Source organism: Streptomyces sp. SID8374, from assembly GCF_009865135.1.
GTDB lineage: Bacteria > Actinomycetota > Actinomycetes > Streptomycetales > Streptomycetaceae > Streptomyces.
On sequence record NZ_WWGH01000002.1, the window covers coordinates 2,009,571 to 2,067,241 of the forward strand.

Annotated in this window: 44 protein-coding genes (2 of these 44 cut by a window edge); 22 read left to right on the top strand and 22 right to left on the bottom strand. The window is 72.8% G+C overall.

Annotated elements, in window-relative coordinates; genetic code table 11:
• A protein-coding gene (egtA, locus tag GTY67_RS32180; RefSeq protein WP_161281368.1) for an ergothioneine biosynthesis glutamate--cysteine ligase EgtA crosses the window boundary here: on the bottom strand, positions 1 to 212 show its start. Its footprint begins 1,138 nt before the window's first position; 212 of the gene's 1,350 nt are visible here — the first part of the coding sequence; its start codon is at positions 210 to 212; its stop codon lies beyond the left edge, outside the window.
• A 148-nt stretch (positions 213 to 360) separates the two neighbouring features.
• On the bottom strand, positions 361 to 828 hold the full coding sequence (locus tag GTY67_RS32185; protein WP_093689438.1) for a type II toxin-antitoxin system PemK/MazF family toxin: 468 nt from the start codon (positions 826 to 828) through the stop codon (positions 361 to 363).
• Positions 829 to 947: 119 nt separating this feature from the next.
• Here GTY67_RS32185 and GTY67_RS32190 point away from each other — a divergent pair, with 119 nt between their 5' ends.
• Both GTY67_RS32190 and GTY67_RS32195 read left to right on the top strand, forming a co-directional pair.
• Complete coding sequence (locus GTY67_RS32190; protein WP_093689440.1) at positions 948 to 1,970, top strand: LacI family DNA-binding transcriptional regulator; 1,023 nt, start codon at positions 948 to 950, stop codon at positions 1,968 to 1,970.
• Positions 1,971 to 2,025: 55 nt separating this feature from the next.
• On the top strand, positions 2,026 to 2,292 hold the full coding sequence (locus GTY67_RS32195) for a hypothetical protein (RefSeq protein ID WP_093689442.1): 267 nt from the start codon (positions 2,026 to 2,028) through the stop codon (positions 2,290 to 2,292).
• 96 nt (positions 2,293 to 2,388) lie between these two features.
• Here the strand turns inward: GTY67_RS32195 and trxA are convergent, their stop codons facing one another.
• Entirely contained in the window at positions 2,389 to 2,787 is a 399-nt protein-coding gene (gene trxA / locus GTY67_RS32200) for a thioredoxin (protein ID WP_073876374.1), read from the bottom strand.
• 116 nt (positions 2,788 to 2,903) lie between these two features.
• Here trxA and GTY67_RS32205 point away from each other — a divergent pair, with 116 nt between their 5' ends.
• Positions 2,904 to 4,343, top strand: a complete 1,440-nt coding sequence (locus GTY67_RS32205) for an NAD(P)/FAD-dependent oxidoreductase (RefSeq protein WP_161281369.1) — start codon at positions 2,904 to 2,906, stop codon at positions 4,341 to 4,343.
• A gap of 284 nt (positions 4,344 to 4,627) precedes the next feature.
• Here GTY67_RS32205 and GTY67_RS32210 read toward each other — a convergent pair whose 3' ends face one another.
• Positions 4,628 to 6,100, bottom strand: a complete 1,473-nt coding sequence (locus tag GTY67_RS32210) for an MFS transporter (protein WP_161281370.1) — start codon at positions 6,098 to 6,100, stop codon at positions 4,628 to 4,630.
• Between the two features lie 159 nt (positions 6,101 to 6,259).
• On the opposite strand from GTY67_RS32210, the gene GTY67_RS32215 reads away from it, so the two are divergent.
• A complete protein-coding gene (locus tag GTY67_RS32215) occupies positions 6,260 to 6,907 on the top strand; it encodes a TetR/AcrR family transcriptional regulator (RefSeq protein WP_093689558.1) in 648 nt (215 codons plus the stop codon).
• A 20-nt stretch (positions 6,908 to 6,927) separates the two neighbouring features.
• Here the strand turns inward: GTY67_RS32215 and GTY67_RS32220 are convergent, their stop codons facing one another.
• The 3 genes from GTY67_RS32220 to GTY67_RS32230 all read right to left on the bottom strand — a co-directional run bounded on the left by GTY67_RS32220 (position 6,928) and on the right by GTY67_RS32230 (position 10,905).
• The gene (locus GTY67_RS32220) at positions 6,928 to 8,190 is read right to left on the bottom strand and encodes a DUF6357 family protein (RefSeq protein ID WP_161281371.1); all 1,263 of its coding nucleotides are present in this window, start codon (positions 8,188 to 8,190) and stop codon (positions 6,928 to 6,930) included.
• Positions 8,191 to 8,303: 113 nt separating this feature from the next.
• The gene (locus tag GTY67_RS32225; RefSeq protein WP_093689450.1) at positions 8,304 to 9,113 is read right to left on the bottom strand and encodes an SAM-dependent methyltransferase; all 810 of its coding nucleotides are present in this window, start codon (positions 9,111 to 9,113) and stop codon (positions 8,304 to 8,306) included.
• A 139-nt stretch (positions 9,114 to 9,252) separates the two neighbouring features.
• On the bottom strand, positions 9,253 to 10,905 hold the full coding sequence (locus GTY67_RS32230) for a SpoIIE family protein phosphatase (protein WP_093689452.1): 1,653 nt from the start codon (positions 10,903 to 10,905) through the stop codon (positions 9,253 to 9,255).
• Positions 10,906 to 11,431: 526 nt separating this feature from the next.
• Between GTY67_RS32230 and GTY67_RS32235 the strand changes: the two genes are divergently transcribed.
• On the top strand, positions 11,432 to 12,577 hold the full coding sequence (locus GTY67_RS32235; RefSeq protein WP_161281372.1) for an aromatic acid exporter family protein: 1,146 nt from the start codon (positions 11,432 to 11,434) through the stop codon (positions 12,575 to 12,577).
• A 475-nt stretch (positions 12,578 to 13,052) separates the two neighbouring features.
• Entirely contained in the window at positions 13,053 to 15,386 is a 2,334-nt protein-coding gene (locus GTY67_RS32240) for a BTAD domain-containing putative transcriptional regulator (protein WP_093689456.1), read from the top strand.
• Here the strand turns inward: GTY67_RS32240 and GTY67_RS32245 are convergent.
• Complete coding sequence (locus GTY67_RS32245) at positions 15,355 to 16,578, bottom strand: cytochrome P450 (protein ID WP_161281373.1); 1,224 nt, start codon at positions 16,576 to 16,578, stop codon at positions 15,355 to 15,357. The two genes, GTY67_RS32240 and GTY67_RS32245, sit on opposite strands and share 32 nt — an antisense overlap.
• Positions 16,579 to 16,768: 190 nt before the next feature.
• On the opposite strand from GTY67_RS32245, the gene GTY67_RS32250 reads away from it, so the two are divergent.
• Positions 16,769 to 17,992: a cytochrome P450 gene (locus tag GTY67_RS32250; RefSeq protein ID WP_093689460.1), complete on the top strand. Its 1,224-nt coding sequence runs from the start codon at positions 16,769 to 16,771 to the stop codon at positions 17,990 to 17,992.
• Here the strand turns inward: GTY67_RS32250 and GTY67_RS32255 are convergent.
• Together GTY67_RS32255 and GTY67_RS32260 are read right to left on the bottom strand one after the other, a co-directional pair.
• Positions 17,947 to 18,702, bottom strand: coding sequence for a 4'-phosphopantetheinyl transferase superfamily protein (locus GTY67_RS32255; RefSeq protein ID WP_161281374.1), 756 nt, complete (start codon positions 18,700 to 18,702; stop codon positions 17,947 to 17,949). The genes GTY67_RS32250 and GTY67_RS32255 overlap by 46 nt on opposite strands.
• Positions 18,699 to 20,306 (bottom strand): AMP-binding protein, encoded by a 1,608-nt coding sequence (locus GTY67_RS32260; protein ID WP_237502963.1) that lies wholly within the window; start codon positions 20,304 to 20,306, stop codon positions 18,699 to 18,701. Before GTY67_RS32260 ends, GTY67_RS32255 begins: the two co-directional genes overlap by 4 nt.
• Positions 20,307 to 20,453: 147 nt before the next feature.
• On the opposite strand from GTY67_RS32260, the gene GTY67_RS32265 reads away from it, so the two are divergent.
• The 7 genes from GTY67_RS32265 to GTY67_RS32295 are packed head-to-tail and all read left to right on the top strand — an operon-like array spanning position 20,454 to position 27,304.
• A complete protein-coding gene (locus tag GTY67_RS32265; RefSeq protein WP_161281376.1) occupies positions 20,454 to 22,130 on the top strand; it encodes an AMP-binding protein in 1,677 nt (558 codons plus the stop codon).
• Positions 22,131 to 22,153: 23 nt separating this feature from the next.
• Complete coding sequence (locus tag GTY67_RS32270) at positions 22,154 to 22,423, top strand: acyl carrier protein (protein WP_161281377.1); 270 nt, start codon at positions 22,154 to 22,156, stop codon at positions 22,421 to 22,423.
• Between the two features lie 42 nt (positions 22,424 to 22,465).
• A complete protein-coding gene (locus GTY67_RS32275) occupies positions 22,466 to 23,404 on the top strand; it encodes an ATP-binding cassette domain-containing protein (protein ID WP_093689470.1) in 939 nt (312 codons plus the stop codon).
• A complete protein-coding gene (locus GTY67_RS32280; protein WP_161281378.1) occupies positions 23,401 to 24,219 on the top strand; it encodes an ABC transporter permease in 819 nt (272 codons plus the stop codon). Before GTY67_RS32275 ends, GTY67_RS32280 begins: the two co-directional genes overlap by 4 nt.
• Positions 24,216 to 25,046 (top strand): ABC transporter permease, encoded by an 831-nt coding sequence (locus GTY67_RS32285; RefSeq protein ID WP_161281379.1) that lies wholly within the window; start codon positions 24,216 to 24,218, stop codon positions 25,044 to 25,046. The genes GTY67_RS32280 and GTY67_RS32285 overlap by 4 nt, the downstream gene beginning before the upstream one ends.
• 2 nt (positions 25,047 to 25,048) lie before the next feature.
• Entirely contained in the window at positions 25,049 to 26,413 is a 1,365-nt protein-coding gene (locus tag GTY67_RS32290; RefSeq protein WP_161281380.1) for an FAD-dependent oxidoreductase, read from the top strand.
• A 21-nt stretch (positions 26,414 to 26,434) separates the two neighbouring features.
• Entirely contained in the window at positions 26,435 to 27,304 is an 870-nt protein-coding gene (locus GTY67_RS32295; protein ID WP_093689478.1) for an alpha/beta hydrolase, read from the top strand.
• Positions 27,305 to 27,375: 71 nt separating this feature from the next.
• Here GTY67_RS32295 and GTY67_RS35610 read toward each other — a convergent pair whose 3' ends face one another.
• Positions 27,376 to 28,536, bottom strand: coding sequence for a methyltransferase domain-containing protein (locus tag GTY67_RS35610; RefSeq protein WP_343238797.1), 1,161 nt, complete (start codon positions 28,534 to 28,536; stop codon positions 27,376 to 27,378).
• Between the two features lie 5 nt (positions 28,537 to 28,541).
• A complete protein-coding gene (locus GTY67_RS32305; RefSeq protein ID WP_237502964.1) occupies positions 28,542 to 28,892 on the bottom strand; it encodes a VOC family protein in 351 nt (116 codons plus the stop codon).
• 161 nt (positions 28,893 to 29,053) lie between these two features.
• Here GTY67_RS32305 and GTY67_RS32310 point away from each other — a divergent pair, with 161 nt between their 5' ends.
• Positions 29,054 to 30,433: an FAD-binding oxidoreductase gene (locus GTY67_RS32310; RefSeq protein WP_093689480.1), complete on the top strand. Its 1,380-nt coding sequence runs from the start codon at positions 29,054 to 29,056 to the stop codon at positions 30,431 to 30,433.
• Between the two features lie 73 nt (positions 30,434 to 30,506).
• Here the strand turns inward: GTY67_RS32310 and GTY67_RS32315 are convergent, their stop codons facing one another.
• The 7 genes from GTY67_RS32315 to GTY67_RS32345 are packed head-to-tail and all read right to left on the bottom strand — an operon-like array spanning position 30,507 to position 47,432.
• Positions 30,507 to 31,145 (bottom strand): class I SAM-dependent methyltransferase, encoded by a 639-nt coding sequence (locus tag GTY67_RS32315; protein ID WP_161281381.1) that lies wholly within the window; start codon positions 31,143 to 31,145, stop codon positions 30,507 to 30,509.
• Complete coding sequence (locus GTY67_RS32320; RefSeq protein ID WP_093689484.1) at positions 31,142 to 31,933, bottom strand: alpha/beta fold hydrolase; 792 nt, start codon at positions 31,931 to 31,933, stop codon at positions 31,142 to 31,144. The genes GTY67_RS32315 and GTY67_RS32320 overlap by 4 nt, the downstream gene beginning before the upstream one ends.
• A complete protein-coding gene (locus GTY67_RS32325) occupies positions 31,930 to 33,006 on the bottom strand; it encodes a Gfo/Idh/MocA family oxidoreductase (RefSeq protein ID WP_161281382.1) in 1,077 nt (358 codons plus the stop codon). The genes GTY67_RS32320 and GTY67_RS32325 overlap by 4 nt, the downstream gene beginning before the upstream one ends.
• Positions 33,003 to 34,142, bottom strand: a complete 1,140-nt coding sequence (locus GTY67_RS32330) for a saccharopine dehydrogenase NADP-binding domain-containing protein (RefSeq protein ID WP_093689488.1) — start codon at positions 34,140 to 34,142, stop codon at positions 33,003 to 33,005. The genes GTY67_RS32325 and GTY67_RS32330 overlap by 4 nt, the downstream gene beginning before the upstream one ends.
• On the bottom strand, positions 34,139 to 39,541 hold the full coding sequence (locus GTY67_RS32335; protein ID WP_161281383.1) for a non-ribosomal peptide synthetase: 5,403 nt from the start codon (positions 39,539 to 39,541) through the stop codon (positions 34,139 to 34,141). Before GTY67_RS32335 ends, GTY67_RS32330 begins: the two co-directional genes overlap by 4 nt.
• The gene (locus GTY67_RS32340) at positions 39,538 to 46,137 is read right to left on the bottom strand and encodes a non-ribosomal peptide synthetase (RefSeq protein WP_161281384.1); all 6,600 of its coding nucleotides are present in this window, start codon (positions 46,135 to 46,137) and stop codon (positions 39,538 to 39,540) included. Before GTY67_RS32340 ends, GTY67_RS32335 begins: the two co-directional genes overlap by 4 nt.
• Positions 46,134 to 47,432: a condensation domain-containing protein gene (locus GTY67_RS32345; RefSeq protein ID WP_343238798.1), complete on the bottom strand. Its 1,299-nt coding sequence runs from the start codon at positions 47,430 to 47,432 to the stop codon at positions 46,134 to 46,136. The genes GTY67_RS32340 and GTY67_RS32345 overlap by 4 nt, the downstream gene beginning before the upstream one ends.
• Positions 47,433 to 47,626: 194 nt before the next feature.
• On the opposite strand from GTY67_RS32345, the gene GTY67_RS32350 reads away from it, so the two are divergent.
• On the top strand, positions 47,627 to 49,570 hold the full coding sequence (locus GTY67_RS32350; RefSeq protein WP_161281385.1) for an amino acid adenylation domain-containing protein: 1,944 nt from the start codon (positions 47,627 to 47,629) through the stop codon (positions 49,568 to 49,570).
• Positions 49,571 to 49,610: 40 nt separating this feature from the next.
• On the opposite strand, the gene GTY67_RS32355 is transcribed toward GTY67_RS32350, so the two are convergent.
• A complete protein-coding gene (locus GTY67_RS32355) occupies positions 49,611 to 50,852 on the bottom strand; it encodes a cytochrome P450 (RefSeq protein ID WP_161281386.1) in 1,242 nt (413 codons plus the stop codon).
• A gap of 204 nt (positions 50,853 to 51,056) precedes the next feature.
• Between GTY67_RS32355 and GTY67_RS32360 the strand changes: the two genes are divergently transcribed.
• The 4 genes from GTY67_RS32360 to GTY67_RS32375 all read left to right on the top strand — a co-directional run bounded on the left by GTY67_RS32360 (position 51,057) and on the right by GTY67_RS32375 (position 54,600).
• Complete coding sequence (locus GTY67_RS32360) at positions 51,057 to 51,818, top strand: alpha/beta fold hydrolase (protein WP_343238799.1); 762 nt, start codon at positions 51,057 to 51,059, stop codon at positions 51,816 to 51,818.
• On the top strand, positions 51,811 to 52,569 hold the full coding sequence (locus tag GTY67_RS32365; protein ID WP_093689500.1) for an SDR family oxidoreductase: 759 nt from the start codon (positions 51,811 to 51,813) through the stop codon (positions 52,567 to 52,569). Before GTY67_RS32360 ends, GTY67_RS32365 begins: the two co-directional genes overlap by 8 nt.
• A gap of 73 nt (positions 52,570 to 52,642) precedes the next feature.
• Complete coding sequence (locus GTY67_RS32370) at positions 52,643 to 53,884, top strand: pyridoxal phosphate-dependent aminotransferase (protein WP_161281387.1); 1,242 nt, start codon at positions 52,643 to 52,645, stop codon at positions 53,882 to 53,884.
• On the top strand, positions 53,881 to 54,600 hold the full coding sequence (locus GTY67_RS32375; protein WP_093689504.1) for a tryptophan 2,3-dioxygenase family protein: 720 nt from the start codon (positions 53,881 to 53,883) through the stop codon (positions 54,598 to 54,600). Before GTY67_RS32370 ends, GTY67_RS32375 begins: the two co-directional genes overlap by 4 nt.
• Before the next feature lie 73 nt (positions 54,601 to 54,673).
• On the opposite strand, the gene GTY67_RS32380 is transcribed toward GTY67_RS32375, so the two are convergent.
• Positions 54,674 to 55,189, bottom strand: a complete 516-nt coding sequence (locus GTY67_RS32380; protein WP_237502967.1) for a helix-turn-helix domain-containing protein — start codon at positions 55,187 to 55,189, stop codon at positions 54,674 to 54,676.
• A 380-nt stretch (positions 55,190 to 55,569) separates the two neighbouring features.
• Between GTY67_RS32380 and GTY67_RS32385 the strand changes: the two genes are divergently transcribed.
• Positions 55,570 to 56,766 carry an NAD(P)/FAD-dependent oxidoreductase gene (locus GTY67_RS32385; protein ID WP_161281388.1) on the top strand — a complete coding sequence of 399 codons (1,197 nt, stop codon included), beginning with the start codon at positions 55,570 to 55,572 and terminating at the stop codon, positions 56,764 to 56,766.
• Between the two features lie 130 nt (positions 56,767 to 56,896).
• On the opposite strand, the gene GTY67_RS32390 is transcribed toward GTY67_RS32385, so the two are convergent.
• A complete protein-coding gene (locus GTY67_RS32390) occupies positions 56,897 to 57,277 on the bottom strand; it encodes a VOC family protein (protein ID WP_237502968.1) in 381 nt (126 codons plus the stop codon).
• 103 nt (positions 57,278 to 57,380) lie between these two features.
• Here GTY67_RS32390 and GTY67_RS32395 point away from each other — a divergent pair, with 103 nt between their 5' ends.
• Positions 57,381 to 57,671: the 5' portion of a TetR/AcrR family transcriptional regulator gene (locus GTY67_RS32395; protein ID WP_161281389.1), read on the top strand. 282 nt of this gene lie beyond the right edge of the window; only the first 291 of its 573 coding nucleotides appear in the window; the start codon lies at positions 57,381 to 57,383; its stop codon lies beyond the right edge, outside the window.

Sequence of the window (57,671 nt, forward strand, 5' to 3'; positions counted from 1 at the left end):
CGGAGGGCCGCGACCGCGTCGTCCAGCCGCTCCTGGGCGACCGGAACAGCGGGATTCTCCTGGTCATGGATGAGCCATTCGAGTTCCACCCCCACGATGCGAGGGGGACCCGTCTTGAAACATATGCCGCGCAGTAAATCCTGGGCCGCACCCTCGTCGAGGGTGGCGTGGTCCGGGTGTGCGCCGGGGCCGCCAGGTGTGTCCGAGGACATGAGGCGCCTCCTTCTCAGTTGCGTACCTACCACCCAAACCCGTACCCCGGGATCGCACAAGAGTGCCCCCGAGCCACCGGAAAAGCGGTCGCCGCCGCACCGCTCCGGAACCAGCATGCGCCGTTGGCGCACCACCGGCGAGCGGCGGTCAGCCCCAGCCGTACCGTTCCCGCAGCCGCCCGGTGACCGAATCGAACCGCTCCCGGTCCAGCGCGCACGCCTCGCGCCGCATCCCGTCCTCGTGGACCCGCAGCACCCGGTCCAGGTCGACCCAGGACGGCCGGCCGGAGCTGTCCCAGGGGCCGGCGCCCAGCGCCACCCACTCGTGGTCCATGTCGTGCTGCTTGCTGGAGAGCTGGACGGCGAGCAGCGTGCCTGCCGCCTCCCGGGCGACGACGAGCACCGGCCGGTCCTTGCCGCGCCCGTCGTTCTCCTCGAACGGCACCCAGGTCCAGACGATCTCGCCCGGATCGGGGTCGCCGTCGCGGTCGGGCGCGTACGAGGTGCGGACCGGGCCGACCTGTCGCGGATCGGCCTGGACGGTCGCGGTCGGACCGGTGCTGCCAGGAGGTACGGGCGGGGCGTCGGTGCGCTGTGCGCTGTGGTGGAACGTCATCGCAACACCGTAGGACCTGCACGCCGCCATCCCGGGAGCGGGTCCGCCGAACGGGGGCCGCGGCGAGGCGCACCCGGGGCGCGGACCGGCCCGGCGGATCTGGAAGACTGCCGCACGCCATGAGCCAGTTACCCAAGCAGCGCACCGAAGTCTCCGTCCCGACCAGCGCCGATGTCGCGCGCCTCGCCGGAGTGTCCCGGGCCACCGTGTCGTACGTACTGAACAACAACGCCGCCGTCCGGATCAGCGAACCCACCCGGCACCGGGTCAGGGAGGCTGCCACGCAGCTCGGTTACGTCCCGCACGCGGCCGCCCGCAGCCTGCGCGCCGGACACAGCCGCCTGGTCCTGCTGCCCTCGGGCCATATACCGGCGGGCCCGCTCCACCAGCGCTTCTTCCAGGAGCTCCAGGCGGGACTGCGCCGACTGGACTACACCGTCGTCCAGTACGGCAGCGCCGGCCTCGCGGACGACGAGGCGGTCAGGGCCTGGGCCGAACTGCGGCCCGTCGCCGTCGTCGTACCGCCGGGCGTCACCCTCACCCCGCAGGGCACGGACGTCCTCACCCGCTCCGGCGCCAAGGCGGTGATCACCCTGGGCCCGGAGCCGGTGGAGGGCGCCCACGGGCTGGTGATGGACCAGCGGCGGGTCGGCGCCAGCGCGGTCGGCCATCTGCTGGCCCGGGGCCGCCGCCGCATCGGGGTGGTGATGCCCCGGGAGGCGGGCCTCACCCCGTTCTCCGAACCCCGCCTCGCCGGGGCCCGGCAGGCGGCGGAACCGGCCGGGGCCCATGTCCGCCCCCTCCCGCTCCGCTACGAGGAGGAGTCGGCGGCGGAGCTGGTGCGCGGCTGGCGGGAGCTGGGCCTGGACGCGGTGTTCGCGTACAACGACGAGTACGCCATGCTGCTGATGCGGGCCTTGCAGGACGCGGGGATCGCGATACCCGGCGACACGGCGGTCGTCGGAGCGGACGACCTGCTGCTCGGCAGACTGCTGCGGCCCCGCCTCTCCACGGTCCGGATGGAGCTCGCCATGCCGCACCCCCTGGCCGAGACGATCGACCGGCTCGTCCACCACCCGGGCGCCGCCCCCGTCCACCACGACCTGCTCCGCACCAGCGCCGTACACCGCGAGTCCAGCTGACCGCCCCCGGCGCGACGACATGCGCTCGGTACGGGGGGTGTCTAGCGTCGGGGCCATGAGCCACCCGCAGAGCTACGAGCTCCTCCTGATCCCCGACCACAGCAGGACGCGGACCGGGGCCCCCGGACGGCCGATCCGCTCGGCGGTCGTGACCGCGACCGGCGAGACGGGCGCCTCGGGCTACCCCCGGTACACGGGCGAGGGCATGGAGGCGGACATCGACCCGGAGACCCGCACGGTGGAGGCCGTGCTGATCGACGGCGAGGAACTGGACCCCGGCATGTCGGTGCACGTCGCCGACGGGATGCGCCCGACGGGCTAGGCGTTTCGGGCATGGCTGAAGGCCCCGACCGGGTGACACCGCTTCCACGGTGTCCGATCAGGGCCCTTCAGCGCGCGCCGTGCGCCGGTACGGCGACTACTGGGGCTCCGGCTGTCCCTGCCCGGCCTCCGCCGCCCGCTTCTGCTCCTCGACGGACTTGCGGACCTCGTCCATGTCCAGGTTCCGGGCCTGGCCGATGACGTCCTCGAGGGCCGCCTCGGGCAGGGCGCCGGGCTGCGAGAAGACCGCGACGTTGTCGCGCACGATCATCAGCGTCGGGATGGACCGGATCTCGAAGGCCGCCGCCAGCTCCTGCTGCGCCTCCGTGTCTACCTTCGCGAAGACCAGGTCCGGGTGGCGCTCGGACGCCGAGTCGTAGACCGGCGCGAACTGTCGGCAGGGGCCGCACCAGGAAGCCCAGAAGTCGATCAGGACGAAGCCGTTGTCACTGACGACCTGATCGAAGTTTTCCTTGGTGAGCTCTACGGTGCTCATACTCCAGATACCTCTTCCTGTGCCCGTTCGGACGTGTCCGGCACAACGGTGACTGCACGTGCGCTATTCCGCCTGCCCATGTGGCCGGTGCGCACACTCCCGACGACACTGTTTCCATGACTGATGCAGTGGATGTTTCCCCGTACGACGTGGTGGTCATCGGCGCGGGTCCGGTGGGAGAGAACGTGGCCGACCGGGCCCGCGCGGCGGGGCTGAGCACGGCCGTGGTGGAGTCCGAGCTGATCGGCGGCGAGTGCTCGTACTGGGCGTGCATGCCGAGCAAGGCCCTGCTGCGCCCCGTGGTCGCCCGGGCCGACGCCCGCCGCGTCCCGGGCCTGAGCGCGGCGGCGCAGGGCCCCCTCGACGTGGAGGCCGTCCTCGCCCACCGGGACGAGATGACGAGCCACTGGAAGGACGACGGACAGGTCGGCTGGCTGGAGAGCGTCGGAGCCGACATCTACCGGGGTACGGGGCGCCTCAGCGGCCCCCGCGAGGTCACCGTCACCGCCCCCGACGGGACCGGGCACCGGCTCACCGCCCGGCACGCCGTCGCCGTGTGCACCGGCACCCGGGCCGTCGTCCCCGACCTCCCCGGCATCGCCGAGGCCCGCCCCTGGACCAGCCGCGAGGCCACCAGCGCCAAGGAGGTGCCGGGGAGGCTCGTGGTGGTCGGCGGGGGAGTGGTCGGCGTGGAGATGGCGACCGTCTGGCAGGCGCTGGGCGCCGAGGTGACGCTGCTGATCCGCGGCAAGGGCCTGCTCCCGAAGATGGAGCCCTTCGCGGGCGAGCTGGTGGCCGAGGCGCTGGAGGAGGCCGGAGCCCGGATCCGTACCGGCGTCTCCGTCACCGCCCTGGAACGCCCCGCACCGGACGGCCCGGTCACGGTGGTCCTGGACGACGGCGGCCGGATCGAGGCCGACGAGATCCTCTTCGCCACCGGCCGGGCACCCCGCACCGAGGATCTGGGCCTGGAGACGGTCGGCCTGGAGCCCGGCTCCTGGCTCGCCGTGGACGACAGCTGCCGCGTCGAGGGCAGCGACTGGCTGTACGGGGTCGGGGACGTCAACCACCGGGCCCTCCTCACCCACCAGGGCAAGTACCAGGCCCGGATCGCGGGCGCCGCGATCGCCGCCAGGGCCCAGAAGGTCCCGCTCCTGGAGACCGACCCCTGGGGCGCCCACGCGGCCACCGCCGACCACGCGGCCGTCCCCCAGGTCGTCTTCACCGACCCCGAGGCCGCGTCCGTCGGCCTCACCCTCGCCGAGGCCGAACAGGCGGGCCACCGCGTCCGCGCCGTCGACTACGACCTCGCCTCCGTCGCCGGCTCGGGCCTCTACGCCGACGGCTACCAGGGCCGCGCCCGGATGATCGTGGACCTGGACCGCGAGATCCTGCTCGGCGTGACGTTCGTCGGCCCCGGCATCGGCGAACTCCTGCACTCCGCCACCGTGGCGGTCGCGGGCGAGGTCCCCATCGACCGGCTCTGGCACGCGGTCCCGGCGTACCCGACGATCAGCGAGGTGTGGCTGCGGCTGCTGGAGACGTACCGGGGCTAGGGCCTGTCGGCAAACTGCCGTCTGCCGTGCGACGCCTGGCACGCCCGCTCGCGGCGTTGCCGAAATGGCCAAGTAGCTCTGCTACGAGGCCATTCCGGCGCCTTGCGATCGCACGCACCAGACGCCGCGCGGCCGCCCTTCGGGCGACGACGGCAGTTTGACGACAGGCCCTAGGACCTGTCCGGGGGATCAGGACCGAACAGGCCCTGGCTGCCGCCGCGGGCTCCCGCTGGTGCGGGACCCGGTCCGCGCCCCCGCGCCGTACGGGAGGGGAGGCCGCCCGGTCAGGCGGCCTCCTCGGGCGCTGCCTCCTCCACGCTGCGGGAGTCCGTGAGGCTCAGCGCGCCGGTGGCCGCGATCAGGCCGACGGCGACGGCGAGCACGGCGTAGGCGATCCGCTCACCGTGGAAGAAGGAGGCCACGAGGTCGCTGCTCCACACCCCGGCCGGGAGCTGGGTGGTGACCAGTGCGGCGATCAGCGTGCCGATCACGGCGGTGCCGACGCTGGTGCCGACCTCCTGCGCGGTGTCGTTGAGCGCGGTGCCCATCGAGGTGCGGTTGGCCGGCATCGCGTCGACGAGCGCGACCGCGCAGATCGTCATGACGGTCCGCAGGCCGATCGTCATGAGCACCATGCAGAGCGCGATGACGAGGTAGCCGTGCTCCACACCCCAGGACAGCCCCGCCAGGGCGACGGCCAGGCAGGCCGCGCCCACCAGGCAGGCGACGCGGTGGCCGTAGCGGCGGGCCAGTCCCTCGGACAGGGGCGTCGCGAGCAGCATGGTCACGATCAGCGGCAGGTTGGCGAGGCCGGCCCGGACGGGGCTCCAGCCGTACGCGTACTGGAAGTGCAGGATGAGCCCGAACATCACACCGGCCATCGCGATGGACGTACCGATCTGCGCCACGGCGGCGCCGCGGACCGTGCCGTTGGAGAAGAGGCCGAGGTCCAGCATCGGGGAGGGGCTGCGGCGCTCGTGCCGGATGAAGGCGGTCGCGGCGAGGGCGGCGCCCACGACCGAGCCGATGGTGGGGACGGAGAGCCAGCCGTTCTCGACGCCGCTGGTCAGCGCGTAGCAGGCGAGCCCGATGGTGGCGACGCTCAGTGCGGCGCCCGGCACGTCGAGTCGGTCGCGGGTCAGGTCCTCGGGCCGGTCGGCCGGGACGCCGAGGCGGACCCCGATCCAGGCGATCAGCGCGATCGGGGCGTTGACGACGAGCAGCCACTCCCAGCGCACATGGGCCAGGACCGAGCCGCCGATCAGCGGTCCGAGGATGAAACCGGACATGCCGACGACGATCATCACCGTCATGGCGCGCATCCGCAGCGCCTTGTCGTCGAAGAGGCGGAACACCAGCGAGTTGGTGATCGGGGCCATCGCCGCGGCGGCTATGCCGAGCGCGGCGCGCAGGGCGATCAGCTCACCCGCGGTGGTGACCCGGACGACGCACAGGCTCAGCGCGCCGAACACGGCGAGCCCGACGAGCAGGACGCGGCGGCGGCCGAGCCGGTCGGCCATGGAGCCGGCGGTGAGCAGCAGACCGCCGAAGGTCAGTGAGTACGCGCCGGTGACCCATTGCAGCGCGGTGGTGCCACCGCCGATGTCACGTCCGATGGTGGGCAGCGCGATCGACAGCAGGGTGTTGTCGACCATCTCCACGAAGAAGGCCAGACACAGGGCGGCCATCGGGATCCATGCGGCGCGCAGGGAGGGATAGGTACGGGAAGCGGGGGGTTTCAGCATCGCGGTCGTCATGGCGGCGCTCCTCTCTATCGAACGCCGATCGACTATCGAACGGTGTTCCATGAGGTACGATAGAACAGCGTTCGATAGAGATGCAAACGAGAGGCGGAAGTCATGCCGCGCCACCAGAACCGCGGAGCCGCGGGCGGCCGCCGCCGGGCTTCGCACTCGATGGAGTCCGTGCTCACCGAGGCGGTGGCGCTCCTCGACGAGGCAGGGCCTTCGGCGCTGACGTTCCGGGCGCTCGCGCAGCGCCTCGGGGGCGGCGTGGCCAGCATCTACTGGTACGTCGCGAGCAAGGACGAACTCCTCGACCGCGCCACCGACCACGTGATCGGCGGCGTCCTCGCCGACATCGAGGCGATCGAGCCCGGCGACGACCCGATCGACGACCTGCGCGCGATGTCGCTGACCCTGTTCGACGCGATCCTCGTACGGCCCTGGCTCGGGAACTACTTCATGCGCAACACCGACGTGCAGGGCAACGCCCTGCGCCTGTACGACAGACTGGGGCAGCCGACCCTGCGGCTGAAGCTCACCGCGCGCCAGCGGTTCCACGCCGTCTCGGCGATCACGACGGTCGTCGTCGGCTCCGCGGTCGACCTGGGCCAGGAACCGCCTGACGAGGTCCTCGACGGCGCCGTCGGCCGCGACGAGTTCCTCGGCCGCTTCGCCTCGGCGTGGCGGGAACTCGACGCCGACGAGTTCCCCTTCGTGCACGAGATCGTCGACGAGTTCGACGGGCACGACGACATCGAACAATTCCGCGCCGCGCTGGACCTGACCCTCGCGGGGCTGCGCCTCCAGGCCGGGGCCTGAACGCGCTGTAGGGACCGGGACTACTTGGGACCGCGCAGTCGGCGCGCCCGCTCGAACTCGTCGACGTCCGACATCCAGGGACCGTACGGTCCGAGTGCGGCGCAGCCACCCCGGACGAAGGTGCTCACCAGCTTCCGGTATCCGCCCATCCCGTCGACGAGGCTGTACTCGACCCGGTACTCCGGATCCGACCCGCCGACGCCCTTGCGCACCGTCGTGACCCGGGCGACGGAGTCCGCGTAGAAGTGGAGCTGGATCCCTTCGCCCATCTCCTCGTCCTCGATGGTGAACACCTCGTTGTCCCCGGCCGAGCGATCGGCGACGAACTCCCAGAACTCCGCGCTGGCGGTGCGGGGACCGCCCTGGAGCCACTTCCTCTCGACGCCCTTGTCGTCGGTGAAGGACAGGGCCGTCTTCCTCGCCCTCCCGCCGCCGTCGGCGCGTTCGCCTGCGGCCTCCTCGTCGTCCTCCAGGGGCGCGCTCCTGGAGCGCTCCGCTGCCTCCGAGCACATCAGGAAACTCACCGTGCGTACCGCCTCATCGGCGAGTCCGGGGTGCGCACGGCGCACGGCCGCCTCGACCGCTGCCGCTATCCGGTCCCAGTCGCCCTTGTCCGTGGCGCGCTTGCCCCGCCGTGGATCGCGGCCGATCCGCATTCCGGCGCACGCCCGCTCGGCGGTGGCGACCACCCGTCGGACCTCGGGCAGCAGCTTGGGGGAGACGGCATCCGGCGTACGCCTCGGAAGGGCCGAGCCGTGCAGGTACTGGCCCGTGTACCGCAGAAGCGCGGCGTCGAGCGGACTCGGTACGGTCCCGCGCCCGGCGCGACGGCGGTGCGCGCGGTACTCCTGAACCCGCTTCCCGTCGGACGTCTCCGTCGCCGTACGCATGGCCGCGAAGACCTGACCGCGCTCCAGCAGGCGGACGTCGGCCCCATGGGCGATGAGCCGGTCCCTGTCCCACGGGATGCGCCGGAAGAGCGCGTCGACGTCGCCGGGCGGGGAGAGGAGGATCGGGTCCAGGAGCGCGACGGCGGCGCTCTCGTCGAGGCTGCCCCGGGTTCCGGCGGCCTCGCACAGCGGAAGGACCGCGCTCCACAGCAGCAGGTGCCGGGGCAGGTCGTCCTGGATCACCGCGAGATGGGCCTCCCCGATCGGGAAGGTGAAGGTGCGAGGGTCGTGGTTGGCGTCGGCCCCGGCACCCAGCGTCAGTTTCGGCTCACCGTCCTCGCGGACCACGTTCGGTATCCAGCCGCTCCGGCGCGAGAAAACGATGTCGCTCATGGGCCCCAGTCTTCCCCATCGGACGAGGCTCAGGCCTCGGGCGCCGGTTCGGGGGCGGTGTGGGTGTCCGGTGGGCCTCCTGGTGGTAGCGGTCTCGGCGGGGGAGGCCGGCTTCAGGGCTTCCTGGCCACCGCGCCGTACATGGCGATGTCCCGGCTGTCGACGGCACTCTGCTCCGGACCGGGGCGCCACGTGTGCACCTGGGTGACTCCCGGGTCCTGCAACTCCAGCCCGTCGAAGAACGAGGCGGCCGTCCGCAGGTCGCGCAGGACGAAGGGCATACCTTGCTCGCGGTACTCCTGCGCCACCCGGTTGACCTCGTCTGGCGCGAAGTCCGCGGTGCCGATGGTCATGGCCAGATAGCTGCCGGACGGCAGCGGATCCAGCAGCCTGGTGATCAGGCGCCGGTCGTCGGGCGGCAGGATGAAGTGCATGATGCCGATCACCATCAGGCCGACGGGCCGGTCCAGGTCGATCAGCTCCTGGAACTCCTGGCTGCCGAGGATGGCGTCGGGGTCGTGCATGTCGGCGTCCACGTACGCGGTGGCACCCTCGGCCGAACTCTGGAGCAGGGCCCGCGCGTGCGCGAGCACGATGGGGTCGTTGTCCACGTAGACCACGTGTGACTCCGGTGCCACCTCCTGCACGACCTGGTGCAGGTTGGGAGGGGTCGGCAGCCCCGTACCGACGTCGAGGAACTGGCGGATGCCGCACTCCTCGGCGAGGTAGCGACCCGCGCGGTGCATGAACCGGCGGTTCTCCATCATGTGGACGGGCAGGGCGGGCCAGTGGCGGCACATCGCGTCGCCGGCTTCGGCATCGACGGGGTAATGGTCCTTCCCGCCCAGGATGTAGTCGTAGACCCGGGCGGAGTGGGCCCGGGAGGTGGCGAGTCCGCTCTGCCGGTTCTGGGGGGTGCTCATGCGAGGCCTCTTTCGGTCAGGTACGGCTTGTTCGACGGTATATCGCGGTATCGGGTGCGCAAGTGCGGCGGGGGGCCGGGATCACGTCGGCGGCCCGGACGGAGACGACATCCGGCTTGCTCCTGCCCTCGTCGACGGGCTACTCGCCCGACCGGGCCTGCAGGGCGATGACGGCGATGTCGTCCCGCCGGTTCTCGGCGGGCGGCAGGAGCCTTCGGATCAGTGTCGCCAGGGGCACCTCCGCCCGTACCAGGGTTTCGGTGTGCTCACGCAGGCGCTGAAGGTTGTCGCCGATGTCCGTACCCGGTGCTTCCACCAGTCCGTCGGTGTAGAAGATCAGGGTGTCGCCCTCCCGGATGACCGTGTGGAGATCGGTACGGGGCAGGTCATCGGTGACGCACAGCGGAGGGTCCGGGGCCGTGAGGTCGTGCAGGTATCGCGGCGGTGCGTCGCGGGGGATCAGCAGCGGCGGTGGGTGGCCCGCGTTGGACAGGGCGACACGCCAGACGTGAGGGGCCAGCCGACGGATGACCGCGTGTACCGCCGTGACCATCGACGGCCCGTCCAGCGCCTGCACGATGCGGTCGAGCCGGCTCAGGGTGACCGCCGGGCTGGCGGCCGGCCCGCTGTCGTAGGCGAGTCCTCGCAACAGGCTGTTGACGCGGCCCATCGCGGCGGCCGCGTCCAGGTCATGGCCCGCGATGTCACCGATGGACAGCGCGAGCGAGTCTGCCGAGAGCCTGACCGCGTCGTACCAGTCCCCACCGACCTCCGCGGCCGAGTCGGCCGGATGGTAGAGAGCGGTGATCGAGATGCCGTCGACGGCCGACGGAGGAGCGAGGAAGGACTGCTGGAGGGCGAGAGCCTTGTCACGGATTCTCTGCAGCTCCATGGTCCTGCGCAGGGGTCCGCTCATCTGCTGGAAGACATCCTGTAGCAGGTTCAGATCGGCCTCGTCCGGCGGCGGGTTCCCCCGACAGGTCGTCGTGGTCGCCAGGGCGACGGCCCGGCCGTCCACCACGACGGGAAGCAGTGCGACGCTGGTCGCACCGGCTTTGCGCAGCCACCGTACGGACGCCTTCGACAGGCCGTCCTCGGGAGGCTCTCCGGGCGGGAAGGTCAGCAGGCGGGCCTCCTGGCTCTCGATGACCTGTCGTGGGGCCGCCCCCCACAGGATGTCCCTGTCCAGCGGATAAAGGGACGGCAGCCCGGGTGCCAGCCCCACGCTCTCCGTCGACGCCCCGGACGCCGCACCCCCGGGCAGCCCGTGGCCAGGGCCGGGCTCGCCCCGTACGTGGAAGACGGCAACGGCATCCGCGAGTTCGGGGACGACGGCGGCCGCGGTCGTCAGGAACGCCTCGGACAGGTCGTGCGCGGCCGGTACCGCCGCCATGCGGGCCAGCAGCTTCTCCCGCATCCGGATGCGCCAGTGGTCCTCGGCGTCGGCAGCCGTGCCGACCCATTCGGTGTCACCTTCCTCGTCCAGGACAGGTACGGCGATGATCTTGATGTGGCGGAAGCGGTCGGGGGTGTCCTTGAGCCGCACCCGTACAACCGTGTCGAGCGGAGACCTCTCCTCGGAGGTCCTGCGCCAGGCCCGCCGGAACCAGTCCCGGTCCTTCGGATGCACGGCGTCCATCCACGAGGTCCCGCCATCGGGGTGCCACAGCCTCTCCCTCATGCCGCTTCCCGCCAGAAGGGTGACGACCCCGTCGGCCGACAGCACCCAGACAGACTGAGGCACGGCGCCCATCAGCGCCGCGTAACGCCGGAGAAGACGTTCCTGGTTCACCGCCCCCGCCTTCGGTGTCCGTCCGACGTGGGCAGAGCCGCTTCGCAGGGCCTCGGAGCAGGGGCGTGGCTCGCGGCGCGGACACGGCGGACCGGGGGACGCCAGGTCGGCTCCGTACGGCACACCAGGTCTCTTTCGCCACTCATGTCCCGATCATCTCCCGCATCGGGGACGGCAGCACGCCCTGGCCGGCGAGGCCCCGCACGCCATACCGCGGAGGAGAGCCGGCAGGGGGGGGCACGCGGCCTGCACCAGCCGTGTCTCCCGGGGCAGGGCGGTCAGCCACGGTGTGCCCTTCACGGCGGTCGCTGGAGACTGCCGCGGCCAGGGGGCCGCCCCCGCCACATCATCGACCAGACCCTCGACACCGACGAGATCCCTCACGCCTGGCGTTCCCGCGAACCCCTGCCCAACCGCCGGGCTTCGGATGCCTACGCAAGGTGACGCGTGGGTCCGAGGAGGGCGGGTACGGGAGGCGCAGCCCGACGGAGGGCGCGATCGGCGACGTGGTGAGGAAGAGGGCAGGTTGAGACGGGCGGAGACGCGGTGGTCGGCCGCCTGGCGGTGGGTGGGGCAGGAGTGGGCGGAGGTACGGCGGGCGGTCCGCAGCGCGTGCGAGGAGGCCGGACCGGAGCGGGACACGCTCGTCCAGTCCCTCAAGGCAGCGGCGGCGGCGATCCTCGCGTGGGCGTTGACCGGATGGTGGTTCCAGGCCCCGATGGCCCTGCTGGCTCCGTGGACGGCGATCGCGATGGTCGGCAGCACGGTCTACCAGTCGCTGCGTACGGGTGCCCAGCAGTTCGCCATCATCGCCCTCGGCACTCTCTGGGCGTCCGCGGCGATGGCTCTCACGCGGGACCAGACCATGGCCGCCATGCTGCTCACCCTGCCGTTCATGATGCTGCTCGGCAACTACCGCCGCTTCGGAAGCCAGGGCATCTACGGTGCCACCACGGCCCTCTTCGTGATCACCGCCGGGGTGTCCAGCGCCTCTACGGTGGGACACCGGCTCCTGGAGACCCTGATCGGCGCGGTCATCGGCCTTCTGGTCAACGCGCTCGTCCTGCCCCCCGTCCACCTGCGCAGCGTCCGTGACCGCCTCTCCCGTCTCACGCAGGAGACGGGAGAGCTGCTGGACGCCATGGCGGACGGACTGCGTGAGGAGAACGGGCTGGGAGAGGCCGAGGGCTGGCACCTCAGGGCCACCCGCCTGACGGTCTCGCTCCAGAACGTGAGCGACGCCCGCCGCTGGGCGATGGAGGGATCGCGCTGGAACCCGGGAGGCCGCCTGCGCCGCTCAGGACCGAAGCCTCCGCCGTTCGCCGAGGACATGCGGTGGGGCCGGGTCTGCACCCGCGTCCTGGCGGTCACCCGCACACTCTCCGGTATCCGCGAGGACCCGGAACTCAGCCAGCCCTCACCGGACTTCTTCCGCCGGCTTTCCGAGGTGCTTGGCCGGAGCGCGCGTATCTGTGCCCGGGAAACCGAACTGCTCACCTCCGCCGCACCGGACGCCCCGCGCGACGACCGCGACGCGGTGGCAGGGGAGGCCCGGGCCGGACTCGACTCGCTCACCGAGATCTTCCGCCGGCAGGAGGGAACGGCGGCGGCCGTCGGAGGTGAACTTCTGCTGGAAGCAAGGCAACTGGTGAACGAACTCGATTTCAACTGAACGAGTACGACCCGGCCCGCAGCATTTCGACGCCGGGAAGCACTCCGGTACCGGACCGGCGCGCGCAGACGCATTCCGTTTCGGCCTCCCGTCACCCGATGTGGCTTTGATCCGCAATAAGTACGGTGGACCACCTCCCGGCCGGGTAATAGCCCGTTAGGATCCAAGGTGCACTCGGGGTCAACACCCAGCACCATGGGCTGATTTCAGCCTGATATCGGTCCAAGGGGGAATGGATGGACAGCCTGAAGTCCGTGCGCGCCAAGACCGGATCATGGCTCCTGACGGCCGCGTGCGCCGCGCCGCCCGCCGGGAGATCTGCCGAACCGCACACGCGCTTACGGAAAGGGCCAGGACCATCGGCCGGCCACCGATGTCCGGCGCCCGCCTCCGCTCACGCAGAGCGGCGCACGGCAGAACCCGTGGTCTGCGAGCCGAAGGGATGACTCCGGGGCAGGGGGGCCTGCGTTTCCAGGTGCTGGGACCGGTCGCGGTGCGCTGCGGGGACGTCCCCACCCGGCTGCCCAGCACCGTCGCACGCCGGGTGCTCACCGTACTGATGCTGTCTCCCGGCGAGGTGCTCAGCGCCCCCCGGCTCGCCAAGGCGGTCTGGGGCTCGGCCGGCCCGGCGACCGCCACGAACCAGGTGCGCAAGGCGGTCGCCCAGCTCCGCCAGGCGATACCCGGCGCGGGCGACTACCTCCTCACCGACGGCCCGGGCTACCGACTCGACGTCGGCGCCGCCGAGTCCGACCTGGTGGAGTTCAACCAACGCCGCCTGCGGGTCCGCAAGCTCAACGAGGGCGGAGCCGGTGAAGTGCTGCTGATCGAGGAGTTGCAGACGGCCCTCGCCCTCTTCCGCGGCCATGTCGCCGCGGACGTCGTCGAGGGCGACGAGCTGGACAACGGCCTGATCCGCGCCGCCGCCCGGGTGGTGGAGGAACGACGGCTCGCGGTGCAGAAGGAACTGATCACCCTGCGCCTGCGCTCGTCGCCCCCGGCCCTGGCCATAGGCGACCTCCGGGATCTGGTGGCGCAGCACCCGCTGGCCGAGGATCTACGCGCGCTGCTCATGCTCGCGCTCTCCCTCTCGGGGAGACAGGCCGACGCGCTCGCCGAGTACGCCGAGATCCGGACCCTGCTCCGCGACGAGCTGGGCATCGACCCCGACCACTCGCTGGCCCAGGTGCACGAAGCCGTCCTGCGCGGGGACGCGTCCGCCTATCTGTGGTCCGGCACGCCGCTCAGACCCGACGGGCGGGACACCACGACGGTGCAGCACGACGCGGACGGACGGTACGGGGCACCGCCCGGCCAGAAGCCGCACATCCGGGCCACCTGCACCCTGCCCCACGGGCTGACCGACTTCGTCGGCCGCCAGGAGGAGGCGGACTCCCTGCTGCGGACGGCCCGGGCGGGCTCGCGGGGTTCGGGCCCCCTGCTCATCTGCGTCGACGGCATGGGCGGCATCGGCAAGACGGCCCTCGCCCTGTACGCGGCCCACCGGCTGGCGGAGGACTACCCGGACGGCCAGTTCTACGTCGACCTGCACGGGTTCAGCCCCAGCGAGGGGCCCCGCGAACCGGCCGAGGTGCTCCAGGTGCTGCTCCGCTCGCTGGGGACCGAGGCGGCCCGCATCCCGGCGGACCTGGACAGCCAAGTGGCCATGTGGCGCGCCCTGCTGGCCGAGTCCAAGGTGCTGCTGCTCCTCGACAACGCCGCCAGCGAGGCACAGATCGTGCCGCTGCTGCCGCCCGGCACCGGCTCCCTGGCCCTGATCACCAGCCGTCGGCGCCTCTACGGCCTGGACGGCACCGAGCCGTGCCCGGTCTCCCGGATGAGTACGGCGGACTCCCGGAAGCTCATCGAGAGGCTGCTGGGGGAGGGGCTGGAGCCGGAGGCGGCCGAACGCCTCATCGCCTACTGCGGCGGCCTCCCCCTGGCGCTGCGGCTGGCCGCAGCCAAGCTGCGCTCCCGCCCCACCTGGACGCTCTCCCATCTGGTGGAGCGCCTCGACGACGTGCACCGGCGCCCCGGCGAACTCCAGGCGGGCGACCGGAGCGTCCAGTCGGTGCTCCAGCTCTCCTTCGGCGCCCTGACCCCCGCGCAGCGCAACGCCCTGTGCGTGCTGACGCTGCTGCCCGACGCGAGCATGGACGCCCACGAGGCGGCCGCCCTGCTGGACACCAGCCCGTCCGAGGCCGAACTGCTGCTGGAGAGCCTCCTCGACGTCAACCTCCTCGAGCAGCCCCGGATCGGCCGCTACTCCCTCCACGGCCTCGTCGCCGGTGTCACGGCCGCCATGGGGGAGATCGAGGGGCTCCTGCGCACCGAGAAGCGGCGCTCGGCGCTCCGCCGGCTGCTGGACTACCACCTGGCGGTCAGCAGACGCAGCTGCACCCTCCTGGGCCGGGAGGGCGGCGCAGCCGACGCCGGGCCCGGCCCCGTCCCGTACCTCCCGGAGATCAGCAGCCGGAAGGAGGCGACGGAGATCTGCGAGCGGGAGTCGCCCGCGATGCTGGCCGCGCTCTGCACCGCGCGGCACGAGGGGTTCTTCGTGCCGGGCGCGCAGCTCGCGCACAATCTGCGGTACGTCCTGTCGCCGGAGGGCTGTCAGGCCTTCGACAGCGGTGCCGACGGTAGGGAGTACGGCGACGGCGCCCGCAGGCCGGAGGCGTCCGAGTCGTTCCGGACGGCGCTGCTCGGCCTCGCCGCCGCGTGTCGCCGGACCGGCCTGCTGGAGCAGAGCAGGACCCTGACCACCGAGGCGCTGAGCCTCACCGCGCCACCGGCGCGGGGTCCAGCCTGACGGGGATGGAACGGTAGGCGCGGAAGGTGACGCTGGGGCGCCTCTCGATCTCGCCCGCCACGGCGGGCACGACCGGTGCGTCCGCCAGCCAGCGCAGCACCGCGCGCCCCTCCACCTGGGCCAGCGCCGCGCCCAGGCAGTGGTGCACCCCGCCCCCGAAGCTCACGTGCGGGTTGGGATCGCGGGTGATGTCCAGCCGCCCGGGGGCGGCGAACCGGGCCGGGTCGTGGTTGGCGGAGCCCAGGAGCAGCACCAGGATGCGGCCCGGGCGCACGGTCCGGCCGTCGATCTCCACCGGCTCCCTGACATAGCGGGCGGTGGCCTGGATCGGGGCGTCGTAACGCAGGAACTCCTCCACCGCCGTGGGCGCCAGCTCAGGGCGGCCGCGCAACAGGGCCAGCTGCGCGGGGTGCTGGAGCAGCGCCGACCAGATCGTCGAGATCAGATTGGTGGTGGTCTCGAACCCCGCGAAGAAGAGGAAGACCACGTTGTCCACCAACGTCTCCCGGTCGAACCCGGGATGGGTCCGCCGGGCGGCCAGCAGATTGCTCACCAGGTCGTCGGCCGGCCGCAGCGCCCGTTCGTCGACCAGCGCCGAGACGTACGAGCGCAGCCAGGTGACCGCCTCGTGCGCCGATGCCCGCTCCTCGGGCGGGACGTAGAGGGCGAACGCCTTGGCCAGCTCCACGGCGTGCGGCCGCACCGCCGCCCGGTCCACGTCGGGGATGCCGATCAGCTCGCAGACCACGGTGACCGGCAACGGGAAGGCCAGGTCGGTCACCACATCGAGGGCGCCGCCCGGGCCCGCGCGTTCCCGGGCCTCGGCCATCAGCCGGTCCACCTGGGTGGCGACGTAATCCTCCAGCCGCCGCATCAGCCTCGGGCTGAACGAACGCTGCATGATCCCGCGCAGGAACGTGTGCTCGGGCGCGTCCTGGTCAAGGACGATCCGCTTCAGGAAGTCGTTGGCGGGCCCCGCCCCCGTGGAGAACTCGTGGTACTCCGGCGGGTACTCGTGCCCCAGCCGGCGGTCCTTCAGCAGCTGGCTCACGTCCTGGTGGTGCGAGACCACCCACTGGCCCGCGGCGCCCCGGGCCAGCCGGCCCGCCGCGCGGAGGTCCGCGTACACCCGGTAGGGGTCCGCGACCACGGCGGGATCGCGGGAGTCGAACTTGGCGGGCAGCTCTCGCATACGGCCGGCACCTCCGGTGGCTCGCGGGTGGCCTCCCATGAGCCTGGCAGCTCCGGGGCGGCGGCCGGGGAACCTGTCGCCAGTCCTTCACCCCGGACCGCCGCCTCCCCCGCCGCTCGCAGACTGGGCGAGCCAGCGGAACAACCCGACCACGGCCGCGCACCCCCGGGTGCCGGGAGGTGACGCAGCGATGAACACGGTGCTGAACATGCCGCGCTTCCTGCTGGACGACGCGCGGGCGGTGCGTGACCCCTACCCGGTCTACCGCCGCCTCCGCGCCTACGGCCCGGTCTGCCGGGGCGGACCGGGGCAGTGGGTCTTCCCGCGCCACGAGGAGGTCTCCGCGCTGCTGCGCGACCCCCGGCTGGGCCGCGAGTTCCCCGAGGAGTACCAAGCGGTGTCCGTGGGCGAAGGACCGGCCAACGACTATCTGCGGCGCATCGTCGTCGACCGCGACCGCCCCGACCACACACGGCTGCGCCGACTGCTCACCAAGTCGCTCAGCCCGGCGATGATCCGCGGCCTGCGCGAGCCCATCGCGCTCCTCGTCGACGGGCTGCTGGACCAATTCGCCGAGGAGCGCCGCTTCGACCTCGTACGCGACCTGGCCGTACCCGTACCGATGATGGTGATGAGCGAGCTGCTGGACATCCCCCGCGCCGACCGGGACGACATCGCCCGCCTCTCCACCTCGCTCGCCCAGGCGTTCGCGGTCTTCATCTCGGAGGACAAGCGCCGCGAGGCGCACGGGGCCGTGGTCGAGTTGCGGGAGTACATGGCCGGGCTGGTCCGCGAGCGCAGGCGCCGGCCGGGCGAGGACCTGCTGTCGCGGATGCTCACGGCGGTCAAGGACGGCGAGGAGCCGCTGACCGACGAGGAGATCATCGACAACGCGCTGTTCGTCTACTACGCGGGGTTCGAGACGACCACCAACGCGATCGCCACCGGCGGCGACCTCCTCGTCCACCAGCCCCACACCCAGCGGCAGCTGCGGGCCGACCCGGGCATCGTCGGCAGCGCGCTGGAGGAGTTCATGCGCTACGACGCGCCCATCCACGCCACCACCCGGCTGGCCGTCGAACCGATCGAGATCGCCGGCCTGACGGTCCGCAAGGGACGGGTGGTGGTGCTGCTCCTCGCCTCCGCCAACCACGACGAGCGGGTGTTCCACGATCCGGCCCGGGCCGACCTGACCCGCTCGCCCAACCCGCACCTCAGCTTCGGCGGCGGTATCCACCACTGCCTGGGCGCGGCGCTCGCCCGGGTCGAGGGGGCGGTGGTCTTCGAGCGGCTGGCCGCCCGCTTCGCGGACATCGAGTCGGCCGGTGAGGGCGTGTGGGAGCCCAGCGAGGGCGGCTTCCGGTTCCCCTACTGGGCCCACCGAAGCCTGCCGGTGGCGGTGCGCCCCGCCTGACCGGGGCGGGGCAGCGCGCCCGCCGGTGCGGCGATCGCGGTCACCACGGTGCCGGGGCCGACGGCCCACCGCCCCCGCAGGGCCGGAAAGCCGGTGGCGGCGGGGTCGAACGCCGCACCGTCCCGGCGGACCCGGCGGGCGCCGCCCGGGACCGGCCGCACCACGAACCCGCCCGAGCGGCGGCCGTACGTGAAGACGACCTCGGCGTCGTCGAAGCCCAGCCAGCACCGCATCGCCGGATACCAGACCTTGTAGTACGCCTCCTTGGCGCTGAACAGCAGCCGGCACCACGGCACCTCCGCCCCGCCCGCGCCGAGTTCGGCCAGGTGGGCCCGTTCGGCCGCCGAGGCCACCTGGTCCAGCACGCGGGCGGGCAGCGGAGCGCGCGGTTCGGCGTCGATGCCCAGCCCGTCGGCGTCGCGGGTGTGTGCCACCGCCGCCGCCCGGTAGCCCCGGCAGTGCGTCAGGGAGCCGACCGTCCCACCCGGCCACCCGGGCGCCCCGTCGGCACCCCGCACCAGCGGTACGGGCGGGTGGCCCAGCTCGGCCAGGCAGGTGCGGGCCAGCCGCCGGACTGTCCCGTACTCGGCGCGCCGCAGGGCCAACGCGCCGGCCACCTGCCGCCGTTCGGCCTCGAAGAGCTCCGGGCCGGTCAGCTCACCGGTGGTCTCCCGGGCCACCGCGTACGCGGGCAGCAGCGTACGGATCAACCGGAGGCCACCGTCGCCCGCAGCGCCACCTTGTCGATCTTGCCCACCGGGGTCCGGGGCAGCACCGGCAGCTCGCGGACCTCGTCGGGCAGCTTGAACGCGGCCAGCCCCTTCCCGGCCAGATACCGCTTGATCTCCACCAGCGTGGGCGCCCGCTCCGCCTGATGGCCGGGCACCACGAACGCCAGGACGGCCTCGCCGAGTCCGGCATCCGGCCGGGCCACCACCGCCGCGTCGTCGATCGCCTCGTGGCTGCGCAGATGCCCCTCGATCTCGTCGGCCGACACCTTTTCCCCGCCCCGGTTGATCACATCCTTGGCGCGGCCGACGATCACCAGGTTGCCCTCGGGTGTGAGCCGGGCCAGGTCGCCGGTGCGGAAGAAGCCGTCGGGGGTGAAAGAGGCGCGGTTCGCCTCGGGCGCGTTCCAGTAGCCGTTGATGGTGTACGGCCCGCGCGTGACCAGCTCGCCCACCGTGCCCGCCGGAACGTCACGCAACTCCTCGTCGACCAGGCGGAGTTCGTCGAGATCGGAGAGCGGCCGTCCCTCGGTGCCGTGCACCACCTCCTCCGGATCGTCGAGGCGGGTGTAGGTGAGCAGCCCCTCGCCGATGCCGAACCAGTTGGTGATCCGGCAGTTGAGCGCGGACTGCGTACGGCCCGCCGCCTGCTGGTCGAACTTGGAGCTGCCGACCTGGAGGACGACCCGTTTCATGTCGACGGGCCGGGTCGCGGCGGCCCGGGACCACAGGGCCGCGAGGGCGGGCACCACGGTGGTGTGGGTGACGCCCTCCTTCTCGACCAGCGGGAACACCTCGTCGGGGGAGGGGCTCGCGGCCAGGACCGCCTTGCCGCCCACCAGCAGCGCGCCGAGCACCCCCGGGCACCCCAGGGCCGCGTTGTGCGCCGCCGGGTTCGCGGCCAGATAGACGCTGTCGGCGCCGAACTCCAGGGCCTGCGCACAGGCGGCGATGTTGAAGAGGTAGTCGTCGTGCGTACGGGGGATCAGCTTGGGCTTCCCGGTGCTGCCGCCGCTGAGCAGCAGGAACGCCACGCCCGACGGATCGACGTCCGGCAGCGGTACGTTCCCGGCGCCCCGGGCGCGTACCCGGTCCAGCGACAGCAGCTCCTGGCCGTCGCCCGCCACGATCACGGTGCGCACCCCGGACAGGGCGGCCGCGTGGCGGGCGAGGGTGCGGTAGTCGAAGCCCAGGAAGCGGTCGGCGGTCAGGTAGCCGACCGCGTCGGAGGCCGCGATCAGGTGCCGTACCTCGCTGTCCCGGTGCCCCGGCAGCGCGAGCACCGGGATGATGCCCGCCCGGAACATCCCCACCGTGACGGTGAGGAACTCGATGACGTTCGGCAGCTGGACCACCACCCGGTCCCCAGGGTTCACCCCCTCGGCCAGCAGCCCACGCGCGATCTCGTCGGCTTCGGCGCGCACCTCGCCGTGGGTGATACGGCGCCTGCGGTCCACGGCGGCGGTCCGGTCGGGGGCGGTTCCGGCCGCGGCGGTCAGCGCGTCGCCCAGCGGTACCCCCCGCCAGATCCCGGCGGCCCGGTAGCGGGCGGCGTCCTCGTCGCTCCACGGCGTGAACTCATCCATGGGCGCCAGTGTTCCGGGCCGCCCCGCCGGGACGCCGGGGACGAACAGAGCCGTGAAAGAGACGACGGCCGCCCGGGCGATCGCTCCTAGTGTCACCAGCGTCGCCGGGCGGATTCCGGTCCCCGGCGCCCCGCTAAGGAGTGGTAGATGAGCCGACCCCACACGCTGAGCTGGCTCGACGCGCCCCGCGACGACACCGGGGTGGAGATGTTCGACGAGGCGTCCAGCGTCTACCGGCCCTACTCCGAGATCGCCGCCACCGCGATCCGGATCTCGGGCGGGCTGATCGAGGAGGGCGTGCCCCGTGGGGCCATCGTGCCGTTGCTCTGCTCCACCGGCCCCGAACTGATCGCCGCCTTCTACGGTGTCCAGGCCGCCGGATGCGTCGTGAGCGTCCTGGCACCGCCCACCCGGGTCTCCGGCGAGGCCGGCCGCGACCACATCCGCGCCGTCGTCACCGCCGTGGCCGCCGACACCGTGGTCGTGGAAGCCGTCCACCACGACCACCTGGTGGACGTACTCGCCGAGGCCGGGCTGCGTACCCGCGTACTGCTCCTGGAACAGCTCGCCGCCGCCGACCCTGGGCGCCGCGCCCCGGACGACCGCGCGCTCGTCCAGTTCACCTCGGGCAGCTCCGGACGGCCGCGCGGGGTGCAGGTCGGCCACGCCGCACTCGACGCGAACACCGCCGCGATCCGCGCCTGGGAGAAGGCCGGACCCGACGACTCCTGGTGCTCCTGGCTGCCGATGCACCACGACATGGGACTCATCGGCTGCCTGGTGGTGCCGGTCTCGGGCAACAACCGCCTGGCCGTGTGCAGGCCCGAGACCTTCCTGCGCCATCCACTGGCCTACGTCACACGCTTCGACGCCACACGGGTGGCCCAGCCCGCCACGATCACCGCCACCCCGGCCTTCGGTCTCCAGCGCATCGTGGACCGGATCGGCCCCGCCGACCTCGAAGGCGCCGACCTCTCCCGTACCCGGGCCGTGATCGTCGCGGCCGAACGCGTCGACCCCGCACTCGTGGGCCGTTTCACCGACCTGATGCGGCCGCACGGGCTGGCACCGGCCGCCCTCACCCCGGCCTACGGCCTGGCCGAGAGCACCCTCGCCGTCACCGGCGTACCGGTCGACCGGACCCCGCGCGTGGTCCGGGTGCACCGGGACGACCTGCGGGTGGGGGCGGAGGTGCGCCTCCTGGCCGACGCCCCGGAGCACGACCGGACCCACGAGACCGTCCAGGTGATCGGCTGCGGGGAGGCGCTGGAGGGCCTGTCGGTGCAGGTGACCGGCGACGACGGGCGGCCGCTGCCCGAAGGCCACGTCGGCGAACTGGTCGTCACCGGAACCTCGCTGGCCGACGGCTACCTCGCGGCGGCCCCCGGCTCGGGCACCGCGTTCGAGGACGGCCGGCTCCTCACCCGGGACATCGCCTTCGAGCTGGACGGCGAGTTCTACGTACTGGGCCGGCTCGGCGACAGCGTCAAGGTCAACGCCCGTTCCCTCTTCGCCGAGGACGTCGAGTTGATGCTCGGGCAGGCCGGACTCAACCTGAGCAGGGTCTGCGTCGTGCTGGGCGAGGCCGGCGGCCGGCCGCACGCGGTGGCGGTGCTCGAGGACCTCGGCACCCGCGCCGCCGGAGTGGCCGGAGAAGTGCTCGCCGCCGCCTGCCCCGGCACCCGCAGACACGTCGCCCAGGTGCCGCGTGGCGCGATCCCGCGCACCAGCAGCGGCAAGAGCCGCCGCCGGCAGCTGTGGCAGCGCCTCAGCCAGGAGCACGCCTTCGACGCGGTGCCCACCGCCACCGACACACCTGCCTGACCGGCCCGAGAACAGGAGAACCCATGTCCTACTCCAGTGCAGAGGTGCGCGAGACCGTGCTCGCGATCATCGAACAACTCGCCCCCGAACGGGAGCGGTTCGACGCGGGAAGAGACATGCGCCTGGTCGAGGACCTCGGCTTCCACTCCCTGGCCCTGCTGGAGATGGCGTTCGCGATCGAGGACGACTTCGACCTCCCGCCGATCGACGAGAAGACCGGCCGCTCCATCCGGACCACGGAGCAGGTACTCGCCTACGTCCTGAGCCAGGTGGAGGTCAGGACCCCGTCGTGATCGCCACCACCGACCCGAGCACGACGTGACGAAGGAGCCACGATGACCGAGGCGATCGCCCTGACGGACCTCACCAAGCGATTCGGTGAACACACTGCACTCGACCAGGTGTCGCTGCGGATACCGACCGGAACCGTGGTGGGCCTGCTCGGCCCCAACGGCGCGGGCAAGACCACCCTGATCAACTGCCTCACCACACTGCTGCGCCCCGACGGCGGCACCATCCGCGTCCTCGGCCACGACCCCGGGGCCGAACCGTCCCTGGTCCGCGCCAACATCGCCGTCACCGGGCAGTTCGCCGCCCTCGACGAGCAGATCAGCCCGCACGAGAACCTGGTGTTCTTCGGCCGGCTGCTCGGGCTGAGCCGGGGCGGGGCGCAGCAGCGGGCGGGGGAGATGCTGGAGCGCTTCGAGCTGAGCGAGGCGGCCCGCGCCCCGGTGGGCTACCTCTCCGGCGGTATGCGCCGCCGACTCGACCTGGCGGTCAGCCTGGTCGTGCCCCGGCCCGTGCTCGTACTCGACGAACCGACCACGGGCCTGGACCCGCGCAGCCGCAAGCTCCTGTGGGACATGGTCCGGGACGAGGCCGCGCGCGGCGTGGCCGTCCTGCTCACCACGCAGTACCTGGAGGAGGCCGACCAGCTCGCCGACCGCATCGTCGTCATCGACAAGGGCAAGGTCCTCGCGGACGGCTCCTCCGACGAGCTCAAGCGCGAGGTGGGCGGCGTCATGTGCCGGCTCACCATGACCAGCGGCGCCGACACCGAGGCGGTCCGCCTCGCCCTCAGCGACCTGCCGGGCGTCGCCACCGAGGGCGACAAGGTCACCGTACCCATGTCGCAGCCGGAGGACCTCGGTACGGTCATCGGCCGGGTGGACCGGACCGGGCTGCGGATCGCCGACATCGAGGTGACCCGGCCGACGCTGGACGAGGTCTTCTTCGCGCTCACCGAGCCGCTGGAGAAGGAGGCCACCCGATGAGCGCCACGTCCGAACTCGCCACCCGGCCCGGCACCCCGCCGGCCCCGGGGAAGCCACCCGGCTGGCGCCACGACTTCCAGGTCCTCTTCGACCGGGTGCGCGCCCGCTCCTTCTCACGCGGCGGCCTGGTCGCCACCGTGGTGCAGCCCCTGCTCTTCTACGCCATCTTCTACTGCACCTTCGCCGGGATGCTGGACGAGCGGGGCATCGGCTTCGGCCGCTTCGTGACCGCCACCGTCCTGGTCCAGGCGCTGATGTTCGTGGCCATCGGGAGCGCCACCGAGCTCTCCGCCGACCGCACCAGCGGCGTCTTCGCCCGGCTGCTCACCAGCCCGGTCGACATGCGGGCGATGAGCCTGGCCCACCTGACGGTGGTGGCCTTGCAGGGCTTGCTGTGCACGGTCGTGATCACCCTCACCGGGCACCTGGCGGGCTTCCGCTTCGACCGCGGTGTGCTCGCCGCCCTCGGGTTCGTCGTGGTCGCCGTGGCCTTCGCCGTGGCCCTGTCGCTGGCCACGGCCACCATCGCCCTGCGCATCCGCAACGCCGAGGCGCTCAGCGCGGTGCTCCACCTCCCGTACCTGCCGCTGCTGGTGCTCTCCACCGGCTTCGTCGAGGCCGACCTCTTCCCCGGCTGGCTCCAGCCGATCGTCGCCGCCTCACCGGTCTCCGGGGTGATCGACACGCTGCGCGCCCTCTCGACCGCCGAGCTGACCTGGAGCGCGACGCTGCCCGGCCTGGCCTGGCTGGCGGGGCTCATCGCCCTCTTCTCATGGACCACGACCGCCGCGTTCAGGAAGGTGGCCATCCGATGAGCGTGCAGACGCCCGGACCGATCGCACCGACGGTGGCGCCGTCCCCCTCGCCCGAACCGACCACGCTGCTCGGTGCCTCCGCGATCATCGGCGGCCGGGTGATCCGGCAGTTCGTCCGCAACCGGATGATGATCATCGTCACCGTCGCCTTCCCGCTGCTCCAACTCTTCATGCTGCTGGCCGCCTTCAGCGTGCTGGTGCGCGACACCCAGGACGTCGACTACGTACGGCGGCTGGCCCCGCTGATCGTGCTCACCACGGCGTTCTCCTCGATCCTCACCACCGCGATCGCCCTGTGGAGCGACATCCGCAGCGGGGTCTTCGACCGGCTGCGCGCGATGCCGCTGGACATGCGGGCCTACGTGTTCGGGCGGATCGGCGGCGACTTCGTACGGATCATGGGCGTCGCCGTCCTGGTCACCCTGGTCGCCCACACGGTCGGCTTCCGGTTCTCCCAGGGGCCGATCGCCGTGCTCGGCTTCTTCGGGATCGTGGCCCTGTTCGGGATGATGTGCAGCGCGCTGGCGGTCGCCGTCGCGCTCGTCGCCCAGCACCCCGGCATCATCGTGCGCTACGTCCAGATGCCCACGCTCGTCCTGACGTTGATGTCCAGCGGCTATGTGCCCCTGGAGGCCTTCCCGGAGTGGATCCGCCCGGCGGTGAGCGCCAACCCGGTCTCCCTGGCCGCCGACGCGCTGACCGGGCTCTCCTCCCAGCAGGCGCTGACAGCGCCGGTGCTCGGCACGGCCGCCTGGACGATCGGCATCACGGTCGTGTGCACCGTCGTGGCCACACGCCGCTTCACGGCGCTGATGAGGCGTGGCTGACCATGGCGGACATCGTGGTGCTGGGCGCCGGGGTGGCCGGCCTCGGGCTGGCCGCCTTCGCCGCCCGCCGCGGACACCGGGTCACGCTCGCCGAGCGGGACGGCCCGCCCCCGGAGGGCGGCGCCCACACCGAGGTGGCCGACTGGGAGCGGCGCGGGGTGCCGCACGCCCGCCAGGGGCACGCCCTGCTCGGCCTGGGCATCGGCGTGCTGCGCCAGGAGTGCCCCGAGGTGCTGGCCGACCTGACCGGCCGGGGCGCGGTGCCCGTGACCCTGGAGACGGGGGGCGGTGACCTCGGCCTGCTGAGCCGCCGGCTGGTCTTCGAGGCCGCGCTGCGGCGCCGGGTTGCCGCCGATCCGGCGGTCACGCTGCTGCACGACAAGGTGACCGGCCTGCTCTCGGCCGGGGCGCCGAACGGTGTGCCACAGGTGTACGGGGTCCGCCTCGCCGAGACCGGGGATGTGGCCGCCGATGTGGTGCTGGACGCCACCGGCCGCCGGTCCACCGCCGCCGCCTGGCTCACCGCCATCGGCGGCACCGCACCCCGCGAGACGGCCCAGGCCTGCGGATTCTCCTACATCGCCCAGGAGTTCGCGCTCGGCGAGGGCCGCCGCTTCCCGTCCCTGCGGGCCCCGGTCGTGTACGAACTCGACTTCGCCACCGTGCTCGCCTTCCCGGGCGACAACGGCCGCTTCCACCTCTCCACCACCGTGGCCTCCCACGACCCCGCCCGGACCAGGCTCCTGGACCGCACCGTCTACCTCCGCTTCCTGGCCAGCGTCGCCCCGGTCCGCGACTGGCTGGACGGGGCGGCCCCGGTCGGCGACCCGATGCCGATGGCCGGCCTGGAGAACCGCTACCGGTCGCTCCAGGCCGACGGCGCCCCCCTGGTCACCGGCTTCGCGCTGGTGGGCGACGCGTGCGTCCAGACCAACCCCACCTTCGGCCGAGGTGTCTCCCTCGGCCTGGCCCACGCCCGTACCGTCGCCGACCAGCTGGACCGACTCGACCAGGAGCCGGCCGCCTGGGCGACGGAGACCCACGAGGCGACCGACCGGTGCCTGGGGCAGTGGTTCGAGCAGCAGGTCGCCACCGACGCGGCCCGGCTCGCCGAACTCGCCGAAGGACCGCACGACGAATCGCTGACCGCCCGCGTCCTCACCGCCCTGGCCGTCCTGCGCGAGGACGACGAGCACATCCGTACCGCCGCCGAGCGGGTCTACCACATGCTGCTCACCCCCGCGGAGCTGATGGCGGACCGCAAGGTGGCCCGCCGGGTGCTCGCCTTCCTCCGCGAGCACCCCGACCTCCGACGCGACCATGTCGGACCCACCCGTCAGGACTTCGAGCGCCTGGTCGCCGGCTGAGCGCCCACAGAAGGGAACACCATGAAGATCACCCTGCCTACGGACGTCACGCTGAGCTACGACTTCTACGGCCCCGAGGACGGCCCCGTGGTCGTCCTCGTGCCCGGGCAGCACCAGGCGTCCCTCTTCGAGACCATGCAGGTGCCGCAGCTGACGAAGGCCGGCTACCGCGTCGTCACCTTCGACCTGCGCGGAGTCCATCCCTCCGAGGAGACCCCGCCGCCGTACACCGTGGAGCTGCTCGGACAGGACCTCGCCGCGCTCAACGAGGCGCTGGAGCTGGGGCCCTGCACCTACATCGGCTACTCGGTCGGCGCGATGATCCTGCTGGACCTCGCGATGAAGCGGCCGGACCTGATCGAGAGGGCCGCGCTCATCGGAGTGCCGTGGAAGCCCGGCAAGCTCCAGCAGGCTATCCAGGCCGAGGCGGTGGACCGGCTGAAGAACGGCCACAAGGTCCCGGCTCTGCTGGAGGGCGCGTTCCGGGCGATGTACCTGTTCGGGCCGCGCGCACTCAACCGCGACCAGTTCATCGCGCCCTACCTGGACGGCCTGGCCGGTCTGGCGGAGTCGGGCGGCCACGGCGCCATCGGCCACGCCGAGGCGAGCACCGCCTTCCGGCCCTCCGACGAGGAAGTGGCCGAGGTCCGGGTGCCGTTGCTCGTCGTGGGGATGGAGCACGACATCGTCGCGCCCCGCCATCTGTCACGGGAGCTGGCGGACCTGATCCCCACGGCGGAGTACACCGAGATCCGCAACTGCGGGCACGCCTCGCTGCTGGAGAAGCCCACCGAGGTCAACGCGCTGGTCGCCGACTACCTGCGCTCGGGCAAGGTCGGCGTCCCGCGCGGCTCGCGCCGCCTCTCCGAGGAGCGGCCGGAAGGTCTCTGAGCTTCCCGTACGACGGCGGCTCCCGTCCCCCGCGAAGGGGACGGGAGCCGCCGTCGTACGGCCGCGACCGGCTAGCGCGCCGTGAGCCGGTACAGCCGGTGGAACGGGTGCCCCACGTCGATCACCCTGGTGTCGAGTCCCGCCTCGGCGGCGTACGTACGTACGGTCTCCGGGCGCATCACCGTGCCCGTGGCCGCGCTCGGCGTCCGGCTCATCCCGACCGGCAGGCAGTGCAGCACGCTGACGGCGTAGTGGAAGCGTTCGCTGTCCGGCGCGGCCGGGGTGAACCGCTCGCCGACCGACGGCTCCATCAGCAGCACCGCGCCCCCGGGCGCCAGCAGCCGGCGGCAGGCCTTCAGTACGTCGACGGGGGCGGACATGTCGTGCAGGGCGTCGAAGACGCAGACCAGGGTGTGGCCCGCGGGACCGGCCTCGCCCGCGTCGCCCGCGCCGAAGCGCACCCGGGCGCGCAGCCCCTCGGCGGGGTCGGTGGCGGCGAGGTTGGCCTCGGCGTCCCGGACCGACGCCTCGTCGAGGTCGAGTCCGTGCACCTCGGCGTCGGGGAACATCCGGGCCAGCGCCAGGGTGGAGAGGCCGGAGCCGCAGGCCACATCGGCGATGCTGCTGCCCGGGACCCGCAGCCGGGCCTCGATGTCGGGCAGATGGCGGCTGATCCAGCCGGGCAGATGGTGCTCGAACACGCCCCGGTTCAGCCCTGCCTGACCCCCGCGCAGCGCCTCGCCGTAGGCCGCGTAGGGGAGGCCGCGGCGGTCGCGGTAGGCCTCCACCAGCTGCGGCAGCACGGCCGCCATGCCGCCGATCGGCATCACCACCAAGGGTGCGATCCAGTTCGGGCTGTCCGCGTCGAGAAGTGCCTCGGCGTGGGCCGGCGGCAGGGTGAACCGCCGTTCCTCCGGCGGGGCTTGGGGCGCGTCGACGGTGAGCACACCGGCGCAGGTCTGCTGTTCCAGCCACTCCCGGACCATCCGGGCGTCGAGACCGCTCTCCCCGGCCACGCGCGCGGCCGTGGCGGCGCCGGTGCGGCGTAACGCGTCGTACAGGCCCAGTTCCAGGCCCAGGAAGCAGGTCATCAGCTCGGCCGAGGCGAGCCCTGCGCCGAAGAGCCGTACGGAGAAGGCCTGCGCGGGCCCTTCGGGTGGCGCGGCGGGTTTTCCCCGCTGTGCGGGCGGTATGCCGGGGCGGGCGGCGGTGGGGCGGAAGGCGGGGGACACGGCGGTCAGAGGTGGGCGAGGACGTTGACGACGTTGCCGTCGGTGTCCTTGTAGAAGAAGCGCCTGACTCCCCACTCCTCGTCCGCCGGTCCGTACAGGATCTCCAGACCGGCGGAACGGGCCCCTTCCAGGGCCGCTTCCAGGTCCTCCACCTCGATGGAGGCCGCGGGGTTCACCGGTCCCGTGGGGTCCTTGGTGATCAGGCTGACCTGCACGGAGTGGTCCGTGGGCGGGGCGAGGGTGGCGATCCAGCCGTGATTCATGATCACTTCCATCCCGGTGACCCGGACATGGGCCGCCACTGCGGAATCGAGATCGCTCACCGTGAGCAGGGGCATCGCGCGGAGTACAGACATGCTCGCCAGCCTAGCCAGCGCTCCACGAGGGCCGGGGCGCCTTTCCACCCTCTTTCACCCCCGTGTCGCGGGCCACCGGGCCGCCGTACGTTCTGAGTCGATCGGCCCCCTCGCACCAGCGTGCGCCGGCCGAACCCGCCAACCCCATGAGGAGGACTGACGTGGGACTCGTCACCGCGACCGGCACAGCCATCCCGGAATCCAGGCTCGCGGAGCTGGGTGAGGCGATCAGGGGCCGGACCATCACCCCGCAGGACGCCGACTACGACGAGCGCAAGCAGATCTGGAACGGCTACTTCCAGAAGAGCCCCGGAGCCATCGTCCAGGTGGACGGTGCCTCCGACGTCGTCAAGGTCGTCAACTTCGCCCGCGACAACGACATCGAACTCGCCATCAAGGGCGGCGGCCACTGCTTCGCGGGCACCGGCACCGTCGAGGGCGGGCTGCTGCTGGACACCTCGCGGCTGCGCGGCATCCGGGTCGACCCCGCCAAGCGCCGGCTGGTCGTGCAGCCCGGACTCGAACAGGGCGACGTCGACGCCGAGACCACCAGCTTCGGCCTGGCCGTCACCGGCTCCCAGGAGTCCTACATCGGCATCGGCGGGCTCGCCCTCGGGGGCGGCCTCGGCTGGCTCGCCCGCTACCGCGGCCTGCTCGTCGACAACCTGGTCTCCGCCGACCTCGTGCTCGCCGACGGCCGGCTGGTCACCACCACCGCCGAGGAGCACCCCGACCTCTTCTGGGCGATCCGCGGCGGCGGCGGCAACTTCGGCGTGGCCACCCGCTTCGAGTTCGACCTCCACCCGCAGGGCGACTGCATGGCGGGGCTGCTCGCCTTCCCCATCGACCAGACCGTCCAAGTGGCCCGGCGGCTGGACGAGTTCAACCGGAGCGCCCCCGACGAGCTGACCACCTCCTTCGCCTTCCTCACCGCCCCGGGCGGCGAGCCGGCGATCGGCCTGGGCTTCGTGCACGCGGCCCCCGACGGTTCCACCGAGAGCCTGATCGACCAGATGCGCGGGCTGGGCACCAACGCGCTCCTCGACCACTGCGGGCCGATGCCCTACGTGGCGGTGCAGCGGATGCTGGACGAGAACACCGTCGCCGGGCACCGCTACTACCCGCGCTCCTTCCTGCTGCCCGAACTGCGCGACGAGCCGCTCCAGATCCTGGCCGACGGCTTCGTCAACGCCCCCTCCGAACGCAGCCTGGTCGGCGGCGGGTTGATGGGCGGGGTGATGTCGGACGTGCCGGCGGAGCAGACGCCGTTCCTGCACCGCGAGGGCTATCTGACCAGCATCCTCACCTCCTGGACCGACCCGGCCAAGGACGAGGAGGCGGTCGAGTGGACCGAGAAGGTGTACGCCGAGCTGCTGCCGTACACCACCGGCGCGGTCTACGCCAACCACCTCGGCGCGGACTCCGCCGAGCGGATCGAGGACGCGTACGGCACCAACTTCGAGCGGCTGACCCGGATCAAGGCCGCCTACGACCCCGCGAACTTCTTCCACACCAACAACAACATCAAGCCCGCGAGCTGAGGGCCCGCCCGCCCCACGGCGAAGCCCGGACCCCTGGGAGGGGCCCGGGCTTCGTCGCTCTACGGGCAGCTGCTCAGCCGGCCCGGCGGATCACGGTGACGCCCTCGCGCACGGTGAGCACGCTCTGCCGTACCCGGTCGTCGGCTGCGACATGGGCGTTGAACGCGCGCATGGCGACGGTGTCGGGCTGCTGGTCCCGCTCGTTGGCGACCCCGCCGAACTGGAGCACGTTGTCGGCCAGGATCAGCCCGTGCGGGGACAGCTTGGGCAGCACCGCCTCGTAGTAGTCGACGTACCCGGTCTTGTCGGCATCGATGAAGACCAGGTCGAAGGGGCCGGGCAGCCCCTCCACCGACGGCAGGGCCGGGCCCTCCAGCAGCCGGATGCGGTCGGCCCAGGGCGAGGCCCCGAAGTGCTTGCGGGCGATCGAGGCGTGCAGCGGGCTCAGTTCGCAGGTGAGGAGCTCGGCGTCGGCGGGCATCGCCTCGGCCATGCACAGGGCGGAGTAGCCGGTGAACGTGCCGATCTCCAGGATGCGGCGGGGCCGCAGGGCGAAGACCAGGGCGGCCAGGAACTCCCCCTCCAGGCTCCCCACCATCATGGCGGGCAGCTCGGTCCCGGCCTCCGTGTCGGCGACCAGCCCGGCCAGCCAGGGCGGCGCGGGGGAGGAGGCCTCCTCGGCGTACTTCTCCACGACGGGTCGTACGATCATCCTCGGTTCCTTCCGGCGGGGTCGGTGGGGGCATCCCGGGGGCGGCCGCGCAGTCGCTGTTCCAGCCAGGCCGTCAACGCGGCCTGGGCGTCGCCGCGCAGGTAGAAGTGGCCGCCCGGGAAGCGGACCAGCTCGGTGTCGGCGGAGGTGGCCGCCGCCCACGCCGCCGCGTCCTCCGTGTCGACCTCCGGGTCCTCGGTGCCGTAGCAGACGCTCACCGGCACCGAGAGGTCGCGGCCGGGCGGCGGACGGTAGGTGCCCACCAGGCGGTAGTCCGCCCGGAGCGCGGGCAGCGCCATCTCGCGTACGCCCGGCAGCCGCAGCAGCTGCTCGTCGGTGCCGCCGAGCGAGCACACGTCGTCCCAGAGCCGGTCGTCGTCCAGGTGCTTGTCGTCGGGCCGCTGCCGGGCCGGGCCGGGGCGGCCGGAGACGACCAGCCGCTCCGGGAGCGTCCCGCCCACCGCGCCCAGGAGGCGGGTGATCTCGTGCGCGACGGAGGCACCCATGCTGTGCCCGAAGAACCACACGGGCCGGTCGTCGAGGTACGCCAGCGCCTTGGCCAGCGGCTCCACGAGGCCCGGCATGTCGGTGCAGCAGGGGTCGCCGATGCGGTCCTCCCGGCCGGGGTACTGCACCACCCAGCCCTCCACCTCGTCGGGGAGGTCACGCACCAGGGGGCGGTAGAAGCTCGCGGAGCCGCCGCCGTGCGGGAAGAACACCACCCGCAGCCGGGCCCGGGGGCGCGGGAAGTAGCCGCGCAGCCAGGGGCTGGGGACCTCGGTGCTCATGGCTTCACCTCCAACAGGTCTGCCGTTGAAAGGAGTTCGGGCGGCTCCGGGTGGTGCAGCCGGACCGGTCCGCATGCCTCGGCCACGCTCATCGCCAGCCTGGCCAGGGCGATGTGGTACTGCACGTGCCCCCGGCTGTCGGCGCCCGCCCGCACGTCGTCCCAGGTCTCGCGCATCGCCCGCGCCGTGGCCTGCGGCCACAGCTCGCGCAGCACCTCGGTGTACGAGGCGCCCTCGGCGGGCCCCAGGTGCTGCACGCTCGGCACCCGGAGATGAGGGGCGGCGGAGTCGCCGAAGCGGACCAGCTCCTTCATGTCGCCGGGCATGTGCGGGCGCATGCTCCACTCCACCGGGCCGTGCGTGTTGACCAGGGTGAGGTGGCCGCCGTCCGTGCCCAGGGTGATGCGGTGGAACAGATGGCTGTAATTGTCCGGGTCGGCGGGCGCCAGCTCGTTCTGGAGCCGGAAGGACATCGGGACACCGGCGAAACGCCCGGTGAGACTCCGGTACGGCGCCCCCTCCGGGCCCGCTAGCACCCCGTCGACCCCGTGCGGGCGGATCGCCCCCAGCGCGCGGCCCAGGATGTCGAAGACCGTGTAGAGCACCTGGAAGGCGCAGGTCACATCGAGGAAGAGCGGCCGCTGCCGGGCCACCAGGTCGCGGGCGACCTCGATGAACCGGCGCACCGGCTCCACCTGGGGGTAGTGGGTGTTCAACCGGAACACCACACCGGCCTCGGTGGCGGCCCGCAGGCAGGCGACCAGTTCGTCGGGGTGCAGCGGGTGCTCCTGGAGCACATGCAGGCCGCGGCGCATCAGCGCCTGCGAGAGCGCCGGGCCCGGACCGCCGTTCATCACCCCGCCGATGACCACACAGGCCAGGTCGACATCGCCGGGCACCTCCTCGACCGCCGACCACAGCGGTACGCCGTAGTGCTCGGCGCAGGCGCGGCTGCGGGCGCTCCCGGAGGCGAGGATCCCGGCCAGCTCGAAGTCGTGGTCGGCCCGCTCGAAGGCCGCCAGATAGGCGCGGCCGAAACCGGTGCCGGCCACCAGGACGCGCGGCCGGGTCACAGCTCGCCTTCCTCCATGGCGCGGGCCGCGAGGATCGGCCGGTCGGTGACGTCCAGCAACCCGACCGCGGGTTCGGCCCGCAGGGCGGCGAGCACCGGTTCGGCGTCCAGTACGTCGGAGCCGAAGTGCACCCCCGGGGAGAGCCCCCCGCCGAGCACCGCCAGCACCGCCAGCGCCGCGGCCAGCCCGGTCAGGGCGTAGGTGTCGTCGGCGCGCAGGGCCAGGCTCCGGGTGGCGGGCCTCCCGTCGTCGAGGCCCGTGACCTCGAACAGCATCAGCTGGAAGGGGTCCCGGCCGAACAGGTCCAGGGCCGCCGCGCGCGTCAGCTCCTCGGCCGCCTCGGCGAGCCCGGACTCACCGCGCATCGCCCCCTGGAGCCGGCTCAGGCAGTTCATCATGTGCGCGCCGCCGTCGAAGACGTTGTACCAGTCGATCTCGCTCAGCCCGGTGATCTCGGGGAGCCGCGCGGACTCGAAGCTGAGGTAGGGGTAGACGTCGACCCGGTTGCCCGCGTAAGGCAGTTCGACACCGGTACGCGGTTCCAGCTCGCGTTCCACGCGGATACCGCCCCGGATCGCGCCGCGGGCCTCGCCGTAGGCGCCGCCCATGGAGAGCAGGTAGTCGGCGGCCCCGGCCGGGGTGAGCCGGTCCATCGTGCCGACATAGGCCGTGAGCCGCCGCGGGTCGCTCATCGCGGTGCAGAGGTGGCGGGGGAGCAGCCCGGTCAGCCCGGGCTGCATCCCGGCGGTGATCACCGCCGTACCGGTGAACGTGCCCGGCCGCGTCAGCGCCTCCAGGAGCGGTTCGTCCCCGCCCGGATCGACGTAGTCGGCACCGGCCGCCGCCGCTGCCCAGGCCACCCGGTCCAGGACCTGGTAGGAGGGGCCCGCGCAGTTGAGCACCACCCGGGCGCCCCGGCAGAACTGCGCCAGCGACCGGCCGTCGTACAGGTCGACCGCGACGGCCTCACCGCGCAGGCCGCACTTGGCCAGCAGGGATTCGGCCTGCGCCCGGTCGCGCCCGCCGAGCCGGACGACGGCGTCGGGCCGGCGGTCCGCGATGGCCTGTACGGCGGCGGCGCCGACGGCACCGTAGGCGCCGACGACCGCGACCGTCGGGGTGATGTGCTCGCTCACGCGTCCTCCTCGGGCAGGTCGATCGCACCGGGAGCGACCAGCCCACGGCAGGTGAAGTGGTCTCCCGGAACCGTCTCCCGCCGCAGCCCCCCGACGCACACCGACTCCCAGAGCCCGGTCATGTCGGCGGCCATGGCGGGCCAGATCGGGGACTCCTCCGCGTGCACCAGCAGGCGGGCCTCCCCGGTGTAGATCCCCGGGTCGTGGGCGGCGACCAGGGCCGCCAGCGCCCGGCCCCGTACGAGCCGCCCGGCGATCTCGTCGGCGGTGCGGCCCAGCGCCCCGGCGATCCTGGTGTGCCGCTCCTCGCGCGGGGTCGCGGCGGCCGCGGCCGCCACTTCGCCCACGGCCCGCAGCTCCGGTTCGTCCCGGTCGGCCAGGGCGGCCAGCGCTCCCGGCGCGATGTCACCGGCCGGGGCGAGCACGGCCAGCGCCCGGCCCAGCGCGGCGATGTCCGGGTAGTCCAGGGCGGCCGGGTCAAGCCCGCGGTCCAGGCAGAGCAGCGCCTCTTCGAGCAGGTCGTCGCGGACCGTGGCCGGAAGCGGGTAGCTGCTCAGCAGGGTCAGCCCGCACACCGGGGCGCCCAGCTCCACCAGCTGCTGTGCCACCGCCAGGGCCAGGACGCCCCCGCTGTGGGCACCGATCAGGTGGAAGGGGCCCGGGCTCAGCGCGCGTACCTTCGTCACGATCTCCTGGGCCAGGTCCTCCAGGGACTGCCCGTCGGCCACCCGGACCGGGGGCACGACGGCCACCGGGTCCCGTTCGCCGAGGCCCGCGGCGAGCCGTCCGGCGTCCTCGCCCAGGCCGTCGCCGACCAGGACGTGCACCGGGTTGCCGAGGGCGTCCGCCGCTCCGGCCAGGGCGAGTTCGTCGTCCTCCCCGCCCTCCTCGGTCCCGGCCTGCCCCTGCTGGAGGAAGGCGGACAGCTCGCGTACCGAGGCGCCGCCGAGCAGTTCACGCAGCAGCTCGTCGAAGAAGACCTCGGCCGCGGCCGGAACCTGCTCGCGCAGGGCGGTGACGAGCTGGGCGGCCAGCAGCGAATCCCCGCCGAGGGCGTAGAAGTTGGTCTCCAGCGGGACCTCCGTCTCGCGCAGCACCTCCGCGTACACCCCGGCGACACCCAGCTCCAGCTCACCGGCCTCGTGCGGGCCGTCCTGGGAGACCACCGCCCCGGCGTTACGGTGCTGCTCGGCCCAGTCCGCGAGGGTGGCGCGGTCGACCTTGCCGTTGGCGGTCAGCGGCACCGCGTCCAGCACCTCGAAGCGCGAGGGGATCATCTCCGCCGGAAGCCGCTCGGCGAGCCGCCGGGTGAGCACCTCGGTATCGACCGGCTCGCGGTCGGTCTTGAAGCGGGCCGCGAAGACGTGCATGCCGATACGGGCCAGCTCGTCCTCCGGCGCCGGGACGCACAGCTCCAGATCGGCCCCGGCCTCGGCCAGCAGGCCGTACCACTGGTGGCGGCCGATGAACGTCTGGTCCTTGCCGTGCCGTACGTCCTGGAAGTCCCCGGCCGTGGCGTCGAAGAGGAACTCCATCGAGGTCAGGATCTGGTAGTTGTCACGGGTCGTCTCGATGAAGACCAGCCACCCGCCGGGCACCAGCGCCTCGCGCATCCGGCGCAGCACCGCGCGGGCGTCCTTGGCGTAGTGCATGACGTTGCCGCAGAGGATCACGTCCACCGAGTTCGGCCTCACCCCCTGCTCGCGGAAGGGCTCGTTGAAGTCGAACAGGGCGTAGTCGACCCAGGGGTGGTCCGCGAACCGCTCACCCGCCTTGTTCAGGAAGAACTGCGACACATCGCTGAAGGTGTAGCGCACGTTCTCGCCGTCCAGCGCCGGAATGGTGTCGACGCTGGTGCCGCCGACCCCCGCCCCGACCTCCAGCACCCGCAGCGGCCGGCCGGTGGTGTTGCGCCGCGCCACCCCCAGCACGGTGCCGGTGGCCAGCCGGTTGAGGTAGCGGGAGAGGAAACCCTCCATGTAGGCGGCCTCGTGGATGCTCAGATCCCCCTCGGGGAAGAGCATCCGCAGCGGGTCGCGCTCGTCCCGCATCAGCTCCGCCAGATGGGCGGCGGCCAGCTTGAAGTAGTCCACCAGCTCCGGACGGTCGTTGGCCTCCGGCAGCAGCCGGTCGACCTCGGCCCAGGCCTCCTCGACGTCCTCGGGGGTGACCAGGCGCAGACAGCCGAAGGTGCCGTCCTCACCCTTGTCCAGGTAGCCGTTCTCCACACAGGCGGCCAGCCAGCGGCGTACCAGCCGCTCGTGCTTGGGCGCCACCCGGGCCAGCCGCATCACCTCGGAGGTGGTGTGGCGGGCCGCCGCGTCGGGCCACACGCCCTCCCGGCGCAGGACGTCGACCATGCGGCGCAGCGCCGCGTCGTCGAGTACGGCCGCGAACTCCACGACCTTCGCCACATCCACCCCGGCGCGGATCTCATCGGCCGACGCGAGGACTTCGGGCCGCAGGGTGGCGTCCACTGCGTGGTCGGCCGGGTCGGCCTGCGCCGGGGAGACGAAGGCGACCAGCCTGCGGTCGTTGCGCTCGCCCTGGGTGGCCACCGCCACCGCGTCCACCTGCGGGTCGGCGGCCAGGGCCGACTCCACCTCGGCCAGTTCGATGCGGTGGCCGCGGATCTTGACCTGCCGGTCGTCGCGGCCGATGAACTCGAGGGCCCCGTCGGGCAGATAGCGGGCGAGGTCGCCGGTGCGGTAGACCCGCTCACCGTCCGGCAGCTCCAGGAAGCTCGCCGCCGTTTTCGCCGGGTCGCCGAGATAGCCCTCGGCCAGGCCCGTACCGGCGATGTAGAGGTCACCGACGACGAGGTCGGGGCTGGGCCGCAGCGAGGCGTCCAGCACATGGAAGCGCTGGTTCTCCAGCGGAGTGCCGTACGGGATGCTCGGCGCCTCGGGGTCGACCTCGCCGATCGGGTGGACGATCGACCAGATCGCCGCCTCGGTGGCGCCGCCCAGGCTGAACAGCTCCACCCGGGGCAGGCGGGCGCGGACGGCGTCGGGGAGCGTCACGGGGATCCAGTCGCCGGACATCATGCCGAGCCGGATCCCGGTGAACTCGCGCCCCTCGCCGCGCAGATACTCCTCCAGCAGCATCATCTGGGCGGGCACCGTGTTCAGCACGGTCACCCCGTGCCCGGCGATCAGCTCACCCCAGTGCGAGGGGTCGGTACGGCGCTCCGGGGCGGGGAGCACCAGGGTGCCGCCCCGGCCGAGAACGCCGAAGATGTCGAAGACCGAGAGGTCGAAGCCGAGGCTGGAGAGCCCCAGCGCGACATCGTCCTCGCCGATCCCGAAGCGGCGGCAGACGTCGTCGAGGGTGTTCACCGCCGCCCGGTGGCTGATCTCCACCCCCTTCGGCTCGCCGGTGGAGCCCGAGGTGAAGATGACGTACGCCGAGTCCCCGGGGGCGACCCGCACCGCCTCGGGCCCGGTGGCGGGCGTCCCGGGCAGCCGGTCCACATCGATGCGCCCGACCCCGGTGGGCAGTTGGGCCCCGACCGTGCTGTGACCGACCACCAGGCCGATCCCGGCGGACTCGATGATCCTGTTGCGCCGGGCATCGGGCTGGGCGGCCTCGATCGGTACGTAGGTGCCCCCGGCCAGCAGCACCCCGAGCGCCCCGGCGATCTGCTCCCAGCCCTTCTCCAGCACCACCGCGACGCGCTGGTGCGGCTTGTGGCCGTGCTCGGCGAGCGCCGCGGCCACGGCAGCGGCCCGGCCGGTCAGGGTGGCGTAGTCGACGCTCCCGCCGTGACCGGTCACGGCCGTCGCCTCCGGGCGGCGGCGCGCCTGGTCCATCAGCGCCTGGTGGAGGAGGGCGTCACCGACCGGGCGGGCGGTGTCGTTGACCGCCGCCCGGCGCCGCGCCTGGTGGGCGGGGAGCGTCAGCGGGTCGCTGTCCCAGGCGCCGTCCTCGTCGGCGAGCCGGTGCAGCAGGGTGCGGAACGCGGCGAACATGTCGTCCAGCACCGGGGCGGGCACGGTGTCCTCCCGCACGTCCCAGTTGACGAGCAGGGAGCCCCCGGACTCCATGGCCTGGCAGTCCACCCAGACCTGCGGCGTCTGGCTGATGCCGTTGCGGATCTCCGACCGCATCAGCCCCTGCGGGGCCAGGCCGTCGGAGAGCCCGATGGCGCTGGTGAACACCACGGGCATCAACGACCCCTGCTGTCCCCGGCGTCGCGTCAGCTCGCGCAGCACCTCCACCCCCGAGAACAGCCGGTGGTCCAGGTCCTCGAAGAGCTGCTCCCCGGCCTTCCGGGCGCGCCCGGCGAACGTGTCGGCGCAGCCGCCGTCGACGGCCAGCAACTCCACGGAGGTGAAGTCCCCGACGATCGCGCCGACATCGGGGTGCAGGGGCAGCCGGCTGAGCACCGTCACATCGAGGGTGAAGCGCGGACTGCGGCTCCAGCGGCCGATGACCTCGGCGTACGCGGCCATCACCGCCGTCGACGCGGAGATCCGGTGCTCCCCGGCGCGAGCCTTCAGCGCCGACCAGACGGCGGGCTCCAGTCGCAGTTCGCGGCGGACGAAGCTTGCCGTGCCCTGCCGGCTGGGCCGGGCCACCAGCGGCAGTTCGGGCGCAGGCGGCAGGCTGTCCAGCCGCGCCAGCCAGTAGTCGCGGTCCCGCTCGTAGGCGGGGCCCTGCCGGACCGCGCGCTCCGCCCGCAGATAGTCGCGGAACGAGATCGCCGGGGCCGGGAGGTCCGCCTCCGGGTCCTCGTAGAAGGTGCCGAACTCGTCCAGCAGCCGGTAGATGCTCACATAGTCGGCGATCAGGAAGTCGATCGAGAAGTGCAGGACGGCCCGGTCGGCCAGCTCGGTGACCTCCAGGGTGTACAGCGGGCACGCGGTGACGTCCTTGGACTCCTCGGAGAGCCGGCCGCGGACCTCGCGCAGCACCTCCTCGCCCGCCGGGCCCGGCAGACCGGTCGCGTCGTGCCAGCCGATGACCGGGGCGGGCGGGTCCTCCAGGACCCGCTGGTAGCCGTCGTAGTCGATGACCACGCGCAGCATCTCGTGCCGGTCGACCACCCGGCGCCAGGCCCGCAGCAGCCGGTCGCGGTCCAGCCCGGCGAACTCCAGCTCACCGTAGGCGTGGCAGGGCACCGACCCGTACGCGAAGGCGCCCCGGCGGCCCAGCAGGTACGCCGACTGGACCTCGGTGAGCGGGAACGGCTCATGGGCCGACGCGGGGTCCGGCCGCACCTGGCGCGGGCCGCGCTCGCGCAGCTCCCGCAGAACGTCCTCCCGCCGGCCGGCCAGGAGCTTCCGGCGCTCGGGGGTCATCGCCCCCTCCGGCCCCCGGAAGCGGAGCTTGCCCCCGTCCTCCCAGAGGTGCAGGCCGACCTGTTCGAGTTCGCTGATGATGTCGGCGGCGGTCACAGGACACCTTCTTCCAGTCGTACGGACGCTTCGTGCTGGTGGCTGCCGGAGATCTCGCCGTCGACGACGGCGGCGATCGCGGCGACGGTCGGATGGTTGAAGAGCTGCCGCAGGGAGAGCTCCACGCCGAAGCGCTGCGAGAACTGCTGGATGACCCGGGTGGCGATGAGACTGTCGCCGCCCAGGCCGAAGAAGTCGGCCGAGCGGCCCACCTCGGGCGCCGCCAGCAGCTTTGCCCACACCTCGGCCACCGCGCGTTCGGTGCCCTCACGCGGCCGGTCGTCGGCGGGCGGCGCCCCGGCCGTGCGGCGCGGGCCGTACAGGCGGGCGACGGCGGCGCGGTCCACCTTGGCGTTGGCGCTCAGGGGCAGCCGGTCGACCAGGGTGAGGTGCTCGGGGAGCATGTAGGACGGCAGATGCCCGGCCAGCGCGGCCAGCAGCTCCGCCTCCTCCGGCGCCGGGCCGGTGCCGGGCTCCGGGGTGACGACCGCGGCCAGGCGGCGTACGCCCGCACCGCTGTCGACCCACGCCACGGCGTTCGCGACACCGTCCAGCTCACGCAGCCGGGTCTCGATCTCCCCGAGTTCGATCCGGTGCCCGCGCACCTTCACCTGGTGGTCGCGCCGCCCGAGGAACTCCAGGACGCCCGAGGGGTGGTAGCGGCCCAGGTCGCCGGTCCGGTACCACCTCTCGCCGCCCGCCTCCACGAAAGCGGCCGCGGTGCGCTCGGGGTCCCCGCGGTAGCCGAGCGCCACCCCATCACCCCCGATCCACAGCTCGCCGGGGACGAAGTCGGGCCGGTCGCGGCCGTGTTCGTCGACGACGCGGAAGCACTGGTTGGCCAGCGGATATCCGTACGGGATCGACACCCACGCCGGGTCGAGGGCCGTCACGTCGAAGGCGTTCGACCAGATCGAAGCCTCGGTGGCGCCGCCCATGGCGACCAGGAGCGCGTCGGGGGCGACCGCCCGGAGCCGGTCGGGCAGGTCCAGCCCCACCCAGTCGCCCGAGACGATCGCCACCCGCAGCCGCGACAGGTCCGGGCCCGACTCGCAGGCCACCAGCAGCATGTCGAGGAGGGTCGGCACCGTGTTCCAGACGGTGACCCCGTGCTCGGCGGCGAGGCGGGCCCAGACGGCCGCCTCCCGCCAGGTCTCCTCGGTCAGCGTCACCAGCGTGCCGCCCGCCCCCAGCAGCCCGAACAGGTCGTAGACGGACAGGTCGAAGTCGAGGGCCGAGACCTGCAACGCCACATCGCCCGGCCCCACGCCGTAGCGGGCGTTCACGTCGTCGATGGTGTTGGCCGCGGCCGCGTGGCTGATCTCCACCCCCTTGGGCTCACCGGTGGAGCCCGAGGTGTAGATGACGTACGCGATCCGCGCCGGGTCGACCGGTACGGGCTCCGCCACCAGCTCGGCCCCCGTCGCCTCGGCCACCGGGACCAGCCGCACCGCCCCGTCCCACTCCTCCCCGGCGCCCGGACCCGCTTCGACCAGGGCCAGACGCGCCCCGGCGGAACGCACGATCCGGTTGCGCCGCCCCGCAGGCTGGCCGACGCCGACCGGTACGTAGCAGCACCCGGCGGCCAGGACGCCGAGCACCGCGACCACCTGGTCGGGGCCCTTCGGCAGCGAGACGACCACCGGGTCGCCCGGCCGGGCCCCGAGCGCCAGGAGGTGCCCGGCGACCGCGAGGGTGCGCTCGGCCAGCTCGGCGTAGCTCAGCACGGACCCGGAGGCCGAGCGCACGGCGACGGCGTCGGGGGAGGTGCGGGCGTGGTCCAGGACGGGCTGGTGCAGCGTACGGGAGGGGCGGGCGACGGCCGTGTCGTTGACCCCGGCGCGGACCTTCGCCTGCGCCTCGGGGAGCCTGATCGGCGGGGCCGGGCGGGACCAGTCGCTGTCGGCCAGCTCCACCAGGAGGCGGCGCATCGCCTCCAGGGCGGCGGGTACGACCTGGGGGCTGTGGAGGCCCTCGACATGGTCCCAGTTGACGGCGAGGCCGCCGTCCCGCTCCACCACCTGGCAGTCCAGGGCGACCTGCGGGCTCTGCGAGAGGCCGCGCCGCAGCTCGCCGAAGCCGAACGTCAGGTCCTTGAAGTCCGCGCTGACCCCGAGGGTGGAGGTGAACACCACCGGCATCAGCATCTGACCGCCCCCGGTGCGGCGGGCCAGCTGCTGGAGCACCCAGGTGGTCGGGACGTTGTTGTGCTCGATGCCCTCCCAGACCTGCCCCTGGAGCCGTCGCACGGTATCGGCCCAGGAGCTGTCGGGGTCGCTGTGGTGGCCCAGCAGCAGCAAGGAGGTGAAGTCGCCCACCACCTGGGCCACTTGGGGGTGCACATCGCGCCGGTCGAAAACCGTCAGGTTGAGCGTCAGCGAGGTCTCCGCGCTCCACGCGGCCAGCACCTCGGCGAAGGCGGCCGCCACGACGGTCGAAGCGGTCAGCCCCGCCTCGGCGGTCCGGCGGCGCAGCCGCGCCCAGGTCTCCGGGGAGAGCCGGAACTCCTCCCGCACGAAGCGCGGCCGGTCGACGTGTTCCGGGTCGAGGGCCATGGGCAGCGCGGGGGCGGCCGGCAGCTCCTCGATCGCGGCCAGCCAGAACGCCTCGTCCCGCGCCCTGGCCGCCGGGTCGGTCCGCTCGGCGAGCAGATAGTCGCGGAAGGACAGCTCCAGGGGCGGGAGTTCGCGGTCGGGGTCGGCGTAGAGCGCGGACAGTTCGGTGAAGATGGTCATGATCGACAGCGCGTCGAGGACGACGTAGTCGAAGCCGACCCCGAACACGGTGTGCCCGTCGTCCCGCCGCACGGCGCGTACGTCGAACAGCGGCCAGGAGGTCACATCCAGCACCTGTTGCTCCATGGTCCCCAGCTCCTCGACCGCCTTCTCGTGGTCGGCGGCGGTGGTGCGGGTGACCGCGAAGCGGTAGTGCGGGACCTCGGGCAGGATCCGCTGCCCGCCCTCGCCGTCCAGCACGGCGCGCATCATCTCGTGGCGCCGCACCAGCCGGTTCCAGGCGGCCTCCAGCCGGTCGAGGTCGACGTCGTCGCTCTCGAACTCCCAGTACCAGTAGGACGCGACACCGCCGAGCGCGTAGCCGGGGTCGCGGCCGAGCCAGTAGGCGCGCTGCACATCGGTGAGCGGGAACGGCTCGTGGCGACGGGCCGGATCGGCCGGGACGATGCCGGGCGCGGCGGCCTCGACGGCTTCCAGGGTCGCGGCGAAACCGCTCACCGTGGGCTGGGTGAACAGGTCGCCGAGCCGCGCCTCGTACCCCTGGCGGCGAAGGGCGGCGAGCATGCGGGTGGCCTGGAGGCTGTCCCCGCCGACATGGAAGAAGTTGGTGGTCCGGCCGGCCCCCGTACCACCGAGAAGCTCGGCCCAGAGTGCGGCCACGGTCTGCTCCGCCCGGCCGCGGGGGGCGTCGCCGTCGGACGTCCGCTCACCCAGCGCCTCGGCCAGCAGCCGCCGGACCTCGGCCCGGTCGACCTTGCCGTTGCGGCTCAGCGGCAGCTGGTCGGTGGCGACGGCACGGGCGGGCACCATGTACTCCGGCACCTGGAGGGCGGCGGTGGCGAGCACCCCCTCGGTGTCGGCCCCGGCCGGGGTGACCAGCGCGTACAGCGCGCCGCCGTGCTCGGGAACCGGTACGGCGACGACGTCACGTACGCCCGGGTGCCGTCCCAACGCCCGCTCCACCTCGCCGAGTTCGATCCGGTAGCCGTTCAGCTTGACCTGGAAGTCGGCGCGGCCCAGGAACTCGATCACGGCCCCCGGCCGGTAGCGGGCCCGGTCGCCGGTGCGGTACCAGCGCCGCCCGTCAGCCTCCACGAACTTCGCCGCCGTCAGATCGGGGGAGCCCACATAGCCCCGCGCCACCCCGGCCCCGCCGATCCACAGCTCACCGGCCACCCAGTCGGGGCGGTCCCGCCCGTGCTCGTCGACGATCCGGCAGAACTGGTTGGGCAGCGGCACGTTGTAGGGGATCGACGTCCAGGAGGGGTCGACCTCCGCGACCTCCTGGACGGTCGAGTGGATCGCGGTCTCGGTGGTCCCGCCCAGCGCGACGAAGACGCCGTCCGGGCGCAGCGCGTGCACCCTGCCGGGCAGGTCGAGTCCGGCCCAGTCGCCGCCGAGCAGGTGCAGCCGGAACGGCCACTCGCGTAAATCCGTCAGTGACTCCGCCGTCGTCAGCGCCATGTCCAGCAGCGCGGGTACGCAGTTGAGGACGGTGGCCCGGTTCCCGACCGCCCGGCGCAGCCACACCTCCGGCGAGCGCCGCTCCTCGTCGCCGACCAGGACCAGGGCGCCACCGCAGGTGAGGGGCGCGAAGATGTCGTAGACGGAGAGGTCGAAGTCGAGTGCCGACAGGCACAGCGTGCGGTCGGCGGGGCCCACCGCGTAGCGCCGGTTCAGCGCGGCCACGGTGTTGCGGGCCGCCGCATGGGTGAGCTCCACCCCCTTGGGCTCCCCGGTCGACCCGGAGGTGAAGATCACGTACGCCGGGTCCTCGGGCGAGACGGCGGCCAACCGCTCCAGCAGCGGCACCCCCGGATCGGTGCCGCACCCCACGTCGACGGTCAGGATCCGGCCGTCGGCATCTCCGCGATCCCGGCCGTCGGTCACCGCGAAACGGGCCCCGGCCCGGGACTCGACCACCCGCCTGCGTGCCTCCGGCTGGTCCGTCCCCACCGGCACATAGGCCGCGCCCAGCGCGTGCACCGCCAGCACCGCGACCACCTGGTCGACGCCCTTGGGCAGTGTGATCACGACCCGGTCGCCCGCGGTGACGCCCGCCGTCCGCAGGACATGGGCCAACCGCCGTGCGCGCTCGTCGAGTTCGGCGTAGGTCAGTTGCCCGCCGTCGCCCCAGAGTGCCGCCGGTGCGTCGCCGCTCGCGGCGGCCAGCCGGAAGAACTCCTCGTGCAGGGTGCCGCCGGGCAGCTCGGCACGGGTGTCGTTGGCGTGTCGGCGCGCCTGGATCTGCGGTGCGGGCGGCCGGATCGGCAGACTCTCCCACCAGGCGCTGGGCTGCGAGGCGAGCAGCCGTACGCGGTTGACGAAGGTATCGAACATCGCCTCGGGGACCCCGGCCTCGAAGAGGTTCTCGGTGGTCTCCCAGTTGATCAGCATGCCGCCCTCGTGCTCGGTCAGCTGGAGGTCGATCCACACGCCCGACGTCTGCGAACTCATCCACACCGGGGCGCCCAGCACCGCACGGGTCGCCTCGTCGAAGAGTTCGCCGAGGCTGAGCGCGCTCGTGAACACGACCCCCGCCCGCCGGCCGGCGCCGGCGGTGGTCCGGGCCAGGTCGCGGAGGACCGATGTGCCCCCGTACGCCGTGTGCGCGGCGTCACGGCGGTACTGCTCCTGCACCGCACGGGCCCGCTCGGTGAAGGTGCGGCAGGTGTCGGGCGCCACCCTGAGCAGCAGTAGATCCGTGAAGTCCCCGACGAGGGAGCCCACTTCGGGGTGGACCGGGATCCGGTTCAGCACCGGCAGGTTGAGCAGGAACTCCGGGCCGTCGCTCCAGGCCGCCAGAGTGTCCGCGTAGGCCGTGGCGACCGCCATCGACACCGTCAGCCCGCTGCTGCGCGCGTGCTGGGTGAACCGCTGGTACGTCTCCGGGGCCAGCCAGGCGTGGCGCCGGACGGTGTGCACCCGGTCGACCCGCTCCGGGGCCACGGCCAGGGGGAGTTGCGGTGCGCTGGGCAGCTCCTCGGCCCGGTCGCGCCAGTACGAGACATCGGCCGGACGGGGCTCCCGGCCCGATGCGGCGACGAGCCGGAGGTACTCGGGAAAGGTGAGAGCGGGCTGCGGGGGAGCGGTGTCCGGGTCCCGGTAGTGGCGGGCCAGGTCGCCGATGACGATGCGGAAACTCGACGCGTCGCAGACGATCATGTCGATGTCGAGGAAGAGCCGGCCCTTCCCGTCCGGCAGCAGCGCCAGCCGCACATCGAGTCCGCCCCCACGGCCGACCGGCAGCGTCTGATGGGACAACTCCTCGCGCAGAGCGCCCAGTCGGCGGTCGCGCTCCTCCTGATCGAGGCCGCGCAGGTCGACGACCTCGTCGAGGCCCCGGCACTCCGGCAGGATCCGCTGGCGGCCGTCGGTGCCGACAGCGGCGCGCAGCATCGGGTGGCGGCGGCGCAGCGCCGCGACCGCTCCGTCCCAGCGCCCGGCGTCGGCGGTGACGTCGAACTCGAAGTAGAAGTGCGACCCGGTGGCCAGCGGCATTCCGGGCTGCCGCCCCGACCAGTAGGCGTGCTGCATCGGGGCCAGCGGGAACTCACCGGCCTCGGCGGACGGGTCGCCGTCGGCCGCCGCAGGCCGTACGTCAGCTCCGTCGTCGGCCCCGGACAGGAGCGCGGCCCAGGCCCGCACGGTGGGCTCCTCCACCAGGTCGCCGAAGGTCACCTCGACACCGTCCGCCTGCCAGGCCGCCGCCAGGGTCATCATCCCCAGGGAGTCCAGGCCGAGGGTGACGAGGTCCTCCTCGAAACCGATCTCCGCGGCGGGCAGTTCCAGCCGTGCGGCGACGGTGTCGCGGATCTCCTCGGCGGACAGGACGCGTCCGGTGGTCGCCTCACTGGTCATCGTGGCCTCCCGTGCGGGACCGGGGCAGCCGCCCCGGCCTGGTCGGAGTGGGGCGCCGCCCCGCGGGCGGCGGCGGTGCAGATGTCGACGTACCCGGCGAGCAGGGACTCGGCGAACTCCTTCTCGAAGCGGTCGGGGTTGTAGAAGAGCAGCACCCGCACCGCGTCCCGGTCGGGCACCGCGACCAGCTCCAGCTCGAAGCGGGTGGCCACGTCGTCGGGGACCAGGACCTCCAGGTCCAGCCCGCCGGCCCGGGTGGAGTACACCGGGTCGGCCATCATCTGGAAGACCACGTCGTCCAGCCGCCTGCTCGTACCGCCGAGTCTGATCGGGAGCATCTGGAACGGCAGCGCCTGGTGGACGAACGCCTCCATCACCGTGCTGTGCGTGGCCCGGAGGTGCTCGGTGAAGTCGTCACCGGCCAGCCGGGTCCGCAGCAGCACCATGTTGGCCAGGAAGCCCACCGTGCGGCGGTGCTCGGCGCCCCGGTTGGCGAACAGGGTCGCCACCGCCAGGTCTTCGGTGCCGCTGACCGACCGCAGGGCGCGGTAGTACGCGGTGAGCAGGGCCACGAACATCGTGGACCGCTCCCGTTTGGCCAGGGCGTCGAGTGCGGCGACCGTCGGCGCCTCAAGGACGTGCTGCACCAGCCGGGTGTCACGCGGTGCGCCCGGGGTGGCCTCCCGCATCGGCAGCGGCGGCAGCGTCACATCCTTGAGGCGCTCGCCCCAGAAGCTGCTCAGCCGCTTGCCCGCGGGCCCGGCCAGAAGTTCGCGCTGCTCCTGGGCGAACCGGGAGTACGGCGCCGCCTCGGCGGCCGGCTTCCCCTCCAGCGCGGCGCACAGGTCCTCGAAGATCACGTTGCACGACCACGAGTCGGTGACCATGTGGTGCATGTTGAGGCAGAGCACATGATGGTCCTCGGCCAGCCGCCACAGGGTGATCCGCACGGCGCTCCCGGTCGCGTCGATACGGGTGCCCAGCTCCTCGGCGACCGCCCGGTCGGCGGCCGCCTCGGGGTCCGGCTCACCGCTGAGGTCGACCTCGCGGATCTCCGGGTACGCGGCCGGGTGCACCAGCGCCTTGAGCCGGCGGCCACCCCCGGTGAAGGTGGTGCGCAGCGCCTCGTGCCGGTCGACCACCCGGTCGACCGCCTGCCGGAGTCTGCCGCGGTCGAGACCGCCGCGCACGCGGCACAGCACCGGGCAGTTGAGCGCGCCCTCCTCGCCGCGGTAGCGGTCGAGGAACCACAGGAGCGTCTGGCCCACGGACGGACGGATCTCGGTGACTGTCACGTCCGGCAACGTAACGACGGTCACGGCCCCGGCCGCCGGAACTGAAAGAAAGCTGAGAGGACCTTCACGTTCCTTTCTCGCCACCCGGGCCCGCCCGGTCCCCGGGGTCAGGGTGAGGGCACCTGTGTCGCGTGCGGCGCCCTCGCACGGCGCCCGATCCCGTCCAGCGGCACCGTCACACGGGAGGTAGCTCCATGCCGGCCAACCCCTTCGAAGAGCCCGACGAGAGCTACCTGGTCCTGTGCAACCCGCTCGGCCAGCGGTCGCTGTGGCCCGCCCGGCTGCCGTCCCCGGCCGGATGGCGGGTGGAGCGGCCCGCCACCAGCCGGGCCCTGGCGGGCGCGTACGTCGAACGCGTCTGGCCCGATGTACGCCTGGACGCCTCCGGTGCCGCGCCTGCGGCGGACACCCTTCCCGCCCTCTTCGAGCGGGTGGCGGCCCGGCACGCGCACCTCCCGGCGGTGGAGAGCGAGAGCGCCTCCGTCGACTACGGCGAACTGGCCGACCGGGTGAACCGGCTGGCCCGGCGCCTCCTCGCGGCCGGTCTCGGCCCCGGCGACCTCGTCGGGATCTCGGTCCCCCGGGGCATCGACCAGGTGGTGGCGGCCCTCGCCGTGGCGACCGGCGGCGCCGGTTACGTACCCCTCGATCCGGGCTATCCCACGGAACTGCTGCGCCACATGGCCACCGACGCGAAGCTGCGGACCCTGCTGCACACCGGGCCGCCGCCGGTGGACGTCACCGGCATGGAGACGATCGACCTCGCCTCCCCGGACCCCGGCTCCCAGCCCGCCGAACCGGTCACCGACGCGGACCGCCGCCGCCCGCTGCGAGCCGAGGACACCGTCTACGTCATCTACACCTCCGGCTCCACCGGGACCCCCAAGGGCGTGGTGATCCCGCACGCCGGGCTGGCGGGGCTGGTGGCGGCGCAGCGGCACTGGATCGGCGCCGGGCCCGGGGACCGGGTGCTCCAGTGGGCCTCCTTCAACTTCGACGCGGGCTTCTGGGACGTGACCCTCGCCCTGCTGTCGGGGGCCACCCTGGTGCTCACCGACGACCGCGGAGTGCTGCCGGGCGAGGAGCTGCGCCGCACGCTGATCGACCGGCGGGTCAGCCATGCGGTGCTGCCCCCGGTCGCGCTCACCGCCACCGACCCCGAAGGCGTACTGCCCGGCGGGGTGGTCCTCTCGACCGGGGACTCCTGCACACAGGCACTGGTGGAGCGGTGGGCGCCGGGGCGGCGCATGTTCAACGGGTACGGGCCCACGGAGATGACCGTGGGGGTGACCATGGCGGGCCCCGTCCGGCCGGGCGAACCCGTCAGCATCGGCGAGCCGTGGCCCGGCAACGAGGTCCGGGTCCTCGACACCGACCTGAAGCCCTGCCCGCCCGGCGAGGAGGGCGAGCTCTACCTCGTCGGCGAGGGCGAGGCCCTCGGCTACCTCCACCGGCCCGAACTGACGGCGGAGCGCTTCGTCGCGGACCCGTACGGCCTGCCCGGCGGCCGCATGTACCGGTCCGGCGACCTCGGCCACCTGGGCGAGGACGGCCTGCTGTACTTCACCGGCCGCGCCGACCGGCAGGTCAAGCTGCGCGGCTTCCGGGTGGAACTGGGCGAGGTGGAAGCCGCGTTGGAGGCCTGCGAGGGGGTGCGTCTCGGTGCGGTGGTCGTCACCGGTGAGGTCGACTCCGCGCGCCTGGTCGCCCATGTGGTGCCGGGCGCCGACCCGGCCGGCGACTTCGCGGAGGGGGTGCGGCGACGGCTCGCCGAGCGGTTGCCCGCGCACATGGTGCCCGCCCGCGTCGAGGTGGCGGCGGCCCTGCCGATGACCAGCAACGGCAAGATCGACCGGCGCGCCCTGGAGCGCCGCGCCGCCGAACCCGCCGCCTCGTCCGCGTCCGGCCCGGCGGACCGGGCCGACCCGGTGGCCGCCCTCTGCGAACTGGCCGCCCGCGTACTGGAGGTGGACACGGTGGGGCCGGACGACAACTTCTTCGACCGGGGCGGCCACTCGGTGCTGGCGGTGCGGCTCTCCAAGGCCGTACGCGACGACTGGGGGATGACCCTGCCGGTACGGGCCATCTTCGAGCGGCCCACCATGGCGGAGCTGGGCGACCTGCTGTCCACGGGCTGAAGCCGCGTCGGCCCCGCCGGGCGCCCCCGGCGGGGGCGGCTCAGTCCAGCCGCATCCGCAGCGCGCTGTGCCCGAAGAGGAAGTTGGAGTAGACCCGGGGCGGCTCCTCCAGGATCTCGATCCGCTCCACCCGGCGGATCAGGGAGTCCAGTACGGCGGAGAGCTCCAGCCGGCCGAGGAAGGCCCCGAGGCAGAAGTGCGGGCCGTGGCCGAGGGACAGGTGCGGGTTGTGGTGCCTTGCGACATCGAAGCGGCGGGGCTCCGCGAAGACGTCCGGATCGTTGTTGGCCGAGATGTTCCACAGGGTGACGATGTCGCCCGCTGCCACCTCCGCCGGGCCGATCCGCAGATCCGTGGTGGCCGTGCGGGCGAAGTGCATGGCCGGGGTCACCCAGCGGAGGACCTCCTCCACCGCGGTCTTCACCGCCACCTCGCCGTCGCGCAGCCGCCGCCACTCCTCGGCGTACGTCCCCAGCGCGTGCAGCGCACCGATCGTGGACACCCGGGTCGACTCGTCGCCACCGAGGATCAGGCTGTAGCAGTTGAGGGCGAGGTCGTCCTCGCTCATCGGCCCGCCCCCGACGTCGGCGCGGGCGATCATGCTGATCACGTCCTCGCCGGGGGAGCGGCGGCGCTCACGCACCACGTCCACGAAGTAGGACAGAATCTCGTTGCGTGCCTCCAGCGCGTCGAAGAGGTCCTCCTCGACGCTGTCGGAGGAGAGGGCGCGCTTGTTCCAGGCGAGCAGCTGGGGCCGGTCCGCGACGGGCAGCTCCAGAAGGTCGCACACGGTGTTGAGCGGCAGGTGCTCGGCGATGTCGCGCCCGGCGTCGGCCTCGCCCGCGCCGGCCACGGCGGCGACCAGGGCATCGGCCCGCTGCCGTACGGCCTCCTCCACATGACCGAGGACGCGCGGGGAGAAGGAGCGCAGCATCACCTGGCGCAGCTCCCGGTGGCGGGGGCGGTCCATCACCGCCAGCATCCGGCCACCGGCGGAGTCGCCGCCGCGCAGCAGGACGTCCAGCACCGTGCCCCGGGCCGAGCTCAGCCCGGCGGCGTCCTTGTAGCAGTCCTGGACATCGCCGTACCTGGCCACCGCCCAGAAGCCCGGCCGGGCGCCCACCGGAGGGTGCCAGCGCACCGGTTCGTCGCGGCGCATCCGAGCCCAGTAGGCGTGCGGGTCGTTCTTGATGAAGGCGGCCGGATCGGTGAGGTCGAGAGCGCTGCCGGAAGTGTCGTCGTACGGAGTGCCGGAGACGGCGGCGTTGCCGGAGGAGACCACCGGGAGACTCCTTTCGGCCCGGACGCCGGGCCTGCACGGGGGTGAACTGTCGCCCCGATACTCACCTTTCGCGCCCGCCGCCGAGGTGGCGCTGAATGAATGATGAAGGATTCGGCGGCGCCCCTCCGCCCCGGTGCGATGCTCAAGTCCGCATCGGCGAACGGGAGGTCGGCCATGGGTGTGCACCGCGGAGCTGTCCGTACTGTGACGGGCCATCCGCACCCCGAGCTGCGTCTTCTCGCACTGCCGCACTCCGGCGGCCGGGCCGAGGGCTTCACCGCCTGGCGCCCCCTGCTGCCCGCCGCGTTCCCCGGCGTCGCGCTCGAACTGTGCGCCGCGCAGTACCCCGGACACGGCGACCGGCTGGCCGAAACGCCGCTGACGGAGGTCGGCGCGATCGCCGACGAGATCGTCGCCGGACTCACCGGGATGGCACCGGCGGACCTGGTGCTCTTCGGCCACAGCTTCGGATCGGCCGTCGCCTGCGAGGTGGCCCGCCGCTGCCCCGGAGCCGGCATCGGCGTCGTCCTGCTCGTGGCCTCGTCGGCCTGGGCCCCCGGCGACCCGGCACGGCCCCCGCGCGACGAGCACCTGCTGCCCGACGAAGAGCTCTGGCAGCGGCTGATCGCGTTGGGCGGCATCGACCCCGGCATCGCCGCCGAGGCCGAGGTGCGCGATCTGGTGCTCCCCGCGCTGCGCGCCTCCATCGCCGCCCACGAGCGCTACCTCGCCTGCCCGGACCCCCTCTCGCTCAGCTGCGACGTGCACGCCTGCATGGCCCGGGGGGACCCGCTCGTGCCGGTCGGGGCCGGGCGCTACTGGTCCCGGGTGACCACGGGGAGAGCGAGCGTCGGCATCAGGGCCGGGGCGCACTTCCACGCCTACGACGACCCCGCCCCCCTGCTGGCGGACCTGGCGCGGAGAGTTCCGGCGTACGCGAAAGGAGGTCGTACGACGCATGAGTAGTCCATGGGACGGCCTGCGGCTGGTCGTCACCGGCGGCGGATCGGGCATCGGGGCCGCAGTGGTCACCCGCGCGGTCGGCCTGGGTGCCGATGTCCTCGCCGTCGGGCGACGGGCCGACCGGCTGGAAGAGGTCACGGCGAAGGCGCGGGCCGACGGTACGGGAAGGGCGGTGCCGTACGTCGTGGATGTCACGGCCCCCGGCGCAGCCGCCCGGATCGCGGACCGCGCACGCGAACTCCTCGGCGGGGTCGACGCGTTGGTCAACAACGCCGGGCACGCCGTCTTCGACCGCCTGGAGGACGCCACCGAGGCGGACCTGCGGGGGATGCTGGACACCAACCTGGTGGCCCCCGCCCTGCTGACCCGGGCGCTGCTGCCGGAGCTCCGCACCAGCCGGGGCTGCGTGGTCAACGTCTCCTCCGTCGGCGGGGTCGTGGCGATGCCGGGCCGGTCCTACTACGGGGCCGGCAAGGCCGCGCTCAACTCCCTGACCAGGTCGCTGGCGGTGGAGCTGGCGCCCGACGTCCGGGTGAACGCGGTGCTCCCCGGCCCCGTCGACACCGGACTGTGGGACACGGCGGCGGGCGACGGCGCGGACGCCCTGCGCGCGGGAATCGTCGCCGCGACACCGCTGGGCCGCTTCGGCCTGGCCTCGGAGGTGGCGGCCTGGGTGTGCCACCTCATCGACCCCGAGACCTCGTCCTGGGTCACCGGATCCCTGGTGTCCGTGGACGGCGGACGAGCGGCGTGAGCCGGCAGCCAGGAGCACCATCCCGCCGGCCTGTCCCGGCCGGTCCTGCCACCAGCGGAAAGGCATGAATCAGATGACGCAGACAGCTCCACCGTGGTTCGCCAGGGCCTCGGCGATCCCCTCCTCCTGGCTGTACGAGTCCTTCCGAATCGCCAACGAGCGCGAACGGGAGCACCCCGGGCTGATCAAGCTGCACGTCGGAGAGCCGGCGTTCGGCCCACCGGAGTCCGTGGCCAAGGAATTCGCCGCCGCGGCCCTGGACGGCCGGGCCCGCTACATCGACGTACAGGGGCTCATGGAGCTCCGGGAGCGGCTCGTCGACAAGCTCGCCACCGTCAACGGCATCGACACCGAGCCCTCCCGCCTCTTCGTCACCCCGGGATCGTGCCAGGGGCTCGTCGCCCTGATGCGCTGCCTCGTCGAACCGGGGGCGGAGATCCTGCTGCCGGAGATCCACTGGCCCGTCCATCTGCAACAGGCCCTGCTCGCCGGATTCCGCCCGGTGTTCTACCGACTCGACGAGCACTTCGCCCCCGACCCCGAGTCGATCCGGCGGGTGGCCACCCCGGCGACCCGGCTGCTGCTGCTCAACACCCCGTCGAACCCCGCCGGTGCGGTCGCCGGCCTGCCGCTCCAGCGGGCCCTGTACGACATCGCGGACGAGCACGGCTGGCAGATCATCAGCGACGAGGCGTACGAGGACTTCGCCTTCTCCGGCCCGCACCTCTCGATCGCCGCGCTGGAGCGTGGCCGCCCCGCCGCGGAGCGCCTCGTCAACAGCGTCTTCACCTTCTCCAAGGGGCCGGCGATGACCGGCTACCGGCTCGGTTACGTCGCGGTGTCGCGGCCCGAGATCGCCACCACCATGCGGATGGTGCAGGAGGCGAACATCATCGCGCCCTCCGCGCCCGTCCAGTACGCCGGGATCGCCGCCCTGGACGCCTCGGGCGACCTCGCCGGGAACCACGACTACGTGCGTGGCAACCGCGACGCCGCGCTGTCCTGTCTGGTCGACGAAGGGCTGCTGCCCGCACTGCCCGGCGGCGGCTGGTACGTCATGGCCGACATCTCCTCCACCGGCATGACCGGCGAGGAGTTCACCGCGGAACTCATGATCCACCACGATGTCGTGGTCGTACCCGGCAGCGGATTCTCCGCACGGCCGGAATTCGGCCACGACGGCTCAATGCAACCCCTGCGGCCCGGCGGTGTCGCCTCCGGCCTCGTCCGGATCGCGTTCTGCGTGGACCGGGATCAGCTCATCACCGGGGTGGAGCGGCTGGTCGGCCTGGTCCGCGAGAAGAGGCAGCAGTGACATCGGCCGAGCTGACCTATGCCGCCTATCTGAAACTCGACGAACTGCTCCAGCTCCAGGAGCCGCGCACCGCCCAGGACGACACCGACCCCACCAAGGTCCTCTCCGAGCAGTTCTTCATCGTCAGCCACCAGACCTGCGAGCTGTGGCTGAAACAGATCCTCGGCGATCTGGCCGCCGTCGAGGGCCACTTCCGGACGATGACCACCGCCGACCTGGAGCGGTCGGTCGACCTGCTCTACCGCGCCGGTGAGCTGCTGCGCCTGCTGCACGAGCAGCTCATGGCGCTCGAACGGCTGCCGCTGGAGGACTTCGCCCACTTCCGGCAGTACCTCGGCTCGGCCAGCGGCGCCCAGTCCACCCAGTCCCACCGGCTGGAGCGGGTGCTGGGCAACGCCAAGCGCGCGGGCTCGCTGTTCCTGGCCTTCCGCACCGGCCTGGAACGCACCGGCGCCGACCTGGAGGAGATCGTCGGAGCCGGGGTCGGGGCCGGCTCCCTCCACCGGGTCATCGAGGGGATGCTGCGCGTCGGCAACGGCTACTTCCAGTGGAAGCTCGGCCATGTGGGCCTGGTGACGAAGATGATCGGGGAACAGCGGGGCACCGCGGGCACCTCGGGAGCCGGGTATCTGATGGACCGGGCCACGATGCCGTTCACCGAACTCCACGAGCTGCGCGGCAAGATGCACGAACGCCGCCAGGAGCAGATCGGCTGACTTTCTCCCGTACGCGGAAGTGTCCGGCCCCTGGTCACAGGGGCCGGACACCTTCGGTCCGCCGACGGGCGGTTCAGGAGGCGGGCTCCAGGATGTAGCCCCTGCCCCACACGGTGCGCAGGCTCAGACGGACGCCGTCCAGCCGCTGGCGCAGCCGCATGATGTGCAGGTCTATGGCGTTGCTGGTGACCGCCTCGTTGGTGATCCGGCTCAGGGCCTCCTTCAGCCGGTCCCTGCGGACCAGGTGGCCGAAGTCGGCCAGGAAACATCGCATCATCTCGCTCTGCGCCTCCGACATCGGCACCGAGTGCCCGCCGTAGTAGAGCACCCCGGTCGGATCCAGCGCGGGCACGAAATCGGTCCCGGTCCGCCGCTGGAGGGTGTGGACACGGGCCGCCAGGTCGAGGCGGGCCACCGGGGGACGTACCCAGTCCTCGGTGGGAGAGATGTCGCTCGGCGGCGCCGACTGGCCCTCCAGCACCAGCAGGCAGGGCAGTCCGGCCTCACGGAGCCGTTCGCGTTCGCGGCTCTGTACCGGCCAGCGGAGAAATCTGACTTCTTGTCGGTGAGCGAGCATGGTCGTGGTCATGGTCGTGACCCCCGTATCGCGTGACATGGAAGCTGGTGCCGGAGGCCGGTGGCCTCATCGGAGTGCGCTCTCTCCCTGGTTTCGACGTCGACTCCCCAAGTGACTTCGACCCCGGTCCCCGTGCGTCAGATCCTGCCGGATCCCGGTTCCAGGTCGGTGCCGGGCGGATTCCGCCCCGGCCGGATTCGATACCGGAGCCGCCACGGCCCCGCGCACCCCGGGAAAGGGTGAAAGAAGCGCGACATGGCCGGGCGGCGGGCCTGTTGATCGGCAAGACACCTCAGTACGGGGGATCTACGGGGGACTCACGGGGGCCACGGGGGGTCTACGGGGGTCGACCATCTGAAACCGCTGACCACGGTCATGATCAGGAGCACGCGATGAAGAGCGAGAACAGCACACAGCGCCGACGAGCCGCCGTCGTCGGTGCCGGCATCACCGGGCCTCTCCTGGCCTTCTGCCTGGTGAGGCTGGGCTTCGAGGTGGACCTGTACGAGGCGTACATCCGCCGGGTCCAGGACATCGGCTCATTCCTCAACCTCGCCCCGAACGGGCGCGCCGTGCTGGAGCGCCTCGGCCTGGCCGACCGGGTGCTGGAACAGGGCACGGTGGCCGGATCCATCACCTTCGCCAACCACAAGGGCCGGGAGCTCGCGCGGAACCCGGAGAGGACGACCAACATCATGCGCGGCGAACTCAGCGGAGCCCTGCGCGACGCGGCGACCGACGCCGGAGCGAAACTGCACTGCGACAAGCGCCTCGTCGCGCTGGACGGGACCGGCGACGACCGCTGGCGGCTCGGCTTCGAGGACGGCACCGGGGCGGAGGCCGACCTCGTGCTCGGCTGCGACGGGGTGCACTCCACCACACGGGGGCTGCTGATCCCCGACGCGCCTCGGGCCGAGTACACCAAGGTGGTCGGCTCCGGGGGCAGGTCGGAGATCGGCACCGGGGAGCTGCCCGTCGACGGCCAGTTCCACATGGTCTTCGGACTGCGCGGCTTCTTCGGCTACCAGGTGGTGGAGCCCGGCGTCGTGTGCTGGTTCGAGAACCACCAGGACGCCCGCGAGCGCGGCTTCGCCGAACTGGCCGGGATCGACGACGCGGAGTGGGTGGCCGACCTGGCCGAGCGGCACCGCCCCGACCCCGCGGTGGTCCGGCGCATCCTGACCGCCTCCACAGGGCGGGTCGGCCGGTGGCCGGTCTACGAGGTGCCGCCCCTGGGGACCTGGCACCGCGGCAGCGCCGCCGTACTGGGCGACGCCGCGCACGCGGTGGCCCCGCACCTGGGGGCGGGCGCCGCCCTCGGCATGGAGGACGCCTACGAACTGGCCCTGGCACTGCACGAACACCCCACCGCACCAAGGGCGTTCAGGGCGTTCGAGGAGTCACGCCGCGACCGGATCGCCGCGATGGCGAAGCAGGCCCGGCAGACCGGCGCGGTGATGACCCCGAGCCACTGGGCCGCCCGGACGGTACGGGACCTGATGCTGCCGATCGCCATCAAGCAGGGCGTACGCAAGGGGACCGAGGCCTACTCCTACCGCCCCTCGCCATGGCCCGTGCAGGCCGGCTGAGACGTGAGGACGTACTCGACCGAGGCGTAGAAACGTAGAAGGGCCTCCTGCCGCCGCGAAGGTGCTCCGCCGGGCGGTGCAGGAGGCCCTGTCGGGCTGATGGCGGTCGCCGACCGCCGGGGTCAGCGGGTCAGCGCAGCTCGCCGGTGACGATCCACAGGTGGCCGAAGGGGTCGCGGAGGCGTCCCTCCCGCTTGCCGTACGGGCGGTTCTCGACGGGGACGACCACGGTGCCGCCACCGGCGACCATCCGCTCGGCGACGGCGTCCTGGTCGGTGAACTCCGCCTCCAGGAGCACCGGAGAGCCGCCCACGTCCTCGGGGGAGAGCCAGCCCCACTCCGTCACCGCCGGGGACAGGGTGAGCGGGGAGCCGCCGATCTGGAGGACGACGACCATCACCCGGCCGCTGTCGTCCTGCGCGCGGAACACCTCTTCGGCGCCCATGGCCTTCTGGTAGTAGGTCGAGGCTGTGTCGGGGTCCGGGACGATCAATCGTGGCGTCAGGCTCATGGGCCGACTCTATTACCCCGGTGGCGGCCGCCCGTGGTGATTCGGACAGTTTGGGTCAGGTGCGGCGGACGCCGGTCCGTGCGCGCCTGCCTATGCTGTGCGGATGACACAGGGAGCGGGACAGGAGAGGGAGCTGAGGGCCGACGCGGCCCGAAACCGCGCCCGGATCCTCCGGGCCGCCCGCGAACAGCTGGCCGCCGGTGACAACTCGCTCCAGCTGAACGCCATCGCCCGGCTCGTCGGCGTGGGCGTGGGGACGGTCTACCGGCACTTCCCCAACCGCCACGCCCTGCTGGAGGCGCTCTCGGCGGAGCGCTTCGAGGAGCTGGTCGAGGAGGCGAAGGCCGCCGCCGTCGCCGAGGACCCGCTCACCGGCCTGCGCCGCCTGCTGCGC

Coding starts and splice junctions, on each gene's coding strand:
- GTY67_RS32185 (WP_093689438.1), bottom strand. CDS start 828: ATGACGTTCCACCACAGCGCACAGCGCACCGACGCCCCGCCCGTACCT.
- GTY67_RS32190 (WP_093689440.1), top strand. CDS start 948: ATGAGCCAGTTACCCAAGCAGCGCACCGAAGTCTCCGTCCCGACCAGC.
- GTY67_RS32195 (WP_093689442.1), top strand. CDS start 2,026: ATGAGCCACCCGCAGAGCTACGAGCTCCTCCTGATCCCCGACCACAGC.
- trxA (WP_073876374.1), bottom strand. CDS start 2,787: ATGAGCACCGTAGAGCTCACCAAGGAAAACTTCGATCAGGTCGTCAGT.
- GTY67_RS32205 (WP_161281369.1), top strand. CDS start 2,904: ATGACTGATGCAGTGGATGTTTCCCCGTACGACGTGGTGGTCATCGGC.
- GTY67_RS32210 (WP_161281370.1), bottom strand. CDS start 6,100: ATGACGACCGCGATGCTGAAACCCCCCGCTTCCCGTACCTATCCCTCC.
- GTY67_RS32215 (WP_093689558.1), top strand. CDS start 6,260: ATGGAGTCCGTGCTCACCGAGGCGGTGGCGCTCCTCGACGAGGCAGGG.
- GTY67_RS32220 (WP_161281371.1), bottom strand. CDS start 8,190: ATGAGCGACATCGTTTTCTCGCGCCGGAGCGGCTGGATACCGAACGTG.
- GTY67_RS32225 (WP_093689450.1), bottom strand. CDS start 9,113: ATGAGCACCCCCCAGAACCGGCAGAGCGGACTCGCCACCTCCCGGGCC.
- GTY67_RS32245 (WP_161281373.1), bottom strand. CDS start 16,578: ATGCGAGAGCTGCCCGCCAAGTTCGACTCCCGCGATCCCGCCGTGGTC.
- GTY67_RS32250 (WP_093689460.1), top strand. CDS start 16,769: ATGAACACGGTGCTGAACATGCCGCGCTTCCTGCTGGACGACGCGCGG.
- GTY67_RS32260 (WP_237502963.1), bottom strand. CDS start 20,306: ATGGATGAGTTCACGCCGTGGAGCGACGAGGACGCCGCCCGCTACCGG.
- GTY67_RS32265 (WP_161281376.1), top strand. CDS start 20,454: ATGAGCCGACCCCACACGCTGAGCTGGCTCGACGCGCCCCGCGACGAC.
- GTY67_RS32270 (WP_161281377.1), top strand. CDS start 22,154: ATGTCCTACTCCAGTGCAGAGGTGCGCGAGACCGTGCTCGCGATCATC.
- GTY67_RS32275 (WP_093689470.1), top strand. CDS start 22,466: ATGACCGAGGCGATCGCCCTGACGGACCTCACCAAGCGATTCGGTGAA.
- GTY67_RS32280 (WP_161281378.1), top strand. CDS start 23,401: ATGAGCGCCACGTCCGAACTCGCCACCCGGCCCGGCACCCCGCCGGCC.
- GTY67_RS32285 (WP_161281379.1), top strand. CDS start 24,216: ATGAGCGTGCAGACGCCCGGACCGATCGCACCGACGGTGGCGCCGTCC.
- GTY67_RS32290 (WP_161281380.1), top strand. CDS start 25,049: ATGGCGGACATCGTGGTGCTGGGCGCCGGGGTGGCCGGCCTCGGGCTG.
- GTY67_RS32295 (WP_093689478.1), top strand. CDS start 26,435: ATGAAGATCACCCTGCCTACGGACGTCACGCTGAGCTACGACTTCTAC.
- GTY67_RS32305 (WP_237502964.1), bottom strand. CDS start 28,892: ATGTCTGTACTCCGCGCGATGCCCCTGCTCACGGTGAGCGATCTCGAT.
- GTY67_RS32315 (WP_161281381.1), bottom strand. CDS start 31,145: ATGATCGTACGACCCGTCGTGGAGAAGTACGCCGAGGAGGCCTCCTCC.
- GTY67_RS32320 (WP_093689484.1), bottom strand. CDS start 31,933: ATGAGCACCGAGGTCCCCAGCCCCTGGCTGCGCGGCTACTTCCCGCGC.
- GTY67_RS32340 (WP_161281384.1), bottom strand. CDS start 46,137: ATGACCAGTGAGGCGACCACCGGACGCGTCCTGTCCGCCGAGGAGATC.
- GTY67_RS32350 (WP_161281385.1), top strand. CDS start 47,627: ATGCCGGCCAACCCCTTCGAAGAGCCCGACGAGAGCTACCTGGTCCTG.
- GTY67_RS32365 (WP_093689500.1), top strand. CDS start 51,811: ATGAGTAGTCCATGGGACGGCCTGCGGCTGGTCGTCACCGGCGGCGGA.
- GTY67_RS32370 (WP_161281387.1), top strand. CDS start 52,643: ATGACGCAGACAGCTCCACCGTGGTTCGCCAGGGCCTCGGCGATCCCC.
- GTY67_RS32380 (WP_237502967.1), bottom strand. CDS start 55,189: ATGACCACGACCATGCTCGCTCACCGACAAGAAGTCAGATTTCTCCGC.
- GTY67_RS32385 (WP_161281388.1), top strand. CDS start 55,570: ATGAAGAGCGAGAACAGCACACAGCGCCGACGAGCCGCCGTCGTCGGT.
- GTY67_RS32390 (WP_237502968.1), bottom strand. CDS start 57,277: ATGAGCCTGACGCCACGATTGATCGTCCCGGACCCCGACACAGCCTCG.